Annotated in this window: 57 protein-coding genes (2 of these 57 only partly in view); 33 read left to right on the forward strand and 24 right to left on the reverse strand. The window is 38.0% G+C overall.

All coding sequences use genetic code 11. The features are described from left to right. Positions 1-672, reverse strand: partial view of a hypothetical protein gene (locus FNW07_RS07720; RefSeq protein ID WP_126742915.1) — the 5' portion only. The gene continues 213 nt to the left of window position 1, outside the view; the window shows 672 of its 885 coding nt (coding positions 1-672); its start codon is at positions 670-672; the stop codon falls past the left edge of the window. A gap of 90 nt (positions 673-762) precedes the next feature. Between FNW07_RS07720 and FNW07_RS07725 the strand changes: the two genes are divergently transcribed. From FNW07_RS07725 to FNW07_RS07735, 3 genes are all read left to right on the forward strand, one after another. After that, positions 763-1,806, forward strand: coding sequence for a formimidoylglutamase (locus FNW07_RS07725; protein WP_126742916.1), 1,044 nt, complete (start codon positions 763-765; stop codon positions 1,804-1,806). Between the two features lie 112 nt (positions 1,807-1,918). Beyond that, complete coding sequence (locus tag FNW07_RS07730; RefSeq protein ID WP_126742917.1) at positions 1,919-3,169, forward strand: DEAD/DEAH box helicase; 1,251 nt, start codon at positions 1,919-1,921, stop codon at positions 3,167-3,169. Positions 3,170-3,305: 136 nt separating this feature from the next. Then, a complete protein-coding gene (locus tag FNW07_RS07735) occupies positions 3,306-3,758 on the forward strand; it encodes an Hsp20/alpha crystallin family protein (RefSeq protein WP_126742918.1) in 453 nt (150 codons plus the stop codon). A gap of 41 nt (positions 3,759-3,799) precedes the next feature. On the opposite strand, the gene FNW07_RS07740 is transcribed toward FNW07_RS07735, so the two are convergent. The 3 genes from FNW07_RS07740 to FNW07_RS07750 all read right to left on the reverse strand — a co-directional run bounded on the left by FNW07_RS07740 (position 3,800) and on the right by FNW07_RS07750 (position 8,074). Then, positions 3,800-6,004: an ATP-binding protein gene (locus FNW07_RS07740; protein ID WP_126742919.1), complete on the reverse strand. Its 2,205-nt coding sequence runs from the start codon at positions 6,002-6,004 to the stop codon at positions 3,800-3,802. A 163-nt stretch (positions 6,005-6,167) separates the two neighbouring features. Then, complete coding sequence (ettA, locus tag FNW07_RS07745; RefSeq protein ID WP_126742920.1) at positions 6,168-7,862, reverse strand: energy-dependent translational throttle protein EttA; 1,695 nt, start codon at positions 7,860-7,862, stop codon at positions 6,168-6,170. Between the two features lie 29 nt (positions 7,863-7,891). Beyond that, positions 7,892-8,074: a CAL67264 family membrane protein gene (locus FNW07_RS07750; RefSeq protein ID WP_126742921.1), complete on the reverse strand. Its 183-nt coding sequence runs from the start codon at positions 8,072-8,074 to the stop codon at positions 7,892-7,894. Positions 8,075-8,470: 396 nt separating this feature from the next. Between FNW07_RS07750 and FNW07_RS07755 the strand changes: the two genes are divergently transcribed. Genes FNW07_RS07755 through FNW07_RS07765 form a run of 3 tightly spaced genes read left to right on the forward strand, consistent with a single transcriptional unit; the run spans position 8,471 to position 10,816 of the window. Next, entirely contained in the window at positions 8,471-8,698 is a 228-nt protein-coding gene (locus FNW07_RS07755; RefSeq protein ID WP_126742922.1) for a microviridin/marinostatin family tricyclic proteinase inhibitor, read from the forward strand. Between the two features lie 58 nt (positions 8,699-8,756). Then, positions 8,757-9,797, forward strand: a complete 1,041-nt coding sequence (locus FNW07_RS07760; RefSeq protein WP_126742923.1) for an MvdC/MvdD family ATP grasp protein — start codon at positions 8,757-8,759, stop codon at positions 9,795-9,797. Then, positions 9,794-10,816, forward strand: a complete 1,023-nt coding sequence (locus FNW07_RS07765; RefSeq protein WP_126742924.1) for an MvdC/MvdD family ATP grasp protein — start codon at positions 9,794-9,796, stop codon at positions 10,814-10,816. Before FNW07_RS07760 ends, FNW07_RS07765 begins: the two co-directional genes overlap by 4 nt. A gap of 65 nt (positions 10,817-10,881) precedes the next feature. Here the strand turns inward: FNW07_RS07765 and holA are convergent, their stop codons facing one another. Further along, entirely contained in the window at positions 10,882-11,886 is a 1,005-nt protein-coding gene (gene holA, locus FNW07_RS07770; protein WP_126743068.1) for a DNA polymerase III subunit delta, read from the reverse strand. Positions 11,887-11,934: 48 nt separating this feature from the next. Between holA and FNW07_RS07775 the strand changes: the two genes are divergently transcribed. The 3 genes from FNW07_RS07775 to FNW07_RS07785 all read left to right on the forward strand — a co-directional run bounded on the left by FNW07_RS07775 (position 11,935) and on the right by FNW07_RS07785 (position 14,280). Then, positions 11,935-12,384, forward strand: coding sequence for a type I restriction enzyme HsdR N-terminal domain-containing protein (locus FNW07_RS07775; RefSeq protein ID WP_126742925.1), 450 nt, complete (start codon positions 11,935-11,937; stop codon positions 12,382-12,384). Further along, positions 12,381-13,376 (forward strand): glycosyltransferase family 2 protein, encoded by a 996-nt coding sequence (locus FNW07_RS07780; protein ID WP_126742926.1) that lies wholly within the window; start codon positions 12,381-12,383, stop codon positions 13,374-13,376. The genes FNW07_RS07775 and FNW07_RS07780 overlap by 4 nt, the downstream gene beginning before the upstream one ends. Positions 13,377-13,449: 73 nt before the next feature. Further along, positions 13,450-14,280, forward strand: a complete 831-nt coding sequence (locus tag FNW07_RS07785; RefSeq protein ID WP_126742927.1) for an OmpA family protein — start codon at positions 13,450-13,452, stop codon at positions 14,278-14,280. 65 nt (positions 14,281-14,345) lie between these two features. Here the strand turns inward: FNW07_RS07785 and FNW07_RS07790 are convergent, their stop codons facing one another. The 3 genes from FNW07_RS07790 to FNW07_RS07800 all read right to left on the reverse strand — a co-directional run bounded on the left by FNW07_RS07790 (position 14,346) and on the right by FNW07_RS07800 (position 18,202). Next, the gene (locus FNW07_RS07790) at positions 14,346-14,966 is read right to left on the reverse strand and encodes an L-threonylcarbamoyladenylate synthase (protein ID WP_126742928.1); all 621 of its coding nucleotides are present in this window, start codon (positions 14,964-14,966) and stop codon (positions 14,346-14,348) included. A gap of 25 nt (positions 14,967-14,991) precedes the next feature. Next, a complete protein-coding gene (locus FNW07_RS07795; RefSeq protein ID WP_126742929.1) occupies positions 14,992-17,316 on the reverse strand; it encodes an ATP-dependent helicase in 2,325 nt (774 codons plus the stop codon). Between the two features lie 115 nt (positions 17,317-17,431). After that, positions 17,432-18,202 carry a TSUP family transporter gene (locus FNW07_RS07800; RefSeq protein WP_126742930.1) on the reverse strand — a complete coding sequence of 257 codons (771 nt, stop codon included), beginning with the start codon at positions 18,200-18,202 and terminating at the stop codon, positions 17,432-17,434. 105 nt (positions 18,203-18,307) lie between these two features. On the opposite strand from FNW07_RS07800, the gene FNW07_RS07805 reads away from it, so the two are divergent. Continuing rightward, complete coding sequence (locus FNW07_RS07805) at positions 18,308-18,829, forward strand: hypothetical protein (protein WP_126742931.1); 522 nt, start codon at positions 18,308-18,310, stop codon at positions 18,827-18,829. A gap of 76 nt (positions 18,830-18,905) precedes the next feature. Here FNW07_RS07805 and FNW07_RS07810 read toward each other — a convergent pair whose 3' ends face one another. Together FNW07_RS07810 and FNW07_RS07815 are read right to left on the reverse strand one after the other, a co-directional pair. Continuing rightward, positions 18,906-20,639, reverse strand: a complete 1,734-nt coding sequence (locus tag FNW07_RS07810; protein ID WP_126742932.1) for a hypothetical protein — start codon at positions 20,637-20,639, stop codon at positions 18,906-18,908. Positions 20,640-20,712: 73 nt separating this feature from the next. Continuing rightward, positions 20,713-22,791 carry a M1 family metallopeptidase gene (locus FNW07_RS07815; protein ID WP_126742933.1) on the reverse strand — a complete coding sequence of 693 codons (2,079 nt, stop codon included), beginning with the start codon at positions 22,789-22,791 and terminating at the stop codon, positions 20,713-20,715. An 86-nt stretch (positions 22,792-22,877) separates the two neighbouring features. Between FNW07_RS07815 and FNW07_RS07820 the strand changes: the two genes are divergently transcribed. Then, positions 22,878-23,612 carry a diphthine--ammonia ligase gene (locus FNW07_RS07820; RefSeq protein ID WP_126742934.1) on the forward strand — a complete coding sequence of 245 codons (735 nt, stop codon included), beginning with the start codon at positions 22,878-22,880 and terminating at the stop codon, positions 23,610-23,612. Here FNW07_RS07820 and FNW07_RS07825 read toward each other — a convergent pair whose 3' ends face one another. From FNW07_RS07825 to FNW07_RS07840, 4 genes are all read right to left on the reverse strand, one after another. Beyond that, entirely contained in the window at positions 23,613-24,086 is a 474-nt protein-coding gene (locus FNW07_RS07825) for a VOC family protein (protein WP_126742935.1), read from the reverse strand. It abuts the gene before it with no gap. A gap of 16 nt (positions 24,087-24,102) precedes the next feature. Then, positions 24,103-24,534, reverse strand: coding sequence for an SRPBCC family protein (locus FNW07_RS07830; protein ID WP_126742936.1), 432 nt, complete (start codon positions 24,532-24,534; stop codon positions 24,103-24,105). A gap of 17 nt (positions 24,535-24,551) precedes the next feature. Further along, the gene (locus FNW07_RS07835) at positions 24,552-24,995 is read right to left on the reverse strand and encodes a VOC family protein (RefSeq protein WP_126742937.1); all 444 of its coding nucleotides are present in this window, start codon (positions 24,993-24,995) and stop codon (positions 24,552-24,554) included. A 163-nt stretch (positions 24,996-25,158) separates the two neighbouring features. Next, positions 25,159-25,707, reverse strand: coding sequence for a DUF1697 domain-containing protein (locus FNW07_RS07840; protein WP_126742938.1), 549 nt, complete (start codon positions 25,705-25,707; stop codon positions 25,159-25,161). A gap of 127 nt (positions 25,708-25,834) precedes the next feature. Between FNW07_RS07840 and recG the strand changes: the two genes are divergently transcribed. From recG to FNW07_RS07875, 7 genes are all read left to right on the forward strand, one after another. After that, a complete protein-coding gene (gene recG, locus FNW07_RS07845; RefSeq protein ID WP_126742939.1) occupies positions 25,835-27,943 on the forward strand; it encodes an ATP-dependent DNA helicase RecG in 2,109 nt (702 codons plus the stop codon). Between the two features lie 135 nt (positions 27,944-28,078). Further along, the gene (locus tag FNW07_RS07850; protein WP_126742940.1) at positions 28,079-29,140 is read left to right on the forward strand and encodes an efflux RND transporter periplasmic adaptor subunit; all 1,062 of its coding nucleotides are present in this window, start codon (positions 28,079-28,081) and stop codon (positions 29,138-29,140) included. Between the two features lie 18 nt (positions 29,141-29,158). Continuing rightward, positions 29,159-32,257, forward strand: coding sequence for an efflux RND transporter permease subunit (locus FNW07_RS07855; protein WP_126742941.1), 3,099 nt, complete (start codon positions 29,159-29,161; stop codon positions 32,255-32,257). Then, on the forward strand, positions 32,257-33,567 hold the full coding sequence (locus tag FNW07_RS07860; protein ID WP_126743069.1) for a TolC family protein: 1,311 nt from the start codon (positions 32,257-32,259) through the stop codon (positions 33,565-33,567). Before FNW07_RS07855 ends, FNW07_RS07860 begins: the two co-directional genes overlap by 1 nt. A 21-nt stretch (positions 33,568-33,588) precedes the next feature. Further along, positions 33,589-34,452, forward strand: coding sequence for a bestrophin family protein (locus FNW07_RS07865; protein WP_126742942.1), 864 nt, complete (start codon positions 33,589-33,591; stop codon positions 34,450-34,452). A 151-nt stretch (positions 34,453-34,603) separates the two neighbouring features. After that, positions 34,604-34,732, forward strand: coding sequence for a hypothetical protein (locus tag FNW07_RS13945; protein WP_255512737.1), 129 nt, complete (start codon positions 34,604-34,606; stop codon positions 34,730-34,732). Positions 34,733-34,830: 98 nt separating this feature from the next. After that, positions 34,831-35,148, forward strand: coding sequence for a hypothetical protein (locus tag FNW07_RS07875; RefSeq protein WP_126742943.1), 318 nt, complete (start codon positions 34,831-34,833; stop codon positions 35,146-35,148). On the opposite strand, the gene FNW07_RS07880 is transcribed toward FNW07_RS07875, so the two are convergent. Continuing rightward, positions 35,137-36,069: a lipid A deacylase LpxR family protein gene (locus FNW07_RS07880; RefSeq protein WP_370511498.1), complete on the reverse strand. Its 933-nt coding sequence runs from the start codon at positions 36,067-36,069 to the stop codon at positions 35,137-35,139. The genes FNW07_RS07875 and FNW07_RS07880 overlap by 12 nt on opposite strands. Before the next feature lie 280 nt (positions 36,070-36,349). On the opposite strand from FNW07_RS07880, the gene FNW07_RS07885 reads away from it, so the two are divergent. From FNW07_RS07885 to FNW07_RS07940, 12 genes are all read left to right on the forward strand, one after another. Then, entirely contained in the window at positions 36,350-36,775 is a 426-nt protein-coding gene (locus FNW07_RS07885; protein WP_126742945.1) for a DUF1801 domain-containing protein, read from the forward strand. A 171-nt stretch (positions 36,776-36,946) separates the two neighbouring features. After that, positions 36,947-38,509, forward strand: coding sequence for a serine hydrolase (locus FNW07_RS07890; protein ID WP_126742946.1), 1,563 nt, complete (start codon positions 36,947-36,949; stop codon positions 38,507-38,509). A 50-nt stretch (positions 38,510-38,559) separates the two neighbouring features. Next, the gene (locus FNW07_RS07895) at positions 38,560-38,946 is read left to right on the forward strand and encodes a DUF2200 domain-containing protein (RefSeq protein WP_126742947.1); all 387 of its coding nucleotides are present in this window, start codon (positions 38,560-38,562) and stop codon (positions 38,944-38,946) included. Between the two features lie 444 nt (positions 38,947-39,390). Beyond that, entirely contained in the window at positions 39,391-39,852 is a 462-nt protein-coding gene (locus FNW07_RS07900; RefSeq protein ID WP_126742948.1) for a hypothetical protein, read from the forward strand. Positions 39,853-39,953: 101 nt separating this feature from the next. Beyond that, a complete protein-coding gene (locus FNW07_RS07905; protein ID WP_126742949.1) occupies positions 39,954-40,631 on the forward strand; it encodes a porin family protein in 678 nt (225 codons plus the stop codon). A gap of 42 nt (positions 40,632-40,673) precedes the next feature. Next, positions 40,674-41,045, forward strand: a complete 372-nt coding sequence (locus FNW07_RS07910; protein WP_126742950.1) for a hypothetical protein — start codon at positions 40,674-40,676, stop codon at positions 41,043-41,045. A 49-nt stretch (positions 41,046-41,094) separates the two neighbouring features. Beyond that, complete coding sequence (locus FNW07_RS07915; RefSeq protein ID WP_126742951.1) at positions 41,095-41,550, forward strand: hypothetical protein; 456 nt, start codon at positions 41,095-41,097, stop codon at positions 41,548-41,550. A 736-nt stretch (positions 41,551-42,286) separates the two neighbouring features. Then, complete coding sequence (locus FNW07_RS07920; RefSeq protein WP_126742952.1) at positions 42,287-42,841, forward strand: transposase; 555 nt, start codon at positions 42,287-42,289, stop codon at positions 42,839-42,841. A gap of 171 nt (positions 42,842-43,012) precedes the next feature. Continuing rightward, entirely contained in the window at positions 43,013-43,342 is a 330-nt protein-coding gene (locus tag FNW07_RS07925) for a hypothetical protein (protein ID WP_126742953.1), read from the forward strand. 113 nt (positions 43,343-43,455) lie between these two features. Beyond that, positions 43,456-44,217, forward strand: a complete 762-nt coding sequence (locus FNW07_RS07930) for a hypothetical protein (protein ID WP_126742954.1) — start codon at positions 43,456-43,458, stop codon at positions 44,215-44,217. A gap of 470 nt (positions 44,218-44,687) precedes the next feature. Beyond that, a complete protein-coding gene (gene pheT, locus FNW07_RS07935) occupies positions 44,688-47,111 on the forward strand; it encodes a phenylalanine--tRNA ligase subunit beta (RefSeq protein WP_126742955.1) in 2,424 nt (807 codons plus the stop codon). Positions 47,112-47,225: 114 nt separating this feature from the next. After that, on the forward strand, positions 47,226-48,170 hold the full coding sequence (locus FNW07_RS07940; RefSeq protein WP_158626831.1) for a cation diffusion facilitator family transporter: 945 nt from the start codon (positions 47,226-47,228) through the stop codon (positions 48,168-48,170). Positions 48,171-48,244: 74 nt separating this feature from the next. Here the strand turns inward: FNW07_RS07940 and FNW07_RS07945 are convergent, their stop codons facing one another. Further along, on the reverse strand, positions 48,245-48,805 hold the full coding sequence (locus FNW07_RS07945) for a fasciclin domain-containing protein (RefSeq protein ID WP_126742957.1): 561 nt from the start codon (positions 48,803-48,805) through the stop codon (positions 48,245-48,247). A 154-nt stretch (positions 48,806-48,959) separates the two neighbouring features. Between FNW07_RS07945 and FNW07_RS07950 the strand changes: the two genes are divergently transcribed. Continuing rightward, complete coding sequence (locus FNW07_RS07950; protein WP_126742958.1) at positions 48,960-49,439, forward strand: nuclear transport factor 2 family protein; 480 nt, start codon at positions 48,960-48,962, stop codon at positions 49,437-49,439. 16 nt (positions 49,440-49,455) lie between these two features. Here FNW07_RS07950 and FNW07_RS07955 read toward each other — a convergent pair whose 3' ends face one another. The 7 genes from FNW07_RS07955 to FNW07_RS07985 all read right to left on the reverse strand — a co-directional run bounded on the left by FNW07_RS07955 (position 49,456) and on the right by FNW07_RS07985 (position 56,551). Beyond that, complete coding sequence (locus tag FNW07_RS07955; protein WP_126742959.1) at positions 49,456-50,502, reverse strand: o-succinylbenzoate synthase; 1,047 nt, start codon at positions 50,500-50,502, stop codon at positions 49,456-49,458. Between the two features lie 12 nt (positions 50,503-50,514). Continuing rightward, positions 50,515-51,729 (reverse strand): M48 family metallopeptidase, encoded by a 1,215-nt coding sequence (locus FNW07_RS07960; protein WP_126742960.1) that lies wholly within the window; start codon positions 51,727-51,729, stop codon positions 50,515-50,517. A gap of 191 nt (positions 51,730-51,920) precedes the next feature. After that, complete coding sequence (locus tag FNW07_RS07965; RefSeq protein ID WP_126742961.1) at positions 51,921-52,598, reverse strand: metal-dependent hydrolase; 678 nt, start codon at positions 52,596-52,598, stop codon at positions 51,921-51,923. A 35-nt stretch (positions 52,599-52,633) separates the two neighbouring features. Beyond that, positions 52,634-53,599, reverse strand: a complete 966-nt coding sequence (gene menA, locus FNW07_RS07970) for a 1,4-dihydroxy-2-naphthoate octaprenyltransferase (protein ID WP_126742962.1) — start codon at positions 53,597-53,599, stop codon at positions 52,634-52,636. A 35-nt stretch (positions 53,600-53,634) separates the two neighbouring features. Continuing rightward, positions 53,635-55,146: a PH domain-containing protein gene (locus tag FNW07_RS07975; RefSeq protein WP_126742963.1), complete on the reverse strand. Its 1,512-nt coding sequence runs from the start codon at positions 55,144-55,146 to the stop codon at positions 53,635-53,637. Further along, positions 55,146-55,661 (reverse strand): PH domain-containing protein, encoded by a 516-nt coding sequence (locus tag FNW07_RS07980; RefSeq protein WP_126742964.1) that lies wholly within the window; start codon positions 55,659-55,661, stop codon positions 55,146-55,148. Before FNW07_RS07980 ends, FNW07_RS07975 begins: the two co-directional genes overlap by 1 nt. A gap of 47 nt (positions 55,662-55,708) precedes the next feature. Beyond that, entirely contained in the window at positions 55,709-56,551 is an 843-nt protein-coding gene (locus FNW07_RS07985) for a 1,4-dihydroxy-2-naphthoyl-CoA synthase (RefSeq protein WP_185964632.1), read from the reverse strand. A gap of 67 nt (positions 56,552-56,618) precedes the next feature. On the opposite strand from FNW07_RS07985, the gene FNW07_RS07990 reads away from it, so the two are divergent. Both FNW07_RS07990 and FNW07_RS07995 read left to right on the forward strand, forming a co-directional pair. Then, positions 56,619-57,050 carry a PH domain-containing protein gene (locus tag FNW07_RS07990; RefSeq protein WP_126742965.1) on the forward strand — a complete coding sequence of 144 codons (432 nt, stop codon included), beginning with the start codon at positions 56,619-56,621 and terminating at the stop codon, positions 57,048-57,050. A gap of 154 nt (positions 57,051-57,204) precedes the next feature. Next, the gene (locus FNW07_RS07995; RefSeq protein ID WP_126742966.1) at positions 57,205-57,405 is read left to right on the forward strand and encodes a hypothetical protein; all 201 of its coding nucleotides are present in this window, start codon (positions 57,205-57,207) and stop codon (positions 57,403-57,405) included. Positions 57,406-57,579: 174 nt separating this feature from the next. Here FNW07_RS07995 and ygiD read toward each other — a convergent pair whose 3' ends face one another. Next, a protein-coding gene (gene ygiD / locus FNW07_RS08000; RefSeq protein ID WP_126742967.1) for a 4,5-DOPA dioxygenase extradiol crosses the window boundary here: on the reverse strand, positions 57,580-57,671 show its 3' end. It continues 739 nt past the right edge of the window; 92 of the gene's 831 nt are visible here — the last part of the coding sequence; its start codon lies off the right edge, out of view; it ends in the stop codon at positions 57,580-57,582.

Consider the following 57,671-nt stretch of genomic DNA (forward strand, 5'->3'; position numbering starts at 1 on the left):
AATCACCTGAACATAGTACGTTTTGTCTTCCGATTTTGCTATTGCATTTTCAGCTATCGTAAAACTGATTTTTAATACATCAGCACGTCCGGCTTTTTCGGTTTCAATCTGTTTTCCGGAACTTCTTATCTTGTAAGCTGCTGTTTTTAAATTTAAAACACTCAGTTTAGAACCTTTTTCAACCGTTTTAGCAAGTTCTTCGTTTTGTCCCACTAAAACTTCGTTGTATTTTTTCGCTTCGCCTAATACAACAACTGTACTGTCTCGCTCTGTAGTTAAAGTTGTATTTTGTTTCTTTAGCAAATCATTTTCCTGCACCAAACCTTTCATTTTGGTCTGCAATGCAAAAAATTGGGATTTGTATTTAGCCATCGAGGCGGCATCACCTTTTGATTTTTGCAAATCAGCCATCAGCATAACCACTTTTTCTCTTTCTGCTATTAATTCATCAGACATGGATGTGTTTTCTGCAATGGCAGCATCATAGGTAGACTTTAGTGCTTCCAAATCTTTCATCACATTTGCTTTCTCAATCTTTGTGCTATCTAAAGTTAGTTGAGTGGTATTGGCATCAGAAGTCACTTTATAAATATATACTAAACTTCCTGCTAGAAGAAGTGCTAATACAATAATAATTGCTTTTAGACTTGAATTGCTTTTTTGATTTTCCATATGGTTTAAATTTTTTACTAAAATAATAATAATTCCTTTGTTATAACGAAAATTTCTATAATTATATTATTTTTGGTAAAACAATTTTTCATGGAAAAGCTTATCCCATTTACAATTAATGATCTGGCAAAAGTTACCAACTATCGATGCGGAGAGATTAAGTTTGGAGAAAAAATGTTTACCATTCCTAAAGATGCTGATATCATTTCATTTCTGCATAATTGCGAGGCCAAGTATGTTTTGTTCGGTATCCCCGAAGATATTGGTGTTCGGGCAAATTATGGTAGACCCGGAGCGGCCTCGGCCTGGAATAGTGCTATTAAAAGTATCGCCAATATCCAGCACAATAGATTTTGCAAAGGCAACCAATTATTGGTGTTGGGTCATTTGGATGTTACCGAAGCAATGGCGACCGTGCAAAATTTTGACTTCAATGATAACAATGACCGTAAAAAACTGAATTTATTGGTCGACCAGATTGATAAGGATGTTTCTCATATCATTTTCAATATCGTAAAAGCCGGCAAAATCCCTATAGTTATAGGTGGCGGACATAATAATTCGTACGGAAATATAAAAGGAACTGCCTTGGCAAAGGGAAAACCGATTAACGCTATTAACTTTGATGCCCACTCGGATTTCAGGATTCTGGAAGGACGACATAGTGGCAATGGATTTTCTTATGCGTATGAGGAAGGCTTTTTGAAAAAATATTTCATCTTTGGACTCCACGAAAACTATACTTCGAAAAGTGTATTGGATTCCCTGAAAAAAATTGAAGACCGCGTCCGGTTTAACACTTATGACGAGATTAAAATCAGGAAGCAAAAGTCTTTTGACGCAGAAATAGAAAAGGCTGACGAATTTGTTGCCGATGATTTTTACGGAATTGAAATCGATCTGGATGCCATCCCTAACATCGCCAGCAGTGCCATGACTACAAGTGGTTTTTCAGTGGAGGAACTACGTCAGTTTGTCTATCATTTCGCCCAAAACCAAAAAGCGGCATATATTCACATCTGTGAAGGAGCCCCGGATCTGAGTGAAGAGCAGAACAACCATTTGATTGGAAAATTAATAGGCTATCTGGTGACGGATTTCATGAAGGCCAATTTTGTAGTTGTACCCGTTTAAGTTTTTTCGCTAAATAAGCCCCTCAAAACCATCATTAAATCGATATAAATTAATTAAGACTATCTTTGCAAAAATATTTTGTGTAAAACACGAGATACTTAATTCCCAATTTATGTTATTCGAAGATTTATCACTTTCAAAAAGTATACAAAAAGCCGTATTTGAAGAAGGCTACCTTTCAGCAACTCCAATTCAGGAAAAAGCTATTCCAATCGTTCTGGCGGGTCAGGATTTGATTGGCTGCGCGCAAACAGGAACAGGGAAAACCGGCGCATTTGCTATCCCTATTATTCATCAATTGCACCGAATTGTCGGCTCCTCTAAAAAAGCGAAGCAAATCCGTGCGTTAATAATAACTCCTACAAGAGAATTAGCGGTACAGATCGGACAAAGTTTCGATACGTATGGTAAATATACCAACTTGACACAACTGACCATTTTTGGCGGCGTTTCTCAGGTACCACAGGTGGAAACATTAAAAAAAGGGGTGGATATTTTAGTAGCTACTCCAGGCCGATTATTAGATTTGCACAAACAAGGTTTTATCGATATCGATCATCTGCATGTTCTGGTTCTTGATGAAGCGGATCAGATGCTGGATATGGGGTTTGTCAATGATGTGAAGAAAATCGTTAAGCTTACACCAAAAAACAGACAGACATTATTCTTTTCTGCCACCATGCCCATTGCCATCAGGGAATTAGCCGAAATGTTCCTTACAGATCCAGCAACCGTAACAGTGTCACCAATTTCTTCTACTGCAGAAAATGTGGAACAGCATCTTTATTTTGTCGAAAAAACAGAGAAGAGAAATTTATTATATCACCTGATTAAAAACGAAAACCTGTCGGATGTTTTGGTATTCTCCAGAACAAAACATGGAGCGGATAACGTGGTTAAAGCCCTGCGAAAACACGATATTGCTGCTGAAGCCATCCATGGAGATAAATCCCAAAATGCGAGACAACGGGTTTTGGATGCCTTTAAAAATAAAGAGGTTGGTGTTTTGGTTGCCACCGATATTGCCGCACGTGGAATCGATATTGACCAATTACCGTATGTAATCAATTTTGATCTTCCTAATATTCCTGAAACCTATGTACACCGTATTGGCCGTACAGGTCGCGCCGGAAACGGAGGAATTGCGATTTCTTTTTGCAGTAAAGACGAGCATCAATATTGGAAAGACATTCAAAAACTCATTAAGGTGGATGTGAAGACAATTTCGGATCATCCTTATCCTTGGCATGCAGGTGGTTCCCCCGATGGAGAGGCAAAACCTAAAAACTCCAATCGTAGTGCGGGCGCCCATAAATCAAGGAAATCCCCTACTTCAAAAGCCAATAAAAAGCGTTGGTACTAACTTGACCTTTAGATTTGGTTAATAATTTACATTTTTAACACATTTAATTTCATTTTTTTAAGAATCTGTTGACGGAGATTTTATACTGATTTCACTACTTTTATAGTAAGTTTTAATCAATTTAATTCAAAGTATTATGGAAACACTTCTTAAAAGAAACGGGCTGTCCTCTCCAGTAAATACTCTGATTGAAGACTTTTTTTCAAAAGATATTTTTGATTGGGCTGATAAAAATTTTGCCGCAGTTGGTGCGAATTTACCATCAGTAAATTTAAAGGAAACCGATAATTCTTTAGAAATTGAGATGGCCGTTCCGGGAATGAAAAAAGAAGATTTTAAGGTGGAAATTGACAACAACATGCTTATCATTTCATCTGAAAGAGAAGAAGAGAAAGAGGAAAACAGAAAAAAAGATAATTATGTTCGTAAAGAGTTCAATTACCGCTCCTTTTACAGATCATTTTTTCTTCCTGAATCCATTGATGAGAATAAAATAGATGCCAACTATATTGACGGTATCTTACATGTAGTGGTAGCCAAAAAACTAATCGACAAAAAGAAATCACCTAAGACGATTTTGATGAAATAAGTATTCCTTTAAGGAATAAATTTTAAAAAGAAACACTGACATTAGTCGGTGTTTTTGTTTTTATTAATCTGATTACTAATCACCTGGAACAACTTGACCGGTTCAAATGGTTTGATAATTATATCGTTCATTCCGGAGGCAATTACCTCTTCGATCACTTCTTCTTTGGCAAACGCCGTTAGTGCAACTATAGGAGTAGTAATACCTAATTCCCGTATCTTTTTGGCGCTGTCAAAACCATTAATTACCGGCATATTCAGGTCCATCAGGATAACGTCAAACGTTTCTTTCTTGAGTAATTTTAAGGCAATAAGTCCATCATCCACAACCTGACATTTAAAATTATTGCCTTCCAGTATCTTTTTGGTTACCATCTGATTGATCTTATTATCTTCCACGACTAATACTCTGAAAATCTGGCTGGAAGTCAAATCCACTTCAAAATCACTGATAATCTTATTGGATTTTACGATATCGACTATAAAACCAATGGTGAAAGTAAAGGTGGTGCCCTCACCTTCTCTACTGTCAAGTGAAATTTTACTGCCAAACAATTCAATAAGCCGTTGTACAATAGCCAACCCCAAACCAGTGCCCTGATAGTCGTCTTCTTTACGTTCTATCTGAACAAATTTCTCGAAAATTTTAGCCTGATCGTCCTTCGCAATTCCAATTCCATTATCCTTTATCTGGAACTGAATATAATTCATTTTATTTTCAACCCTTATCAAATCTGCGGTGACTGTTACTTTTCCTTTTTTGGTAAATTTTAGTGCATTACTGATCAAATTCATCAATATCTGTGAAAGTCGAAGTTTATCCCCAATTAAAAACTCAGGTATTGCCGAATCGATTTCGCATTTCAGTTTATTTTTATTCTTATTGGCAATAAACTGCAGTGAACTCAACACCGTATTGATTTCATCTGTAATATTGAAAGTCAGGTTTTCCAATATAATTTTATTCTCCTCGATTTTATTGATTTGTAAAATATCGTTCACCAGTGACAACAGGTATTTCGCTGAAAATTTGAGAGAATTGATGTATGGACTGTTGATCAGCTCTTTGTGTTCATCCAATATCATATTAGTAATGCCTACCACTCCATATAACGGAGTACGCAATTCGTGGCTTATAGTAGATACAAATTGGGTTTTAAGCAGAGAAGCTTCTTCAGCTTTTTCCTTTGCAAATTTCAGCTCCTGGTTAGCGGCTGTCAATTCTAAATTTATTTTCTTTCTGAACCTGTTATTTTTATACAGCGTGTATAATAATAGAAGTAAAATCAGAAATACGATAATAAACAGGATTACGACAATTTTGGACTGTTTTATGTTTTTGTTCTGAATGTATTTCTCGGATTCAATCTTATCAACCTGTCGTTTATATTCTTCCAGTTCCACACTTAAACCGGCGACTTTTACAGCCTTGGTACGTTCTTCATTATAATATTTGGTCGCCAGTTCACTGAACTTATCGGAGTAATAATACGCTTTATCAAATTGTTTGGTCTTTGCATATAATTTAGCCAGATAATCATAGACATCTGCTGCATTGGCTTCCAATAATTTTGGGATGTCTTTTTCAGTGTAGTCAAGAGCCGTTTTTAATGCTGTTTCAGCCTTGTCAAATTCATTGGTATGGGTGTAATACAAACCGTATAGAGAATATAACGAAATATTGGCTTCCAGATCATCTGTCTTTTTTACAATCGGCTCGGCATTTCTCAGATATGGTAACCCACCATCATAATTATCCATTAAAAAATACGCACTCGCAATATTTAAATTGATAAACATCACCTGCGTATTATCATTAAGCTTTAAGGCATATGATAAGGCTGTCTCGTAATATTCTATCCCTTTTTTATAACTGATTTTACGATAGTAGTAGACATTTCCAAGATTGTTATTGAGGGCATAAATCAGGAAATTATCCGAAGCAGCATTAGCACTTTTCACACCTTTGTTATAAAAACTGATGGCTTTGTTATAATCCGAAAACTCTTCAAAATTCAGCGCAATGAGATTATACGACCGCGCCATGAGTTTATTGTCATTGATCTTATGGGCTTCGTCCAACGCTTTTCTGGCAAGACGTAATGATTGGTCGCATTCTAATTTGCGGAGATAATCACTCGCTTTTACAATCATATCATTAATATCTGAACTTGTTACCTTTTCGGATTGGCCGGAAGCCAGCTGAAAAGCTAATAATACAAATAAAAATAACAGGCGTTGAAGCATTTTGACAGTAAAATTTTAGAGATTACTAATGTAATAAACCTTTTGAATAATGAACGCTATTTTCTTATATTTTTTTATGAAAGAAGTGATAGTGAGATTATTATCAGCAATAACAACAATCCACGTAAAAACAAAAAAGAGGCTCATGAGCCTCCTTTTTGTTTTAACTTCTAATCAGTTTTCTATATTTAAGTCGTTTCGGAGTTAAATCCCCGCCTAAACGTTTCTTTTTATTTTCTTCATACTCAGAGAAGCCACCTTCGAAATAATATACTTCCGAATTTCCTTCAAAAGCCAGAATGTGTGTACAAATCCTGTCCAGGAACCATCTGTCGTGTGAAATCACTACCGCACAACCTGCAAAATTCTCCAAACCTTCCTCTAAAGCCCGAAGCGTGTTGATATCCAAGTCATTTGTCGGCTCATCCAGTAAAAGTACGTTTCCTTCTTCCTTTAAAGTCATCGCAAGATGCAAACGGTTTCTCTCTCCACCGGAAAGTGTAGATACTTTTTTATTCTGATCGCTTCCGCCAAAGTTAAATCGGCTCAAATAAGCACGGGAGTTAACTTGTCTTCCACCCATCATAATCAATTCCTGCCCATCGCAGAAGTTTTCCCAGATTGATTTATCCGGATTGATATTAGAGTGCGCCTGATCTACATAAGCAATTTTGACGGTTTCCCCTACTGAAAATTCTCCGCTATCGGTTTCCTGCTCTCCCATAATCATTCTGAAAATAGTCGATTTACCGGCACCGTTAGGTCCAATGATTCCAACAATTCCAGCCTGTGGTAAAGTAAAGTTCAAGTTATCGTACAATAATTTATCTCCGAATCCTTTTGCCACATTTTTGGCTTCAATAACATTTGTTCCTAAACGCGGACCATTTGGGATGTAGATCTCCAAATTCTCATCCAGAGCTTTTTGGTCTTCATTCAATAATTTATCATAGTTCTGCAAACGCGCTTTCTGTTTCGTCTGACGGCCTTTTGCTCCTTGACGCACCCAGTCCAATTCGCGTTCTAAGTTTTTTCTGCGTTTTGAGGCAACTTTTTCTTCCAATGCCATTCTGCTTGATTTTTGGTCTAACCAAGAAGAATAATTCCCTTTCCATGGAATACCTTCACCTCTGTCCAATTCCAAAATCCATCCGGCAACGTTATCAAGGAAATAACGGTCGTGCGTTACTGCAATTACAGTTCCTGCATATTGTGCCAAATGTTGTTCTAACCAAAGTACACTTTCAGCATCCAGGTGATTCGTAGGCTCATCCAAAAGCAAAACGTCCGGTTGTTGCAATAATAAACGACATAATGCTACACGGCGACGCTCTCCTCCTGATAAATTTTTAATTGGTGTATCGCCTTCAGGAGTGCGCAGTGCATCCATCGCGATTTCTAGTTTGGTATCAATTTCCCAAGCACCTAACGCATCAATTTTGTCTTGCAATAATGCCTGACGGTCCATTAGTTTTTCCATCTTGTCGGCATCTTCATACACCTCCGGCAAACCAAACATATCGTTGATTTTATTAAACTCATCCAAAACTGACATCGTTTCGGCAACTCCTTCACGAACCACTTCAATAACTGTTTTTGCATCGTCTAATTGCGGTTCCTGCTCCAGATAACCCACAGTATATCCGGGGGCGAAAACCACATCTCCCTGATAGTTTTTATCGACTCCTGCAATAATCTTCAATAAAGAAGACTTTCCAGAACCATTTAGTCCTAAAATACCAATTTTTGCTCCGTAAAAAAAGCTCAAATAAATATTTTTTAATACTTGTTTATCACTGCTTGAATACGTTTTACTCAATTTTGACATTGAGAATATTACTTTCTTATCGTCTGACATATTTAATTATTTTTATTTTTATTAATTTATTAGAGGCGTCCTTTCAATGAACTGAAAACCCATGCATTGGCTAAAAATCCAACTCCCACTGCACCAAAACCCCAACCTGCAGTATCATCATATCGGAAAGCACCCAATGCAATTAGTAGCAATCCCATGATTATCATTATTAAAGTAGCCCATCCTAAAATAGTATTTTTATTCATTCCCATAAATTCTGGTATTTTTATTATTTCAGAAGCGCAAATATCGGGAATTTAAAGGAATTTGAATATATCATTTTGCAAATATTTGAAGTCCAGTGAACCAATTTGCATGAAATTGAAATTTTAATACTCTATTAGTATTTTATCCTTTTTAAAATCAATTATATAATTTTTGTAAGAATTTATAATTAAAACTATACCGGAAATACTAATTAGCCACGATTGTTTTGAGCGGTTGTTTAAGTCACTTTGCTTAATCTATTAATTGCTAATTAATTATATTTATTTAAAAATTTTCTTGTTAATTTATTTTCTTTCTCTAAGAAAAATCTTAATTTCGGCATTGAAATTTATTTGCAAATTCATCTCAAAAAACAATTTTTAATCAATTAAAATTTAATCATGAAAAAACCTTTTTTCGCAAATTTCTTAGAAAACCAAATTTCTAAAGAAGAAACAAATTCAATTCAAGGTGGTGCAACTTCTCCTCTTAGAGATAATGTACAAACAATGAAATATCCATCTGACAGTGATGCAGATGAGAGTGGGACTACAAAACCAACGGCAGATATTTCACACACAATGAAATATCCATCAGATGGTGATGATGATACTACAACGTCTATCTAATACATCTCTAAGCAATAGCCTTCGGGCTATTGCTTTTTTTATCTAAAAAATTTTCTAAATGATTTTATGTATAAGTCATAGCGGCGATTTCTACACGATTGATATTGTAATCAATACATTAAGGAAATTAGGAAAAGAAGTGGTCCGATTGAATTCGGATACCTTTTCAGATCAAATATCTTTTCATTATACAGCCGGTTTAGAAGGCTTTGAAGTTACACTAACATCTGAAGGGAAAACTTTTTCAGCTAAAGATATTGAAGCCGTATGGTATAGAAAATTGTGGAAAATCACTGTCCCGGAAGAATTGGATGAATGTTATTCCGGCATTTTTCAGCAGGAATACTCGATTATGCGAAATTTATTTTTCGAATCGATACCCAACGTTTTCTGGATGAATCCAATGGCGTTGGACCATCGAGTTTCACAAAATAAATTAGAGCAATTGCGAATTGCTTCATCGTGCGGAATTGATATTCCGGAAAGCATTTTTACAAATGATGCCGAAAAAGTACAGACTTTTTTTCATGAAAAGTGTCATGGAAATATGATTGCAAAGCTCCACGGTTCCTTATCCCGGAGCATGAAAGGAGATGCTCCATTTTTTCCGACAACTTTAATTACTGAAGATAATTTAATTCATCTGGATTCATTGTGCTATTGTCCAATGATTTTTCAGCGGATGATACCTAAAGAATATGAGTTACGAATTATATATGTTGACGGGATTTTCTTTACAGGAAAAATTGACGCAACCGCTTCCGAAACAGGAAAAATAGACTGGCGTGCAGCAAATGATTTGTCAGGATGGGAAAAATATACACTTCCACCTGAAGTGTGCAGCTCATTAACTAATATGATGCTGAAAATGGGGCTTTTCTTTGGTGCAATCGATATGATTCGCCAAAAAGACGGCCGCTACATTTTTTTAGAAGTAAACCCGCAGGGAGAATGGGGAATGTTACAAAGGGATTTGGATTATCCCATTGGCGAAGCTATCGCCGAAAAGTTGGTTTCAAAAACAAAACAACTTGATACTATTGAAAATAACACCGTGATTCCTTTTCTTGAGGAGATTGCATTACTATATAAATTATGAAAAAAGTACTGATTATTACACATTCATCCGATAATGAGTGTATCAATGTGGTTTCTGATAAATTAAGAAAATTAAATGCAGAACCTATCCGTTTTAATGTCGACGAATATCCAGTGCATTATTCGCTCAGCAGCTGTTATGAAAATGATCGGTGGAATGTCTATCTTGATTATAAAGACAACAGAGTAAATCTACAGGATATCGATGCTTTGTGGTACCGACGCAGCCATAACATAGCAAACGGATTGCGTGCTATTATTGAACCTGAATATCTGGGTGGTGTTTTGGGAGAAATAAGAACGACGTTGTTCGGAATGTTAGAAGCCTGTCATTGTTTTAATATTGGTAAATACAGTCAATACAGAAGATTTGACAGTAAGGAAGAGCAAATGAAAATTGCATCAGGCCTTGGATTAAAAGTACCTGAAACCTGCATTACAAACAGTCCGGAAGAAGCAAAACGTTTTGTTTTGGCTCATCCAAATGGCGCTATAGCTAAAATGCAAAGTGCCTTTTCGATTGTGAGAGAGGGTGTGGATAATGTTGTTTTTACCAATGTTATTACAGAAAATAATTTAGAATCGATTGAAACCCTGCAATATTGTCCTATGCAGTTTCAGGAAAAATTAGAAAAAGCATTAGAGTTAAGAATCACAATTGTGGGCGATAAAGTTTTTTCTTTTGCGATAGATTCCCAAAAAATGGACAATGCAAAAATAGACTGGCGTCGCGAAGGTGTTGCTTTATTGGGTGATTGGGTTCCTTACGATTTACCAAAACCGATTGAAGAAAAATTACTAAAAATGATGGATGTCTATCAGGCAAACTATGGAGCCATTGATATTATTGTTACTCCCGAAGGAGAGCATTACTTTTTAGAAATTAATGCTGCCGGTGAATTTTTCTGGTTGGACCGATTGTGCGATGGCGCTATTTCGGACCAATTGACAAAAGTATTGGTCGGTGATGCTTTTAGAAGATATACCCCTGTATTTGCCGAAGAATTTGTCAATATTTAAATCTTAATTTAAAATATAAACATGCCGATTACTTGTAGTAGTCGGCATTTTTTTTGAATAAATAATTAATTAAATATTTTCACCAGCATTTCTTTCAATAAATCGTGTTGGGGTAATGAATTAGCGCCCACTCCTTTACTTTTCACATCAATATCCCTTAGCGTTCCAACGATAGCACTGACTTTTTTCATTGGATAATTTCTCAACGCCACATCATAATCCTTTAAAAAATACGGATTGACACCCAAAGCAGCAGCGACATTTTTTGGATTCCTGTCTTTCAATCCATGGTATTTCAAAAGCTGGATAAAAAAACTGAAAACAAGGCTCGTAGTTACCACAAGTGGATTGTCCTTTGGGTTATCCGAAAAATATTGCGCAATCTGATAAGATTTTAACTGGTTGCGTTCCCCAATGGCCTTGCGCAATTCGAATACGTTAAAGTCTTTACTGAATCCGATGTTTTCTTCGATATGCTTTGGAGTTATTGTGCTTCCTTTTGTCAAAATAATCTGAAGCTTCTCCAGTTCGTTATTGATTTTACTCAAATCTGTCCCTAGGAATTCGACTAACATCGCCGAGGCCTTCGGATCGATCGTGTAATTTTTACCGGCGAGAACCCGTTTTATCCAATCGCCAACCTGATTATCATAAAGTTTTTTACTTTCGTAAACGACACCTGATTTGGCTATATTTTTGGTGACTTTTTTACGCTTGTCCAATGTTTTGTATTTGTAACAAAAAACCAAAACCGTTGAGTCCATTGGGTTTTCGGCATACGCTTCTAATCTGTCGATGGTTTTGGTCAGATCTTGTGCTTCTTTTACAATTACCACCTGGCGTTCGGCCATCATCGGATAGCGTTTGGAAGTGGAGATAATATCTTCCATCGAAACATCCCTTCCATAAAGAACCGTCTGATTAAAGCCCTTCTCTTCTTCCGAGAGGACATTTTGTTCGATATAATCCGATAATTTATCAATATAATAAGGCTCCTCCCCCATCAGAAAATAAATCGGTTTGATGTTTCCGTTTTTTATATCGTTTACGATTTTTACAACCTCGTCCATGGTGTCTTTTCTCTTTAATCTATTGTCTAAAATCCTTACTTTTGCTTCATGCAAAAATTGAATTTCCCTTCTTATCCGTTTCGCTTCAAAAATAGCGAAAATAAAGTCGCCATCTTCGATGAAATTCGTAAAAAATTTGTCATCCTTACACCCGAGGAATGGGTCCGCCAACATGTAATTCAGTTTCTACTGTTGGAAAAAAATTATCCGAAATCGCATATCAATGTTGAAAAATTGTTAAAAATCAACGATTTAAAAAAACGATATGATGTAGTGGTTTTTAATCCCGATGGTACTATTTTTATCCTGGTGGAATGCAAAGCTCCCGAAATCAAAATTTCACAGGGTACATTTGACCAGATTGCCCGCTATAATATGACTTTGAATGCGCAATATTTAATGGTAACCAACGGCCATAATCATTACTTTTGCCAAATGGATTACAAACAGGAATTGTATCAGTTTTTACAGGAATTACCAAATTATCAACTTTTATGAATAAAATAGCTGTTGTGATCCTGAATTGGAATGGCGTAAAATTGTTGGAACAGTTTTTACCATCCGTTGTGAAATATTCTTCGGAAGCCACTATTTACGTTGCAGACAATGCTTCGACTGATGATTCTGTTGCTTATATTAAGGAACATTTTCCGACAGTTCAAATTGTTCAGAACACAGACAATTTTGGCTTTGCCCAAGGGTATAATGAAGCTTTGCAGCACATTGATGCCGAAATCTATGCCTTAGTTAATTCGGATATTGAAGTAACCGAAAATTGGTTGAAACCCATATTGAAAACTTTTGAAAAAGAGCCGAAAACCGCTATTATCCAACCCAAAATATTAAACTTCAAGAACAAGCAATATTTTGAATATGCCGGGGCTGCTGGTGGTTTTATTGATCGGTATGGTTATCCTTTTTGCCGAGGGCGGATTTTTGACACCCTTGAAAAAGATAATGGTCAATATGATGATAATCGTGAAATCTTTTGGGCTTCCGGTGCATGCTTTTTTATCAGAAGCTCAGTTTATAAGGAATTAAAAGGTTTTGATGCCGATTTTTTTGCCCATCAGGAAGAAATTGATTTGTGCTGGAGAGCTTTCAATAAAAACCATATAACAAAATATATAGCAGATTCGGTGGTTTATCACGTTGGTGGTGCGACTTTAAATGAATCGAATCCAAGAAAGACGTTTCTCAATTTTAGAAATTCTTTATTAATGCTTACCAAAAACCTCCCGAACAATGCTTTGTTTAAAGTGCTTTTTTTGAGATTAATTTTAGATGGGATCGCGGGAATAAAATTTCTTTTTGAAGGCAAACCCACTCATTTAATGGCAGTTATAAAAGCGCACTTTTCGTTTTACAGGTTATTTTACAAATATTACAAAAAGCGTGAACAGCCTCAGTCAAAAAAATATTACAAGATAAAAAGTATCGTTTATACCTATTATGTCAATAATGGCAGGGTATTTGAAAACCTTTTTTAACAATAGTTTAAGAATCAGATTCAACTGTTCATCAATTTAAACCTTAATTTTATAAAAACAAAAAAATCATTTTATGAGAAAAATCATTTTAGCGCTATCAGTAGTTGCATTACTTACAACTTCATGTGGTACAAAAAAGAAGATTGCCGCCCTAGAAAGTAAAAATAAAGAAATTCAGGATTTGCTTAACACTTGTACTGTGAAACTTAATACTTGTTTGACAGAAAAAGAAGCTTACGCCAACCAAATTGATTTTTTAAAGAAAAACAATAGTGATCTGATCAATAACATGGGCAACATGACCACCTTATCTACTAAAGGTGCTGAGAATATTGAAAAAGCTTTGGAATCCATCAAAGAAAAAGATTTAAAAATTACCAGAATGCAGGATGCATTAACCAAAAAAGACAGTGTTACCCTTGCATTGGTAACCAGTTTAAAAGGCGCTGTTGGTATTTCGGACCCGGATATTGAAGTCAATGTTGAAAAAGGAGTTGTATTCATCTCTATTTCCGATAAACTATTATTCAAAAGTGGGAGCTATAATGTAAGCGACCGTGCTAAAGAAGTATTAGGTAAAGTAGCTAAGGTAATCAACAGCAAACCGGATTTTGAATGTATGGTAGAAGGGCACACTGATAATGTTCCTTTTAATGGAAATGGGATTCTTATAGACAACTGGGATTTGAGTGTAAAACGATCAACTGCAATTATCCGTGTACTGACAAAAGATTTAAAAGTGAATCCGGCGCAATTGATTGCTGCAGGAAGAAGCGAATTTATTCCATTGGTACAAAACAACACTCCTGAAAACAGAGCTACCAACAGAAGAACGCGTATTGTGATTTTGCCAAAAATCGATCAGTTCTATGATATGATTGAGAAAGAAATGAAGAAACAATAATTTCTTGTTTACAGTTAAAAAGCCCCGAATTTCGGGGCTTTTCTATTTTTATGATGATAGATTTCTTAAAGAATATCAAGACTCCCTTTTCCTTCTCTCAATACTACAGGCGCCCCATTGGATAAATCGATGATGGTAGATGCCAAATTATCACCGTAACCTCCATCAATCACCAAATCGACCAAATCTTGCCACTTTTCAAAAATAAGTTCCGGGTCGGTTGAATATTCCAAAACGGCATCTTCATCATGAATCGATGTAGAAACAATAGGATTCCCTAACTGACGTACGATTTCCAATGCAATGGAATTATCCGGAACCCGAATACCAACCGTCGTTTTCTTTTTGAATTCCTTTGGAAGATTGTTATTCCCAGGTAATATAAATGTGTACGCTCCCGGCAAGGCTCTTTTCAATAATTTGAATGTGGAAGTATCTATTTGTTTGACATAATCGGAAATATTACTTAGATCATGACAGACAAAAGAGAAATTGGCTTTCTCCAACTTTATTCCTTTGATTCTTGCAATGCGCTCCAATGCTTTGGTATTCGTAATATCGCAGCCCAAACCATACACCGTGTCAGTTGGGTAAATTACCAGTCCGCCATCTCGTAAAACCTTCACTACTTTGGCAATAGCCGCTTCATTGGGTTTATCTTCGTATATTTTTAAGAACTGAGCCATAAGTTTTAAATTTGTTGTTATCCATTTACGAAACGATGTCCAGTTTGGCAAATCGCAATAATAATTTTTTAATTCCGCCTACTTCAAATTTTATTTCAGCTTTCCTGTCAGCTCCTGCCCCTTCCAGATTTACCACTTCCCCTTTTCCGAAACGTTCGTGCATTACGATATTCCCAACAGTTAATTTATTGTCAAACAGATTGGCCGCTCCTGAAGGTGCATTTGAGGTCATTGGTTTTAGCTTACGAACTGTTGCGGTTGGTTCTTCACCATATTTTTTAGGTGGGGTTCCGGTCGTCGGTTTCGCCAGTCGCAATCTGGATTTATCAATATCGCCAAAAATATCGCTGTCAATCATCGGTTTGAAACGGTAATTGTTTTCTGCCGGCGTGAGGTATTCTAAAAATTGTCCTTCGATTTCTTCAATAAAACGCGAAGGTTCACTATCAGTTAATTTTCCCCAACGATAACGCGATTGCGCATACGTTAAATAGGCCTGTTTTTCAGCACGGGTCAACGCCACATAAAACAGACGACGCTCCTCTTCCAGTTCGCTTCTGGTACTCATACTCATCGCGCTTGGGAAAAGGTCTTCTTCCATTCCAACGACAAAAACGTGAGGGAATTCCAGTCCTTTGGCCAAATGGATCGTCATCAACGCCACACGATCTTCATCAGTAGTATCTTTATCCAAATCAGTTGCCAACGCGACATCTTCCATGAATTCTGATAAGGCACCACGGGCTCCGTCCACTTCTTTCTGACCTTCGGTAAAATCCTTGATTCCGTTCAGTAACTCCTCAATATTTTGAATCTTAGCCATTCCTTCCGGTGTGGCATCTTTTTTTAATTCCTGAACCAAACCGGTTTTTTTCGCCACATGATCGGTGATGTAAAAAGCATCCTGGTTTTGATTAATGACCTGAAAACTCTGGATCATCGTTACAAAATCCTGTAGTTTTTGCTTGGTACCCGAATTCAGTTTCAAATCAATCCGATCAATATTCTGCATCACCTCAAAAATGGAACGCTTGTAATGATTGGCGGCAATCGTTAATTTTTCAACTGTAGTATCACCAATTCCCCGCGCCGGATAATTGATTACCCGAACTAATGCTTCCTCATCTTTTGGATTGATCACCAATCTTAGGTAACAAAGCACATCTTTGATTTCTTTTCTTTGGTAAAAAGACAAACCACCATAAATCCGGTACGGAATATCTCTTTTTCGCAACGCATCTTCCATCGCACGGGATTGGGCATTGGTACGATATAAAATGGCAAAATCACCATTCATCATCTGGTTTTGCATTTTCTGTTCCCAAATCGTTCCAGCAACAAAACGGCCTTCCTCGGCATCAGTCAAACTGCGGTGCACTTTTATTTTTGGGCCGTCATCATTGGCAGTCCAGACAATTTTATCCAGTTTGGTTTTATTTTTATCGATGATGGAATTCGCAGCTTCTACAATATTTTTAGTGGAACGATAATTCTGTTCCAGACGAAATGTTTTTACCCCCTCATAATCTTTCTGGAAATTCAGGATATTATTGATGTTGGCTCCGCGGAAGGCATAAATACTCTGTGCATCATCCCCCACCACACAAATATTCTGAAAACGATCCGACAACGCACGCACAATCAAATATTGCGAATGGTTCGTATCCTGGTACTCATCCACCAGAATATAACGGAAACGGTCCTGGTATTTTGCCAATACTTCCGGAAAGCGTGTCAAAAGTTCGTTAGTTTTCAATAATAAATCATCAAAATCCATTGCGCCCGACTTAAAGCAGCGGTCGACATAATTCTGATAAATTTCGCCCATACGAGGCTTTTTAGACATCGCATCGGCTTCCTGCAATTCGGGATTGTTCATATACGCTTTTACCGTAATCAGGCTGTTTTTATAGGAGGAAATCCGGCTTAAAACCTGTTTCGGTTTATAGATATCCCTGTCTAATTGCATTTCTTTGATAATCCCCGAAATGGCACGTAAACTGTCCTGAGTATCATAAATCGTAAAGTTCGATGGATATCCCAGTTTATCCGCCTCAGAACGCAGGATTCTGGCGAAAACAGAGTGAAATGTTCCCATCCAAAGATTTTTAGCTTCACTGTTTCCGACAATATCAGAAATACGCTTTTTCATCTCGCGGGCCGCCTTGTTGGTAAAAGTCAGTGATAATATGTTGAATGCATCGACCCCCAAACTCATCAGATAGGCAATCCTGATGGTCAGCACACGGGTTTTACCAGAACCGGCTCCCGCAATGATAATCATTGGTCCGTCTTTTTGGAGAACGGGTTCACGCTGGGCTTCGTTAAGTTGGTTGATGTATTTCTGCATTTCTATTTTTCAATTTTATCATGCAAAAATAGCAATTTAGACTGAGGAATTTGTTAAGGAAAACCAACTATTGGACATTTGGTTTCACTATTTACGGGAAAGAAAAAATCTGAATTTATTTTCCCACAAAAACATCATATCCAAAACGGATTAATGTCGCAATAACCACCAACAGGAAGAAAATCCGAATAAACTTATTCCCACGATTGATGGCTAATTTTGCGCCAATAAATCCTCCGATCGCATTACAAACAGCCATTGGTATCGCAATCATCCAGATAATTTTGCCTTTGATGATAAACAAACAGATGGATCCAAAATTAGTCGCCAGATTGACCATTTTTGCATTGGCGGAAGCCTGAAGAAAATCAAAACCAAGCAAGGTTATAAAAGCCAAAACTAAAAAACTTCCGGTTCCGGGTCCGATGAAGCCATCGTAAAATCCTATAAAGAAACTAATCAAAACAGCATACAAAATCTGCTGTCTGGAGGAATGCGATTTATCAGCGTGCTGCCCGAAATTTTTCTTGGCATAAGTATAAATTACCAAAAGTGAAAGTACCACCAATAGTAAAGGTTTCATAAAATCATTACTCACATACGTCAGCAATGTTGAACCTGCAAAAGCGGAAGGCGCCGCCAAAGTCATCATAATTGCCAGTAATTTCCAATTCATTTCAACTTTCTTCAAATATTGAAAAGCGGCAAAAAAAGTTCCGCTGAATGATGGAATTTTCAAGGTTCCAATGATAGTGGCGACAGGCAGATTGGGAAGTAAAATCAATCCCATTGGAGTCTGGATTAAACCGCCACCACCGACAATTGCATCCACAAAACCTGCTGCAAAAGCGGCTATACAGAGTAAAATCATAAATGATGTTTCCATTTTTTAAAATTTTATCAAATGTACAGTTTAAGTTTATTGGTTTATTCGTTAATTTGTTTTCGAAAATATAATATCCTAAATCTTATAATTTTTAAATAAACCAACATGGATACCACAAAAATCATAGAGTTATTAAGTTATACTTTACCGGCTATCATCACAGGTGCGGTTGCTTACTATTTCTTTAACCTGCACACAAAAAATGAAGAAGGCAGACGTCGTTATTTACTGAACAAGGAAGCACAGAAAAATGCCCTGCCAATCCGCCTTCAGGCTTATGAGAGAATGGCGTTGTATATGGAACGCATCAATCCTGCCAAGTTATTGATCCGAATCAAGCCATTCTCTGAAGATAAAAATGATTATGAGACTTTTGTCATTGAACAAATCGAGCAGGAATTTGAACATAACCTGACGCAGCAAATATACATGAGTGATGACTGCTGGACCATTATTGTGACCGCAAAAAATGCGACGATCCAAATGATCCGAAAAACCAATATGAGTAACCGCGTGGACAGTGCCAATAAATTACGCGAGGTGATTTTAGGGGATTTAATGGACAAACAATCACCGAGTAATGCTGCTTTGGAATATATTAAAAACGAGGTTGGGCAGCTTTGGTAAATTGTTGATTTTATATAAAAAGAAAACCCTTCTCGATTGAGAAGGGTTTTCTTTTTTATAATTTATTTGATTTCTATTAATTATCCCTTATTACATGTGCAAGACCAGAAATAGTATGGGTAGTAGTGTTATCGTCTGTATACGTCCCATAAAAAGTTATATCAACATATTCACCAACTGCACCAAAATTACTCAAATTGAAGGTCATTGTATTGGTGGTAGTTGAACCAATGTGTCCCCCAACATCCAAACCATCAAGCGAAAATTCAGCTGTCGTGTATATTCCAGGAACATTGGTAGTTCCCCATATATGTATTCCGCCTTGGGAAGGGGCAAATCCACTTACTAATAGTGGACTATTGCTTATGTCAGTAGCAGCATACACCTGGGAACTTAAGATATACTTTACCGGCTGACTATCTATTTTATACGAAACCATTTCCGTAACAGTATTGCAGGCAATTAAATTACCAACATGAGTAACCGGGGCCGTGAAATTATAGGCAATTGGATCTGTTGTTTGTAAATTATCAAAATCGAATCCTTTCAGTCTAAAATTAGTATCGGGGTTGCAGAACGAAGTATGAAAATTAAAACTGCCATTCGTTACCGGAGCAAAACTATCTGAAATTCCATTTCTACTCATCATTACATATCCATTGGTAACAATGGTGTTGTCACATTTTAGCAACGTACCTTCAACTAAGGTAGTTTGTATTTCATTGGTCAAAACCACGTTCGGTAAAATAGTATTAACAGAAAACGACCCAATTGGTGTTGAGTAAATTACATTGCCACAAAAATCATAAACATGTAAAGTCAAGCTTTCATTGGCGGGAATTAAACCTGACACCTGTCCGTTTCCATTGGAATACTGAACATATGAATTGACAGCACTTGTTGTTAAACCAACCCCTACATTAGAAAGCGGATTTCCATTAACATCAACAAATGTAACTGTTAATGTAACTGTTGGAAATTGTACATCACAATTCCACCATGAAAAATGCGAAACCGTACCTACATATTTATTACCTTGTTTAACAGCACTTCCCTGTTCTTTCCAATACCCCAGCATTTCATCAAAATGCCATAACGGGATTGTCGCGGGCGCTGTAGCTAATTGTGTAGGAGTAATTGGCATTTCGATTTGCGCCGTATTCGAAATCTGTAATTTTTGGCCAGCCCCACCTCGTAACTCCACATTCATCATTCCGTAGGTTTGCAACACCTTGGCTTGACCATCAACGCTTTCGGCAAATAACATGCCCGGCATTTTATCCGCAACATATGGATCAGTTGGGTCTAAATGGTGCATAATCACATTTACAGTTCCAGAATAGGCAACTCCGGTTTCGGTTTTGAAATTCCCGTCAAAAATTACTTTAGTTCCGTTGGATAAAACCGCTTCTTCCGAAACACCTGAATGCACTTGTGCAACAACAGAACCGGAAAGTAACATGATTTTCACTCTGTTGGTGCCACTAGTAGGAACCACTGCTCTTGAACCATCAATGAAACCACTCTTTTTTGCTGTGATGTAAGCAAATTTCTCATAAACATTGGCATCATTGATAATAAAAACTCCATTCACATCCGTTTGTACTGTCGAAGTTCCAATTTTAATCGCCACATTTTGAATCGGATTATTGTCTTCATCGACAACCTGACCCAAAAAGTCTTTGGAAGTTGTATTCCCGAAGTTTTCAGCGAAAGTGTCATTGGAATTAGAATCATTGTCTGAAGGATCACAACTGACAAAAAATGTAGTAGTTGCCAACAAAAGAAAAAGAAATTTGAACTTAGTCATAAGGGCTTTGGTTATTGATGGATATATTACAGAGATACTTTTAAAGTAAATAGGTTGCGTACAATTTAACAAATTATTTCTCACTTAAAATCTTCTGGAGTACATTAGTCTCATTTACAGGAAGTTTAGGGAGAAGTTCCTCAAAATAGGTTCTGTGATTTCTATTTTTTAAAAGAAGACGGATTTTTTCACGGGCAAATTTATTAAACTGCCATCTGTGACTTGTTGCTGCATTGGCTAAATAAGGCAATACATTTTTATCGTTTTTATTGACAAACAATAAGTTTTCCATGGCATTCTGTCGAATCGAACTTTCGAACTTTGGTGAACAATAATCCAATAATTCATCATAGAATTTTGCTTTGTTTTGGGTTTCATAGTCTTTTGTCCCAAGAGCCAAGGTTAGCCATAGAATTCGCAGGTTTTTATCATTGAATCCAATCCAGGTTTTTGATTTATTGAGCAATTCTTTCTGTTCTTCCGGAAATTGGGACCAATAGACATTCAGCGCGATTTCCTGAGTGATGTATGATTTATCGTTAAGAAAATTATAATAATCTTTCTTAAAGGGCAAAGGTATTTTAGGCATCGTTTTAACAATCGCCTGACGCACTTGTATATTGTTCGTTTGCATCGCCAGTCGTAACAAACTTTCTTTTTCTTCAAAGGGAACATTTTCTAATTGCAGGACAACGGCTTCTTTTACCGGAAAATAAACATCCGCTTGTAATGCTTTCTCAAAAATTATTTTCTTTTCCTTAAATGGTTTTGCACGAAGTTCCTGGATTGCAAACAAAGCTTTTATGTTTTTATTTTTTAAAAGTAACTCATTCGCTTTATGAGTATTAAAACCATTATCCTGAAGCCATTCTTTAGTAAACGTATTCAAATCATATTTTGATAATTTCTTGACTTCTATTAAAAAATCATCCGTATTGACGGTTTGAAAAGCGTATTTTTTTAAGTAACTCTTAACGGCTTTCTTAAAAATTTTCTCTCCGACACCCTCCCGCAAAACATGCAGTGCCCATGCCCCTTTTTGATAAAATGTCAGTGAACTTGCCTTTTCATTCAGAAGCGGAATGGTATCGTGGACTGCCGCTTCCTTAAGTTGAAGTGAAGTCTGGTATAATTTATAATAAAAGTAATCTTCTCCAAATACTTTTTTCTCTGCCAATAAAGCATAATAGGTCGCAAAACCTTCCTGGAGCCAATGATGCTTACTGGTTTCAGCGGTAACCATGTCTCCAAACCATTGATGGGCCAATTCGTGAGCATTGACATTGACGTAATTTTTATCATTGAATCCAATCTCATCAACAACAAAATCCCTTGAAAAAACGGTAGCCGACGTATTTTCCATTCCGGCATATAAAAAATCCCGAACCGGAATCTGTTTATAGACTTCCCACGGATACTTTACTCCTATTTCTTTTTCGAAAAAATCAAAAATGGTTTTGCTGTAACGGTAAGTAGCTTCCTGCTTGGCAGTATCTTCCTGTTCGATATACAAATGCAAAGGTGTATCCGATTTTGCTGTCAGTTTTGTTTCCTGGAATTGACCAATGGCAAGCATCAACAGATAACTGCTCATCGGTTTTTTCATTCGGTATTGCCAAAGAATTTCATTTCCAGTGTCAATCTTTTTATCTAAAACCCCATTCGAAATCACCTGATACCTTTTATCGAACGCAACGTTAAGATTAAAAATCACTTTTTCATTGACATCATCAAAACTTGGGAACCAATGACTGGTATATTTTCCCTGTCCCTGTGTCCAGATTTGAAGATTGTCCAAATTTTCAGATCCAATGAAATACATGGTTTGTTTGGGATTAGCCTCATAGTCAAATGTCAGGGTATTTTTTCCTTTGGCAAACCCTTCAAAAAGCTGTAACTGCCTACCGGAATTCTTAAACTGAACCAGTTTGTTATTAATCATCAGATCCGAAAAAGTCATCTGTTGGGCATCAATTTTTATGGTATCTATTGCGGACAACAGTTCAAAATCATAAACCACTTTTCCTTTAACTTTTCTAGCATTCGCATCAATTGATAATTGAGCTGTCGCATTTTTAAAGTCAACTTTTTCAAGCTGTTGCGAAAAAGCAATGGTCGAAATAAACAAGAAAATAAGCGAAAATGATTTCATTTTTAAAATATCAGAAGCCAAAGTTACGAAAGCAGCTCATAACAATTCTGACCAATTTTGTAAGTTTACTACCAAATAAAGAAATTGTGAAAAAGAAAGCCCTTTTTAATTGGAGCAGCGGTAAGGATTCAGCCTTAGCCTTATATAAAGTTTTACAGAATAGTGAGTTCGAAATTACCTGTCTTTTAACAAGCATCAACCAACATTTTCAACGTATTTCGATGCATGGCGTACGCGTGGAATTATTGGAACAACAGGCAAAAAGCATTGGTATTCCGTTACTGAAAATGGAAATTCCCGAAATGCCCACAATGGAAGTCTATGAAAATGTAATGCAGGAAACTTTGGGAAAATTAAAAAGTGAAGGAGTTACCCATTCCATTTTTGGTGATATTTTTTTAGAAGACTTAAGAAAATACCGGGAGGATAAATTGGCCGAAATGCAACTGAAAGCAGTTTTTCCCTTATGGAAAATTCCAACCCATGAACTTATAAAGGAGTTTATTGGTTTAGGATTTAAAACCATTGTAGTTTGCGTAAACGAAAGCTTTTTGGACAAAAGTTTTGTGGGCCGGATAATCGATCAGGATTTTATCAATGATCTACCGGACAATGTAGATGTTTGTGGAGAAAATGGTGAGTTTCATACCTTTACCTTTGATGGCCCTATTTTCTCAAAACCGATTGCATTTGAAATTGGGGAAATTGTCCATAAATCATACGAAAAACCAAAAGAAGATACTTCCCAAACCATTTGCGATTCGGATACTGCTGAAACTATTGATTATGGATTTTGGTATTGTGATTTGATTGCGAAGTAACTACGCGTTGAGTAATTCCTCAATATTGAATTTTTTCATTTGCATCAGTACTTTCATTACTCGTTCTGCACGAGCCGGATCAGTAAGTAATTCAGGAAGAACTGATGGAACTACCTGCCATGAAAGGCCATATTTGTCTTTTAGCCAGCCACACTCTACTTCGTTGCCACCTTCAGTGAGTTTATCCCAATAAAAATCTATTTCTTGCTGGGTTTCGCAAAAAATCTGGAAAGAAACAGCCTCATTAAATTTAAAAAGCGGTCCGCCATTCATAGCTGTAAAGGGATTTCCATCCAATTGAAAACTGACAGTCAAAACGGTACCGGCCGGCATACCATGAATTTCAAAACCTTCTTTGGTATAATAGCTGATATTATCAATGTTTGAATTTTTAAAAACTGACACATAAAAATTAGCTGCCTCTTCGGCCTCTTTATCAAACCATAAGCAAGGTGTTAATTTTAGATTTGCCATATTCATGAATTAATGATTATTGATTTGCTTCCACATGTTTTTTAAAATTGTTGAGGATAGACTGCCAACCGCCACGCTGCATTTCGATTGGGTGTATAACTTCGGCTTCAAATGTCTCGATGACTTTGGTTCCGCTTCCATCATTTTCAAAAAGCACTTCCACCTTTCTTCCGTCGTCAATGGTGTAGATAAGTCGTTCTTTGGTTTTCACTTCATTATAGATTCCACTGAAATCAAAACCCATACTGCCATCTCTGGCTTCCATCCGTGAAAGGAATTTGCCACCTGCATACAAATCGTTTTCGGCATACGGGGTATGCCAATCCTCTGATGCATTATTCCATTTCACAATGCTCTCCGGTGTGGTCCAATGTTTCCATACCGATTCTAAAGGCGCATTGACATTGGTTTCCACCGTAATGGCCTTTTTTAGCGCTGTTGTTTCCATTTTAATAGATTTTTAAATTATATCGATTTTGCCACGCAGTTGAACATCCATTGGATTCCAAATTTATCGGTACAACTGCCTGAATAAGCACCCCAAAACATGTCTTGAAGCTCCATTGTAATTTCTCCTCCTTTTGATAATGCGTTAAATAGTCTTTTCGTTTCCATTCGGGTATCCGGCTGGAGATTGATATACACGTTGTTGCCGGCATTTACCTTGAAACCCATAGATTCAGGAGCATCGGTCCCCATCAATATATGTCCGCCAAGTATCGGTAATTCTATATGCACTACGAGATTCAAATCTTCCTCTGCCATGGGCGGCATATTTTCTGCTGGTGGAATATCACTGAAGCGCGCAATTCCTCCACGGCCAAATTCTCCTCCAAAAACTGATTTGTAAAAAAGGAAGGCTTCTTCGGTATTGCGTGGGAAATTGAGGTAGGTGCTTACTCGTGACATATCGTTATGGCTTTAAATTTACAATCAAAAAGTTATGACGCCAAATTGTAGATTTTCAGCGACATACATTTTATTATACTGACGTAAATTTAAGACAAAAAAAACAAAAATTATCTAAATTCAAGTTAAGGAATGGATGCATTATTGTAAAAAAACGAACTTATTATTCCTTTTCCTGATACATTTTCAGTAACTGGGTTACTGTGTTCCAATTTCTCATGGTGGCAGTTACGTTTAGTTTTTTCTCGATGTATTTTTGGTCTAATCGAGTTTTTCCGGCACCCACATCATATTTTATAAAAATCCTGCTGGCATCTATATGAGCCTCATCCGGTTTGAATTGGCTTATTTTCAATTCACTCATATGTTCAGTCCGAAGTTCTTTGGAAACAAAAGCCACATACAATTTCTTCAAATCGATGTCTTTTTCTTTTAAAAAGAGATTATTTTTAAAACAAGCTTCTAAATCCGTCACACCAAGAATAATCACCGGGACATCATAACCAAATACTTTAAAAATTTCCTGTTTGATCATAAATCCTACTTTACCCGGGTTTTCCTCCGGTGTTGTTACAAAAACATTTCCCGACTGGATATAGGTTACGACATTCTGAAAACCTATGTTTTCTAAGGTAGCTTTAAGGGCATCCATTTTTATCATGTTGTGGCCTGAAACATTGATGCCGCGAAGCAAAGCGAGATGGGTTGTCATTGAAGATTTATTTTTGGTTATCCAAAGGTATCGTGTTTAAATTTGATTTCACAATTTAATTCTTTCTCACCTCAATTTCAATTTGTCGCATTTTCTATTTTCCCAATTAAAATCTATCTTCGCAGTTATGCAGCAAGACCTTCTACTCACTCCTATCGAATACCTAAAAGGCGTTGGTCCCAATCGGGGGGAATTGCTGCGTAAAGAGTTGGGCATATATAAATATCAGGACTTAATTAATTTTTATCCGAACCGATACATTGACCGGACCCGCTATTATAAAATAAATGAACTGCAGAATAATGCCGCTGAAGTACAATTGATTGGAAAAATCATCAACATCAAAACCGTTGAATTTGCAAAAGGAAAAAAACGTTTGGTTGCTACTTTCACTGATGCTACAGGCCAGATGGAACTGGTCTGGTTTCAAGGGCAAAAATGGATTCGGGAAAGCCTGCAGCTGAATGTTCCCATTGTGATTTTCGGAAAGTGCACCTCGTTCAACGGATTGTTCAATATGGCACATCCCGAAATTGAACTGCTGACCGAACATGAGCAAAGCCTGCGATCTGCGATGCAGCCGGTATATCCTTCAACCGAAACATTGACGAATCGGGGAATTTCCAATAGGGTTATCAATAAACTGATGCAGCAACTGTTTCTGGAAACACAGGCTTTGTTCAGTGAAACCCTTCCCGTATATTTAATTGAGGAATTAAAATTGATTTCCAAAAAAGCCGCCTTATTTAATATTCATTTTCCGAAAAGCGCCGATGCATTGGCGAGAGCTCAATTCCGATTGAAATTTGAAGAATTGTTCTTCATCCAATTGCAGTTAATCACAAAAAATCTGATTCGGAAACATAAAATCAAAGGCCATCCTTTTGAAAAAGTAGGTAATCATTTCACCGATTTTTTCAACAATCATTTGCCATTTGAACTCACGGGAGCTCAAAAGCGGGTTCTGAAAGAAATTCGTAATGATATGGGAAATCCGGCGCAGATGAACAGATTGTTGCAAGGCGATGTAGGTTCAGGTAAAACCATTGTGGCTTTGATGAGTATGCTGCTTGCTTTGGATAATGGGTTTCAATCCTGTTTAATGGCACCGACAGAAATTCTGGCCAACCAACATTACATCGGTTTATCCGAATTGGCTAAGGATTTGAGTATCAACATACGAATATTGACCGGTTCCACTAAAACCGCACAACGAAAAATTATCCATGAAGAATTGGAGAATGGAACGTTGCATATCCTCATTGGTACGCATGCCCTTTTGGAAGACAAAGTAAAATTTCAGAATTTAGGTTTGGCTATTATTGATGAACAACATCGTTTTGGTGTGGAACAACGTTCTAAACTCTGGAAAAAAAATACCATTCCACCACATGTTTTGGTAATGACCGCTACCCCTATTCCACGGACCTTGGCGATGAGTTTATACGGTGATCTGGATATCTCTGTCATTGATGAATTGCCTCCGGGACGTAAACCCATTCAAACCGTGCATCGTTTTGATTCCAACCGATTGAAAGTCTGGAAATTCATTCGGGACGAAATTGCAAAAGGAAGACAAATCTACATAGTGTATCCGCTGATTCAGGAATCCGAAAAAATGGATTTCAAGGATTTGATGGACGGATATGAAAGCATTTCAAGGGATTTTCCATTACCTCAATATGCGGTTTCCATTCTTCATGGCAAAATGAAACCGGCTGATAAGGATGCCGAAATGAAACGTTTCGCCGACGGAAAAACCAATATTATGGTTGCTACGACTGTAATAGAAGTGGGCGTTAATATTCCAAATGCCAGTGTGATGATTATCGAAAGTGCCGAACGTTTCGGTTTGTCGCAATTGCATCAATTACGGGGTCGTGTGGGCCGTGGCGCTGAGCAAAGCTATTGTATAATGATGACATCGCACAAATTATCCAATGATAGCAAAACCCGTATGGAAACAATGGTCCGCACCAATGATGGTTTCGAAATTGCCGAAGTCGATCTTAAATTACGAGGCCCGGGAGATCTGATGGGTACCCAGCAAAGTGGCGTCCTTAACCTTCAGATTGCAGATATTGTAAGAGACAGGGACATATTACAATTGGCGAGAAATCATGCCGTAATAATATTAAAAGAAGATGCTCCTCTTTTAAAACCGGAACATACAACCCTACGAGCTGTCTTTATTGAATTGTCAAAAAAGAAGAACATTTGGAATTACATTAGTTGATATTCTCAGCGAATCGATATATTTGTATGTACAAGTGTTAAATAAAGATTAACTCACAGGACATTCTCAGCGCTAAAAACTATTTTTGTTACATCAAAATACTGAAACCTAAATCCTACTTTTATCTCCCCCATCATGAAAATAAAATACATTGTTTTTACCTTATTAATAATCGGAATGGGTGCTTTTATTACCTACAGGATTAAAGAGAACAAAAGTGAAAACAGTGAATCCAAAGACAAAGGAGGAAAAAATAAACCCATGAATGTTAGCGGCATTGTCGTAAAACCCCGAACTTTTGATAATAACCTATCACTTTCCGGTTCCCTTGAGCCTAATGAGCAGGTTGAAATCCGAAGCGAGGTTTCCGGCATTGTTGAAGGTATTTATTTTCAGGAAGGAAGTACGGTTTCTAAAGGACAAATGCTTTTCAAAGTTAATGACCTTGAACTGAGAGCCCAATTACGACAGGCGGCGACCAAAGAAAGCCTCGCATTTGAAAATGAAAGAAGAGCGAAACTTTTGCTGCAAAAAGAAGCGATAAGCCAGGAAGAATATGATGTTTCCAGAGCGGATTATAAATCGGCTCAGGCCCAAAGCCAATTGATTAAAGCACAGACTGCAAAAACTTCAGTAAGAGCGCCCTTTTCAGGAAAAATTGGATTACGCTCCATTTCAACGGGAACGTATATAACTCCTGCTATTTTAGTAGCTAAACTGGTTAACATTTCCGAATTAAAAATTACTTTTTCTATCCCAGAAAAATATGCCAATCAGGTAAAAACGAATTCGATGATCAGTTTTACAGTTTCCGGTTCTGCTGATACCTACAAAGCGAAAGTATATGCGATTGAGCCGGAAATTGCGGTAGCTACCAGAACATTACAGGTTCGCGCTATTGCAGAAAATAAGGACGGAAAATTATTGCCTGGGACTTTTGCCAATGTCGAACTGCCCTTGGACATCATAAAAGACGCAATTGCTGTCCCTACAGAAGCCATTATCCCTGTTCAAAACGGAAAAAAGGTATTCATCTCGAGTAATGGTCAGGCCAAAGAAATCATGGTCCAAACCGCCACAAGAACAGATGCGACAATATTAGTGCTTTCAGGATTGAAGGCCGGAGACACGCTTCTGACCAGTGGTGTAATGACTTTAAAAAATGAAACGCCGGTAAAAGTAAAAATAAAGCTTTAAGCATAAAGCCTGAAAAAAATGAGTTTGTCTACCCTAAGCATAAAAAGACCGGTATTTACGATTGTAATCAATTTGGCCATTATTTTATTTGGTCTTATCGGGTACAGTTTTTTGGGTGTCAGGGAGTTCCCTTCTATTGACCCGGCCCAGATTTCAGTCCGTACGAATTACTCCGGAGCCAATTCTGACATCATTGAATCCCAGATTACCGAACCTCTTGAAAAAGCGATTAATTCCATCGACGGAATCCGAAATGTAACTTCATCGAGTATCCAGGGTAGCAGTAATATTACGGTCGAATTTAATTTGGATAAAAACCTCGAAGAAGCCGCTAATGATGTTCGGGACAAAGTTTCTCAGGCCGTGCGAAGCTTACCCAAAGATATTGATGCACCTCCAGTAGTTTCTAAGGCTGATGCCAATAGCGATGCGATTATTTCGATGACCGTACAAAGTGATACCCGAAACGCATTGGAATTGAGCGATTATGCCGAAAATGTCATTGCCCAACGTCTCGAAACCATTCCGGGAGTGAGCGGTGTCCAAATTTGGGGACAGAAAAAATATGCGATGCGTTTGTGGATTGATCCAATAAAACTCGCCTCCTATGGTTGCACCGTTTCGGAAGTAAGGGATGCACTAAACAAACAAAACGTTGAATTGCCATCAGGAAAATTGACCGGTGACAACACCGAATTAACGGTGAAAACTGTCGGAAACCTGTCCACTGCTGAAGAATTCAACAATATCATCATTCGTACCGACGGCGAAAAAACAGTCCGCCTGAGCGATATCGGTTCCGCAAATTTAGGCCCGGAAAATATCGAAACCAAAATGAGCCAATCCGGAATGCCTTTGGTTGGTGTTGCAGTTGTGCCGCTTCCCGGTGCCAATTATTTAGATATCTCCAAAGAATTTTATAAGGAATTCGACGCGCTTAAAAAGGATTTACCAAAAGATATCAAGCTGAATATTGCTATCGACAGTACCGTTTTTGTGAAAAAATCAGTGATTGAAGTAGCGGAAACATTAGGTATTTCCATATTACTAGTAGTATTAATCATCTATTTATTTTTCAGGGATTGGGCCATTGCTTTCCGTCCTTTAATTGATATTCCGGTTTCACTGATTGCGACTTTCTTTATCATGTGGCTTTTTGGTTTTTCTATCAATGTACTGACCTTATTGGCAATTGTTCTGGCAACCGGTTTGGTGGTGGATGACGGAATTGTAGTTACCGAGAATATTTTCAAAAAAGTAGAAGAAGGCATGTCCCCTATTGAAGCCGCTATCAAAGGTTCGAATGAAATCTTTTTTGCGGTAATTTCTATATCGATAACCTTGGCGGCTGTTTTCCTTCCGGTTATTTTTCTGGAGGGTTTTGTCGGACGATTATTCCGGGAATTCGGTGTGGTAATCGGAGCAGCAGTATTGATTTCTGCCTTTGTATCGCTTACGTTAACTCCGATGCTGAATGCCTATCTGATGAAAGGCGGCGAACAGAAAAAATCGAAGTTTTATATTTATACAGAACCATTCTTTCAAAAACTAAACCGTGGTTATGCTGAAACTTTGGAAAGTTTTATGAAGAAAAAATGGATGAGCTTCCCAATTCTGATTGTTTGTTTCGGATTGATTTATCTCTTTTTTAATTTATTGCAGAAAGAAACTGCACCATATGACGACCGAAGTTCCATAACAATGAGTATCACTGCTCCTGAAGGCTCTTCATACGAATACACGGATCGATTTATGCAGGAACTTTCACAAATGATCGACGATTCCATTCCGGAGAAAAAAGTCAGCCTTGTCATCACATCTCCTGGATTTGGAGCATCAACAGTCAATAGCGGACGAGTACGAATAGCATTATCCGAACCGGGTGAAAGAAGCCGTTCCCAAAAAGAGATTGCAGAAAAATTAACCATGTGGACCAAGCAATATGCGGAAGCCAAAACGTCAGTTACCGAACAGCCTACAATAGCCGTAAACAGACGTGGCGGAATGCCGATTCAGTATATTATCCAGGCTCCAAACTTTAAGAAATTGCAGGAGAAAATTCCGCAATTCATGGACGAAGCGGCAAAAAATCCAACTTTTGCAATGTCGGATGTCAATTTGAAATTCAATAAACCGGAAATCAATGTGACCATTGATCGTGAAAAAGCAGAAAGCCTCGGCATTTCGGTGATTGATATTGCGCAAACGCTGCAGCTTTCACTAAGCGGGCAACGGTTCGGATATTTTATACGAAATGGCAAACAGTATCAGATTATTGGCCAATTTGACCAGAAAGACCGTTCCAAACCATTGGATTTGACCTCGATGTTTGTCAAAAATAATAAAGGGGAACTAATCCAAATGGACAATGTGGTCACGATAGAAGAACAAAGCAATCCGCCGCAATTGTATCACAATAACCGATACATGTCAGCCACAGTCTCAGCAGGGCTCGCTCCCGGCAAAAGTATCAGCGACGGAATTGATGCCATGAATGAAATCAAGGATAAAGTTTTAGATGATACGTTCACTACAGATTTAGGTGGTGAATCCCGTGATTTTGTTGAAAGCAGTTCCAATACTTCTTTTGCATTTGGACTGGCTTTACTATTGATATTTTTGATACTGGCGGCACAATTCGAAAGTTTCATAGATCCGTTTATTATCATTTTAACCGTGCCTATGGCCGTTGCCGGAGCTTTATTCTCGTTATGGCTGTTTGACCAGACCTGGAATATCTTCAGTCAGATTGGAACTGTAATGTTAATTGGTCTGGTGACCAAAAACGGAATTCTGATCGTTGAATTTGCAAATCAGTTAAGGGAGCAGGGAAAACCGAAAGCGGAAGCCATTATTGAAGCTGCGGAAGCCCGTTTACGACCTATTTTGATGACCAGTTTAGCCATTTCATTGGGTGCATTGCCAATTGCTTTATCATTGGGTGCAGCCTCAACCAGCCGAATTGGAATGGGAGTAGTTATCGTAGGCGGAACCATATTCTCTTTGGTATTAACCTTATTTATAATCCCTGCGTTGTATCTGATGTGGTCCAGGGCCAGAAAACACTACCCCGAATTTGACCATATCGACGAATATGAAACGACTAAAAAAGTATGATGAATTCTAAAATAGTATTTCAAAGTCTGATTCTGATTTTCTTTAGCGTTATTAAAATGAATGCACAGGAAATTTTAACCCTCGAAATTGCGGTCAAAATTGCATTGGAAAACAATTATGAGATAAAAATAGCGAAGAACGATCTCACTATTGACAAAACAAACGTCGCCGTTGGAAATGCGGGTATGTTACCCAAAGTTACGGCCACTGTAGTCGATAACAATAGTATTCAAAACAGTTCCCAAACGCGGCAGGACGGAACCGTAACGGAACTTGACAATGCTAAAAACAACAGCCTGAGTTATGGTGTTGGCTTGGATTGGACGGTCTTTGACGGATTAAAAATGTTTGCCCACTATGATCAGTTAAAGGAACTCCAGAAATTAGGGGAAGCCCAATTAAAACTGACGGTCATCACAAAAATAAGTGATGTTACCGCAACCTATTATGATTTGGTTCAGCAGCAACAGCAATTAAATGCATTGGACAGCACCATCGTAATTTCGAACCAACGAATGACTTTGGCACAAAACCGTTTCACTATTGGAAAAGCCTCCAAACTAGAAGTGCTGAACGCGCAGGTTGATTTAAATACCGATTTAACAACCGTGCTACGACAAAAAGAATTGTATGCCAATACCAAAATTTTTCTGAATCAGCTTTTGGCTAGAGATATCACAGCCGACTTTAAAGTGGTTTCGTTAATTGTCATTGACAATACTTTATTACTCCCTGATTTGATGACTTTGGCAGAAAAGCAAAACCCACAATTACAAGCACAAATCATTAATAAAAGAGTAACCGAATTGCAGTTAAAGCAAATCAAAGCGGCGCGGTATCCTACCGTTAAAGTGAATACAGGCTATAATTTCAATGAATCACAATCCACTCTTGGGTTTACAACCGAATCGTCAGCACGCGGATTGAATTATGGTTTTAGTGCTTCCATGAATCTGTTTGATGGATTATCACAAAACCGAAACGAGAAAATCGCCAAAATTGAAATTGAGAATTCAAAACTCCTGATTGACCAGCAAACATTAGCATTACAGTCCCAACTGGCCACAGCCTATCAAACGTATCTGACCAACCTCGAACTGATTCGTCTGGAAGAAAAAAATGAAGCCATCGCCAGACAAAACTTACAGATCACTTTGGATAAATTCCGAATAGGAACTATAGCCACACTGGAATTTCGTACCGCACAACTTAATTATGTCAATGCGAAAGTGCGGTACAGCAATGCCCAGTTTCAGGCTAAATTATCGGAAATTGCCTTAAAAGAATTAGCCGGGACACTTACATTTTAATTTGATAAATTTCTATACCAAATGATTTCATACAATACAAAAGACTGGTTTACTTTCATTTTTCGTTTTCATAAAGCCGATACTTTTCGGACGCTACTGCCTATCATGTTGGCGATTGGAGCTTATTCCGGAATCATCGGGTATCTGGAAGTGGAATATTGGCAGCTTCCTGAAAACAGTTATGTAAAAAACATCACGATTATGCACGGAATGTTGGGCTTCGTGATTTCACTTTTGTTAGTTTTCAGAACTAATACAGCTTATGACCGTTGGTGGGAAGGCAGAAGAATGTGGGGGTCTTTAGTAAATAACAGCCGGAATCTTGCCATTAAATTATCAGCCATGCTGCATGATGAAAAAGACCGTGATGACTTCAGAAAATTGATTCCGGCGTATGCCATGATTTTGCACAAGCACCTGAATGACAGTGAAACCGCACAACAGCTTTTTGATGATGTGGATTTGGAAATGGACCATCACAAACACAAACCAAATCAATTGGCGGGTATGCTTTTCAAAAAAATAAATGATTTGTATGAATCCAAAAAAATTTCCGGTGACCAGCTTATTATTTTAAATGCGGAAATACAATCATTTACTGAAATCTGCGGTGCCTGCGAAAGAATAAAGAACACCCCTATACCCTACTCCTACAGCGCCTTTCTTAAAAAATTTATCTTCTTTTACGTGATGACATTGCCTTTCGGATATTCCTTCAGTCTAGGATATTACGTGGTTCCCGTAGTCGTTTTTATTTTTTATGTTTTAGCGAGTCTGGAATTAATTGCCGAAGAAATTGAAGACCCTTTTGGTAGTGATGAAAATGATTTGCCGACCTTTAAAATGGCTGAAAATATCAAAAAGCATATTGACGAAATTTTCTAGGGTTTTCTGGAACAAAGTACAAAATCATAAAAAAATATATGGGATAATATATTTGATAGAAAGTTATTAAATTTATACTCCGCAAATTTGTACCTATAAAAACGTGGCCGAACTTAAAAGTCAAACGAGTAAGAATCTAACAATAATTTTTATGTCAAATAACAGCGTATCATTACACAGAGTTCTTAAATCCACACCTGAAAAAATTTATCGTGCGTTTACTGAGGCCAATGCACGGTATACCAATAAATTAAAATATGATGAACCCGGCTTCACCTAATAAACATGGACGAATAAACACCAAGAAAGTTACTGAGTACGTTTTATGCAGACAATAACTTAGATTATGACGGCGGACAAAGCAGCTCCAGTGTAAAAATGGAACTGACTCCGAATTTTCATTTCTATTTTCCAAGTTTCAACGCAAGAAGAAAAGCAGTAATTGAACACGATATCCATCATTTGCTTACTGGCTACGAGACAACAATATCTGGAGAAAGCCAAATCAGCGCTTGGGAAATTGCAGCCGGCTGTAAAAGATATTGGGCCGCGTTTCTAATAGACACTAGCGGACTGATGTTAGGAATTGCAACTAATTTTTCCACTGTATTAAGCGCATTCGCCAGGGGCCGTCAAACTAAAAACTTATATCATGATACCTTTTCAACAGATGAAGCACTGGACTTAATAACTTAAACCTACCTTAACACCTCCCCATTTACCACTATGCCCCGCCTCAAATTCCCTGGTAATAACAGCACGCGAATATTCCAGATACAAACTCTTAATCTGAAACACAATCCCATAATTCACCTGAGCAGTAAAACGTTCTATATCACTATTCTCTATTGTATAGGGACTCGTACGATTGAACAATCCACCCTGCAATGTCGCATCATAACCAATGACATTTAGCATGGACTTACTATAGCCATAAAGTAAAAATCTCTTTTTGGTTTTAATTACGCTAAACGGCCCATTGATTATTCCAAATGTAGTGGTGGCTCCTATCCCCGCATTCGTAAACAAGGTTCCTGCCCGCAACGTTGTATTTGTTTGCAACGAAAACAAATCTCGGTAGCGTACTAATTGCTTCTCATAACTCACTTCATAGTTAAGCACAACATCATTTCGGATCTGATTTTGCCATCCTTCCGGTATCGTATTGTCTATTACCTTATGAAAGGCGACCTGTACCTCTTTCCCCAACGCCCCCGGCCCAATTACTCCTATACTAAATAGCGAGCTCAGTCGGGAAGTATTTACCGTATCTATTGCTAATGCAAAGCTTTTAAGCATAAGCGCAGCAGCAAACGGACGATCGCCATATTGGACGGAAGCACTTTTAATATCAATGGGCGTATAGCCAAGATGTTCAAGGGAAATACCGAATTTATTATCACTTTTCTTCGGGCGAACTAATAGTTTGTTCATAGGATTTCGTCTTAAACCTGGGGACACAAGTTCCAAATTATAGCCTTGAGTATAATCCTGGTCTCTCGAAGCAAAATAGTCATTATCGTAGTTGAAGCGAACATAACGATGGGCTTTCAAGTCGCGAAAAGAGGCTGTGTTATCATTTTTCTGAGCGCCAACAAAATAAGGGAGACCAATCAAAAGCAAGAGGTATAATTCGTGTTTTTTCATAACTCAAATGTACGAAAAAGGTAGAATTTATTTTAAGTATTGAAAATGTATTTATCATATAATCACCAACATAGATAGAAAATCATAAAACGCAACATTCAGAATATCGATCTGTAAGTTAACGTTCCAAATATATAAATTAGCTACTCTATTTAAAACTGTTTATATTTGATAATTGAAGTGTTAAAAAGTAGCCTGACATTATGCACAGTAAAATATTCTTAATTATTTCCATTTTAATATTTACCAAATGGCTGAAAAAAAATCAAAACTCGCTGAAATAAAAACAAAACCAACCACTGCAAGTGTCGAAGACTATATCAATGCTATTGAGAGTGAACAAAAACGCAGAGATAGTTTTGCCCTGCTGGAAATAATGAAACAAGGCAGTGGGGAAGAACCAGTCTTATGGAGCAGTTCCATTATCGGTTTTGGTGATAAACGATACAAAAGTCCCACTTCGGGAAGAGAAGTCGACTGGTTCCGGATAGGGTTTGCTCCCCGTAAAGCGAATCTCTCTCTGTACATTGGCGTAGGAGTAAAAGATCAGGCGGAGGTTCTTAAACAGCTCGGTAAGCATAAAACGAATGGAGGTTGTCTCTACATCAATAAACTGGAGGATGTTGATATCGAAATTCTGAAGGAAATGATAGAAACCGCATTAAGTAGAGAGTAAAACTATATCAGACGATTATTAAAGTCCAATGAATCAACATTTCGTCTTTTACATTCTAAGAGCTATTGGAGGTTACTAAATAAAGCCAAATCTTTAATTTATATTTGTTGTAACATTCACCCGCCTTATCGTGATTTTAGCGCTAAATACAAATACTAACAACACACCATTATGAAAAAAGGAACATCTCTTTTAACTTCCCTCCTCTTTATTCTTTTAGTTGCTACACCAACCTTTGCTCAATTAACAACCCAAAAAATTGACGTATTAATGGAAGATGCCTTAGTAAAGTTTAAGGTAGCCGGAGCATCAATAGCCATTGTTAAAGACGGTAAAGTTATTCATCAAAAAGGCTACGGAGTTACTTCTGTTGCAACAAAAAAACCGGTTAACGAATACACAAATTTTCAGATTGCATCGAATAGCAAAGCCTTCACAACGGCAGCGCTTTCTATTTTGGAGGATGAAGGTAAACTGAAATGGACCGATAAAGTAAAAGACCACATCCCTGAATTCAAAATGTACAATGATTATGTAACAGAGAACTTTAACATTCAGGACTTATTAACCCATCGCAGCGGATTGGGTTTAGGTGTCGGCGATCTGATGTTTTTTCCTGATGGTTCCACCTTTACCATTAACGACGTTGTCGCCAGTTTTCAGCATTTCAAACCTGTATCCGCTTTTCGGACCAAATTTGATTATGACAATTTACTCTATATCGTCGCAGGAGAAGTAATTGCCAGAGCCACCGGTATGAGCTACGAGGCATTTGTCCAAAAACGAATCATTGAACCTTTACAAATGAACAACACCTATGTGGGCAGCTTGTTGAAAGACAAAAACAACCTGGCAGTCCCGCACTCTTCAGAATCGGGAACCATCAAAACAATCGACGCATACGATATTGGAATGGGAAGTGCGGCAGGTGGAATATTCTCGAATGCGGCTGATATGTCAAAATGGATGCAGCTGCGTTTGGATAAAGGTAAATATGGAAATGATTTGAAATCAACTATGTTTTCTTTGAAAAACCACAATGAAATGTGGAGGTTGCATACCGTTTTTGACAACAATCCTAGTCCAAGATACAATTCTCATTTCAACGGGTATGGCCTGGGTTGGGGATTGACAGATGTCAACGGAAAATTAAGAGTATCTCACACGGGAGGTCTGCCCGGAATGCTGTCGATAGTGACGCTGTATCCCGATCTGAACTTAGGCATCGTAATTTTAACGAATACCGAAAATGGCGGTGGCGGACTTTTTACGGCAGTTACCAATAGCATTTCTGATAGTTACTTAGGCCTGGATGATTTTGGCTGGACCGGAAAAATGGTGGAACGGATGCAGAATAGTAAAAACACAGGTGATGAGATAACAAAAAAAACTTGGGAAAAAGTAGCAACCGCAAAAAACGTCAAAGTTAAAAATGAGGACTATATCGGAATTTATGAGGACAATTGGTTTGGAAAAATTGAAGTATTTGAAAAAAACAAGAAATTATGGTTCAAATCTTATCGTTCTCCAAAATTAAATGGCCCAATGGCTTTTTATAACGCCAATACTTTTGCCATTAAATGGGAATATCAAGCTATGAATTGCGATGCCCTTGCTATGTTTTCACTTGATGAGACCGGCAAAGCACAATCTATTAAAATGAAAGGTATTTCGCCAAACATTGATTTTAGTTTTGACTTTCAGGATTTAGATTTAAAACGAGTTGATAAATAAAAGCCACTTCAGCGGTTTAAATACTCCGCCACAGGTCTAAATACAAGAATATGAATGATTCTAGCACACAAAACCAGCGTATTGCAAATATGACTTTCGCCTCGGTATATCCTCTATATCTCACAAAAGTAGAGAAGAAAGGCAGAACAAAAGAAGAATTGCATCAGGTCATAGAATGGTTGACAGGCTTCGATAACCAAAAGCTGCAGGATTTAATAAACGAAAATGCAACTTTTGAAGCATTCTTCCAAAAAGCTGCGTTAAACCGCAATGCGAGTCTCATTACCGGAGTGATCTGTGGATATCGTGTAGAGGAAATTGAGAATCCTTTGACCCAACAGGTTCGGTATTTGGATAAGTTAGTGGATGAATTAGCGAAGGGCCGGAAGATGGAGAAAATTTTTCGCAGCCCACTTAAGTTCACCATTACTACATGAAAACATGGAAGTTCTGATAATATCATTACCAACACTGTGTGTCAAATTTATCTGCGCATCATTTACATGATAATTTAACAGAAATAAAAGGCAAATTATTTTTTTCAATTACTATATAATAGGAGCGCAAATGACGTACAAAAATTCTGATTCCACAATATCAAACTGAGTCTTATTAAACTCCGGTTAGAGTTGTGTCATTCTTACTGTTTGCAGTGAGAGTGATTTCTTAAAAGTAAAAAGTATGGGGATGAAAAATCATCGAATCTTCCAAAATAAGAGAATAACAAACCCGTTCGCTGGTGCATCATCCACCACTTAACACTGTTCCTTAATAAACACCTCACAACCCAAAGTTTATTTTATATTTGTCGTTCCAACACCGCAAGTCAGCGGGCGTGAACAGTAACTTGAATTCAATAACAATTAAAAACAACTCTCATTATGAAAATCTTTAAAAAAAGCGGAATCAAATTAGGTCTTATTTTAGTAGTGTCGGCTTTATCTTCCTGTGCACTAAAATCAATACCTAGTGATTACAGTCCTGTTAAATTAGAGACCGTCAATACCAGTACACTTGGAAACGGGAAAATAATGATCTATAACGGCGCCAATATTTTACATAAAATAGACAACACCGCCAGGTTGAATGTGTGGGTTGACGGCAAATCGATAGGCCAATTAAGACCCTCCGAATACATAATAATTGACTTGAAAGACGGAAAATATAAATTTACAGCGCTTCACCTGGATATGGTAAAAATGAAAAGTGAATTTCAGGTAGATATTAATGAGAATACGAAGGTAATTCGGATTGAACCTACATTCGCTTCTAATAAATTAACCATAACGAATGACTTACCCAAAAATTTCGATAAATACAAGTATGCATTGGACAGACGTTAATAAAGCTACGGATTGAGTGCCGCATAGTCCTCCTCGCAACGGCGGACCTGACAGTGTGAAGCCGCTTTAGTAACTAAACAAACCCAATACATTTAAAAACCATGAACAAATTAATTGTAAGCATTTCATTCCTACTACTCTCATTGCTCTGTTATTCCCAAAATCCAAACATTAAATTTGGAGTTCAGGCCGGATTAAACTACTCCAATTTCAGAGGCTACAACATTCCGGCAAGTGCTTCCTACTCAGAAAGTCCGGCTTTCGCTTACTTGGGGGGAATAAATTTGGAATATCTGATTAAGCAAAAATGGAGTCTGAAAGCAGAACTAAATTACGAACGAAAAACCCAAAAAGCCGATAACAGAATAGAAATCACTGATAACGATGGATTTACTACAGTTCATGAGTTTACAACCAAAAAAAAGTATGATTATTTAGTTGTACCAATCATGCTAAAATATAGTTTTACCGAAAAAAACAGCTACTATCTCAACGGAGGTCCTTTTATCGGATATTTGATCAAATCCAAAATTACAAGCGAATTCAACTCAACCGAATTCAACACCGATGACAGGGATACAACAGACAACAATAAAAAAATGGATTTTGGTGTATCAGTTGGACTTGGAAAAAGTTTTACCTTAAATCAAAAAAGTACATTCTATATTGAAATAAGAGAAAATATGGGATTGTCCAATACAAGCAAAGTCGATGTCTGGAATGGCGGAAGCGTAAAAACAAATTCACTTAATTTAATAGCAGGATATTCATTTAATTAGAATAACAACGCACCTATATAGTAATCATGAAAAAACAAAAATATGAAGTTCACTACAATCACAATTTTAATCCTGTCGTTATTGCTCCATAGTTGCTATAGCTATAAAACAATTGACCCCGGTAAAACTCCTTTGACAGAAGGGAAAAAATACAAAATTAAAATAGATGATAAATTCCAAAAGGCCAATCTCGTTAGTTTAAATGATAGTACTGCAAATTTCAAAGCAGGAAAAAAAAACATACAAATTGCTGAAAAAGACATTAAAGAGATAAAAATCAGGAAATTTTCAGTTCTCAAAACGGCATCCCTTGTGACAGGAAGTGCAGTGCTCGGAGTAATTATTGGAATCGGACTTGCATTGCAAGATTTTAATCCGGGCGGCGACATTTCTGGGTCCAAACCACAAAATTAAAAAATACGACTGCGACAAACTTTACGCCTAACAGCAAAACAGAAACACTGTGACAAAACAACATTTTAAAAATCTGGCGATTACTTTTTTCATAACAACACTGTGGTCAGTGTATGTTTTCTTTGACTATTACACTGCCTCTGGTTTCGGTGGTTTGACATTGTTCTTTAATTTTTTAGAAGCTGTAGTTTTTTCCATTGGATTAGCGCTGGTAAATCTGATACTGCGGTTCACCCTGTTTAGAAGAAACCACACGGAAAAATTTAAAGACAACTTCTTTTATATCTTCTCGGGTTTTTCCAATTTAGTTTTGGCCTTCATTTTCACAGCATATAGTATCATTACAAACCAGTTTCCAGAAATATTTATGGTTAATGAACCCATGACATTCTATACCCTTGCTAATTTTGCCATTGGAGTATTCATTATTTCCGACATGTATTATTCCTATGTCATTGCGAGGAGGAACAAAATAGCACCCGAGCGTAGCGAACTGGCGAAGTAATATCCACACTGTCATTGCGAGGAGGAACGTCGCGGCACCCGAGCGAAGCGAACTACCCAACGTCATTGCAGGGAGGAACGACAAAGCACCCGAATGAAGCGAACTCTCTTCTGTCATTGCAAGGAGGAACGACAAGGCACCCGAACGAAGCGAACTGCCCTCTGTCATTGCGAGGAGGAACGACGAAGTAATCTACCGAAGCGAACGGACGAAGTAATCCCGCACCGTCATTGCGAGGAGGAACGATGAAGTCTTTCACTGTTTAAAAACAATATAATCTCATATCAAACCAACAAATTGGTAAAGTCGTTGAGGGAAGAAATTGAACTTTATAAAAAATTATTGGCAAAATATGAAAAGTGATAAAAGAAAAAATACAACAGCTGGTAACAGCGGTTTGCAATGGCTTAATTCTGTGATTCTTTAGAAAATACGCTGATAACTCAAAGTTGGTTTATATTTGTGATTGTTCGGTGATAGTCACGCCACTGAGGCAAGCCACCGGACGGTGTTGACAACGGTGTTGAAAAATAAACATTTTAAAGATATTTCTATATCAGTAAATCCACTAAATTTACGAGCTATTCCCATTCTATAAACGCCATGTCAACAAAATACAACCCCCGATCGCGCGGATATGTATCCACACCGATAGCGCGGATTTGCAATCCGTGCCCACAAAGAATATAAAAAACTACAGCCCAAAAAGTTGTAGTTTTGTTTTTATATAAACGCCATGTCAACAAAATACAAAGCCACAACAACGGAGGATGCTTATTTTATAACCATAACAACCGTAGGTTGGATAGATGTTTTTACAAGGGTTAACCAGAAAACAGTTCTTATTAATGCCTTACAACATTGCCAGCAGAACAAAGGATTAGAAATATATGCCTATTGCATTATGTCAAGTCATATCCATTTACTATGCAAATCAACAGATGGTTTTACACTGTCAGATGTAATCAGAGATTTAAAAAAATTCACCTCCAAAAAAATCATTCAATTAATTATTGATGAGCCAGAAAGCCGGCGGGAATGGATGTTGGAATATTTCAAAAAAGCATGTGAACATTTAAAAAGAGAACAGCACTATAAAGTTTGGCAAGACGGGTACCATGCTGAAATTATTGAAACCAACTGGTTCATTAAACAAAAGGTAAATTATATCCATAACAATCCTGTTAAGGACAAAATTGTAGCTCTTCCTGAGGATTATTATTATAGTTCCGCTAGGAACTACGCAGGTTTGCACAATGATTTAAATGTTATTTTGTTAGATTTGTTTTAACTGCTGTGGGTGCACGGATTGTAAATCCGCGCTATCAGTCCCGATGTGTGGTTTTCATAAATAAATACCAAAATCCCCCATGAACCGATAGCGCGGATTTGCAATCCGTGCCCACAAAGAATATGAAACTACATCCCAAAAAGTTGTAGTTTTACTTTTATATAAATCCCAATGAACAAACTAACCGGCATCAAACTCCTCCACACCATCATATGGCTAATCTTCAACGTCATCATATTCTATTTCCTCTACGCCGTCATCATCGATAAAATAGACTGGAAAGTCTGGGCCTGCCTCGGCATACTCATTGCCGAAGGAATTATTTTAGTAGTTCTCAAATCCTTTTGCCCGGTCACCTTACTGGCGCGGAAATACTCCGATTGTCAAAAATCCAACTTTGATATCTACTTACCGGAGTGGTTAGCCAAATACAACAAAGTCATTTATACCACCATTGTTTTAATCGCCATAGTAATTCTAATCTACAGGCTTTCAACGTAACACGAATTACAAAACAACAAATATCTCATAAAATGTTAAAAATCTTACAAAAACACTTTTTGTAAGATTTTATTTATTTAAGTTTGCCGCCATAAAAACCTAAAAACCTTATTATGGCAGCAACAACGCACGAAACCACAACACCAAAAAGAAGTACAAGCGAAACAGGTCATGCCATTAATGTGGCCAACCTTCAGGATTTAATCGCTTTCGTAACCGGCTACGGAGCGGCTTACAATCCTTCTAAAACGTCGCTTAAATTACCACAACTGACCACATTGGCAGTAACAGCCAACACAAGCTTGGCGGATGTGATTACTAAAAACACGGCATACAACAACCAGGTAAACGAAAGACTGGCAGCCTTCAGTAACGTGCACTCGTTGGCAACCCGCGTGGTAAATGCACTGGAAGTAACCGATGCAGCCAACGAAAAAATCAAAGACGCCAAAGGATTCAACCGTAAACTTCAGGGGAAAAGAGCTTCCTCAGCAGTAGTCAGTGTCGATCCAAATACACAGGCACCAACCGCAATCTCTGCAAGTCAGCAGTCCTACGACCAGCAGATTCAGCACTTGGCAGGGTTAATCGCCATCTTGCAATCCGAACCAAGTTATGCACCAAACGAAACCGATTTGAAAATAGTGGCCTTAACCGCCAAGCAAGCTGACCTGACTGCAAAGAACAATGCTGTGGCAACCGCCTTCACCAACATCAGTAATTCCCGGATTGCCAGAAACAGTACACTATATGGTATCGACACGGGATTAGTGGATACCGCTACCGAGGTAAAGAAATACATCAAGACCATCTTCGGAGCCACCAGCCCGCAATTCGCACAGGTAAAAGGAATAGAATTCAGGAAAAAATTCTAACCGTTCACCGCTCACTGGAGGTGGCATTTCTTAAAACAAATAAGCCCCATTATTTTGGGGCTTATTCTTTCTCAGATTTAAGAGTACGCTTCCTCAAAAAATACTAAGACAACAGCATGTAGAATGATGTCTTCGTAACTTAGAATTACGCCTGCGTAACTTGGAATTATGCTCACGTAACTTAGAATTACCCCTACGTAACTTGGAATTATGCTCACGAAACTTAGAATTAACCCTACGTAACTTGGAATTATGCTAACGTAACTTAGAATTATCATCACGTAATTTGGAATTATGCCTACGTAACTTGGAATTATGCTAACGTAACTAAGAATTATGCCAACGTAACTTGTAAATATCCTCTCCCCTTTTCTCCGCATTTTCCCCACAAATACCCCGCAAAAAACCCCAAACCAAATTGTGCCATTCTCTAATTAATAGTATCTTTGCTTCCTTGAAAAAAAATTACAATGAAAATATCATACAACTGGTTAAAACAATTCATAAAAACAGACTGGACTTCCGAAGAAACAGCAGCTTTATTGACAGACTTAGGTCTTGAAGTAGAAGGCGTTGACAAATTCGAAAGCCTTAAGGGCGGTTTGCAAGGCGTTGTCGTTGGGCACGTCCTGACGTGCGTGCAGCACTCCAATGCCGACAAACTAAAGGTAACCACTGTGGATATTGGCAACGGGACTCCCGTGCAGATTGTATGTGGCGCCTCCAATGTGGCAGCAGGACAAAAAGTGCCTGTAGCAACCATCGGTACCAAACTATATGACAAAGAGGGCAACGCTTTCGAAATCAAAAAAGGAAAAATTCGTGGCGAAGAAAGCCATGGTATGATCTGCGCCGAAGATGAACTCGGTCTTGGCGATGGTCACGACGGGATCATGGTGCTGGACGCCAAACTTGCACCGGGAACTCCGGCCTCGCAGGTATTCAACATCGAAACCGACGAGGTTTTTGAAATCGGTCTGACACCAAACCGCGCCGATGCGATGAGTCACTGGGGTGTTGCACGTGATTTGCGCGCCGGCCTGATACAAAAAAACATCAACCACTCCGAATTGATTACGCCTTCCGTAAGCAAATTCAAAGTAGAGAAACGCATCCTCAAAATAGACGTCAAAGTCGAAGACACGAAGTTAGCGCCAAGATACTGCGGGGTAACCATCTCCGGAATCACCGTGAAACCTTCCCCGGAATGGTTAAAAAACAGATTGAAATCCATAGGCTTAACGCCAAAGAACAACATAGTTGATGTGACCAATTACGTTTTACACGAACTGGGACAGCCGCTTCACGCCTTTGATGCATCAAAAATCAACGGCAAGATCATTGTCAAAACAGTACCGGGCGGAACCAAATTCACAACTTTGGACGATATCGAAAGAACCTTACACGAAGAAGACTTAATGATATGCGACGAAAAAGGCCCTTTATGCATTGCAGGGGTTTTTGGAGGAAAGAATTCAGGAGTAACCGAGAATACGACGAGCATTTTCCTGGAAAGCGCCTACTTCAATCCGGTTTCGGTCCGTAAAACAGCCAAACGTCATACCTTAAGTACAGATGCTTCTTTCCGTTTCGAAAGAGGAATCGATCCTACTATTACTGAATATGCTTTGAAGAGAGCAGCTATTTTGATTATGGAAGTGGCCGGAGGCGAAATCACTTCCGACATCGTCGACATCTACAACAAGAAGATTGAAGACTTTTCTGTCGTATTGAACTTCAATAACGTCAAGAGAATCATTGGTCAGGAACTACCTAAAGAAACTATTAAGAAGATATTAGTGTCTTTGGACATCAAAGTAACAAGCGTTTCCGATGCCGGCCTGGGATTGGTAATCCCCGCATACCGCGTTGACGTGCAGCGTGAGATTGATGTAATCGAGGAAATACTTCGTGTGTACGGATACAACAACATCAACTTCACCAAGAAACTGAACGCAACGGTTTCCAATTCACCACGCACCGAAGATTACAAAGTACAGAACATCATCGCTACCCAGTTGACTTCATTAGGGTTTAACGAAATGATGGCGAACTCCCTCACCTCTCCGGAATACATTAAGCTATCCGACAACTTGAGAGAGGAATTCAACGTGACGATCTTGAATCCGTTAAGTAATGATTTATCAGTGCTGAGACAATCCTTGCTATTCTCAGGACTCGAAGCGGTATCCTACAACATCAACAGAAGAAACTCGGACTTGAAATTATTCGAATTCGGGAAAACATACCATAAACTGCCTTCAGGTACCGAAGAAAACAAGCATTTAACGCTATTGGTTTCCGGGAATCGCATCGCCGAAAGCTGGACCATAGAACAAAAACCATCGGATTTCTTTTTGTTCAAAGGATATGTAAACAGCATCTTATCAAGATTAGGAATTGCTAAAACGCAAAACAAGCCGTTCACTAATGATGTTTTTGCAGAAGGGATTGCAATTGCAGTAGGTAACGATACTATAGTAGAATTAGGAACAATCAAGAAGTCGATTACCAAGCATTTTGATATCAAACAGGAAGTTTTGTACGCCGATTTCAACTGGGCGTTGATCCTGAAGTTAATTTCAACCAAGATTAAATTCGCCGACATCCCCAAATATCCGGAAGTACGCCGTGATTTAGCTTTATTGGTTGACGAAAATGTCGCTTTTGATGCAATCTATAACATTGCCCGTCAATCTGAAAAATCATTATTGAAAGACGTTAATCTTTTTGATGTCTACCAAGGCAAGAACCTTCCGGAAGGAAAGAAATCCTATGCAGTGAGTTTCGTGATTCAGGACAATTCGAAAACACTGACCGATACCCAGATTGAGAAAATCATGAGCAAACTCCAGAACAACTTCGAAACGGAGCTCGGAGCCAGCCTTCGATAACAATAACTGAAAAACATTAAAACCAATTCTGCAATGAATTGGTTTTTTTTATGCCAAATTTTAATTTTGGTTAGATTTACTTTACTTTTAACTCTTACTAAAAAGAAAACTCAAATGGATAAAAATACCAAAGTCCACACTAAAGAAAATCACGGATCTGGTCATATTATTCAGAGCCTGATTGTAAATATGCTGATCGCCGTTTCCAAAGGAGTTGCAGCGTTTATGACGGGTTCCGGGGCAATGCTGGCAGAGACCATCCACTCTTCCGCCGATTGTGCGAATCAGGGCTTATTGCTATTGGGAGTAAAACAAGCGCAACAACCCGCTGATGACAAACATCCTTTTGGGTATGGTAAGTCCGTTTACTTTTGGTCATTCATGGTGGCAATGCTGTTGTTCTCCATTGGAGGGATGTTTTCCATATACGAAGGAATCCACAAATTCAATTCCCCCGAACCCGTAGAAAACATCGCATGGGGTATTGGAGTTTTGGTATTTGCCATTGCATTGGAAGGCTATGCCACTTATTCGAACATCGTTGAAATCAACAAGCGAAGAGGCAACGGGGGCTTTATAAATTATCTGCGAAACACAAAAGACAGCGATTTGATTGTAGTTTTTGGAGAGAATGGAGCGGCAGTCTTCGGATTGTTTTTGGCATTGATCGCAATGATGGCCACCTATTACACCGGTGATGGAAGATATGATGCGTTAGGTTCCCTTGCCATTGGAGTTGTTTTGATTCTCGTTGCTATTTTCCTTGCCATCGAAGTAAAATCCCTGCTGATTGGCGAAAGCGCTGACCCGATTATTATGCATACGATCAACGACATCATTAAAAAAGATTCCAATATCACTGAACTCATCAATTGCAGAACGATTCAGCAAGGTCCCGGAGAAGTATTGGTTTGTGTAAAAATAAAATGTAAACCCAATCTCGATACCCAAACCATCAGTACGCTGATTAATAGCTTCGAAACAACACTGAGGGCCAAACGTCCAGAAGCAAAATGGATTTACGTAGAACCGGACCTGCAGGAATGGAAAGCTGGATAAGCTGAATGTATTCAAATAAAAAAGTCCCGATTGCTCAGGACTTTCTTTTCAACAAAAAACAAACATCAAATCATTTACGATTTTGGAGTAACCACTTCATTGATCACGTGAATCACACCATTAGACTGGTTCACATCAGCAATAGTGATTTTTGCTGATTTTCCATTTTCATCTGTTATATATAAATCTTTTCCTTTCATCCAGGCTACTAGTGTCCCGCCACTAACTGTTTTCAACATGGCTTTTCCATTTCCTTTTTTAATGGCTTTGGCAATATCCATTGAATTCATTTTACCGGATACAACATGGTACGTTAATATCGTTTGCAGCATTTTCAAATTTTCGGGTTTCAACAGAGTTTCCACTGTACCCATTGGTAATTTCCCGAATGCATCATTTGTTGGGGCAAAAACGGTGAACGGACCGGCACTCTGAAGTGTTTCCACTAATCCTGCCGCTTTAACAGCTGCTACTAACGTGGTGTGATCCTTTGAATTTACAGCATTTTCAACAATGTTTTTAGTAGGATACATCGGTGCTCCACCAACCATCACGGTCTTTTGAGCGAAAGATGCTGTACCCAAAGCCAATGCTAATGTCAAAAATGCGCCTGATAAAATTTTACTTGTTTTCATTTTGTTATTTTTTAGGTTATTGAATCATTTACGGAAATAAATACGGGTTGGTTTTCGAAAAGAGGAATTTTTTCTAAAATTTATTTGTCAGCATATACGATTACCTTAAGAATTAAGAAAGTATGCGTACTTTTGAAAGAAGCAAATCAAGAACATGAACACAAACGAAGCATTAATCACCCGGTTTTATACCGCTTTTTCAAATTTTGATGCCGAGACGATGGCAAAATGTTATCATCCTAGTATGGAATTTCAGGATCCGGCTTTTGGGAATTTAAAGGGAAAAGAAGTGCAAGATATGTGGCGAATGTTGATTTTAAGAAGCAAGGGAGAATTAAAAATCGAATTCTTTGATGTTACCGCAAATGACAAAACTGGTTCAGCTAATTGGATCGCTACCTATAATTTCAGTAAGACAAACCGGAAAGTAGTCAACATCATCCACGCTGAATTTGAGTTCGAGGATGGATTAATACGTAAACATAAAGATGCTTTCAATGTTTGGAAATGGACTCGGCAAGCACTTGGTTTACCCGGCTACCTTTTAGGATGGACTCCCTTTTTGCAGAAAAAAATACAGCAACAATCCCGGGAATTATTGACGAAATATCAGGAAAAGTATAGCAATATTTAAACTGTGGATGCGAAATCTACTCTAAACCCTCAAAGTTAAAGACCCAATTTTTGTTCATATTATACCATAACTGTCCCTCCAAAACTTCCAACGGGCAATCAAAATTATTGGTATACAAACCACCCGTTCCTAATCCCTGTGGCATGGAATTTTGTTGTAAGTAGGTCCATTGCGCAATCGCATTCAGTCCTATGTTACTTTCCAAAGCCGAGGTAATCCACCAGCCAATTTGATACTTTTCGGCTACCGAAATCCACTCCAGAGTACCCCGAAACCCTCCTATAAAACTTGGTTTTAAAATGATGTATTGAGGTCTGATTTTTTGCAGTAATTGTACTTTTTCTTCCAGTGAAAATACGCCGATTAACTCTTCGTCCAAAGCGATGGGTATTGGAGTACATTTACACAACTCTGACATCCTGTCAGTCTTGTTTTTTTGAAGAGGTTGTTCAATACTATGTAGATTATATTCAGCTAATTGATGTAATTTATCTAAAGCTGTTTTTGAATCAAAAGAACCGTTCGCATCAACCCGGATTTCGACTTGTTCGGGAGTAAAATTTTGACGGATATAGGCCAATAACTGCAGTTCTTTATCGAAATCGATAGCCCCGATTTTAAGTTTGACACAATGGAATCCCTGTGCTATTTTCTCTCCAATTTGCTGCTTCATAAAACCCTCATCACCCATCCAGACCAGACCATTTATTAAAATTGATTTTAGACCTTTTGTAAAGTCGGAAGGAAACAACAAAAAAGGTGTTTCACTCATCAAAGATCGAAACGCCATTTCGATTCCAAACTGGATAGATGGAAATTCGATCATAGCTTCCCAAATTGATTTTTCGCCCAAATGAATATTATTGCAAACCCATTGCAATTTTTCTTCATAATCAGGCCGATCATCAATACTTAAGGTTCTGAGCAATCCGCACTCTCCTATCCCCTTTTTACCGTCGCTTTCAAGGACAATAAACCAGGTTTCTTTTTGGGTCATGATACCGCGGGAAGTACCGGACGGATTTTTGAAATCAAGAATGTATTTATGATAGGTAGCTTTCAATAACAAATGGAATTAATCTATAGTTCGCAACACTTTTCTAAAATCGTCCGACGGCAAACCAGCATTTTTGAAAGCTTCAAAATCCAGTTTTACTTTTTGCCTCCAGCTTAAACTATCGGTGACATTTTGCAGTTTGTATTTTTTGTAGATCGCTTTCGCTTCACTGTAGTGACCATTTAAAAGGTAGGCGTGAGCTAAGTTGAGTTTCACGAGCAATTCCGATTCATCTTTCTTTTCTCCTTCTTTTAGGAATTTAATGGCTTTGTCGTATTGTTTGGTATACAAATAATAAGTTCCCAATGCATTATAATCCGCAACGGTCGCTTTTCCCGAATCAAAGATGGGCATGATATTTATAATTGCGTCGCCGAATTTTCCTTCTTTCGCCAAAGCAGATGACTTAGTCCGTACATCATCATTAAGGCTGTTTTCCGCATCCGTTTCGCTCAAACAAGATTTGCCATTATCTTTAAAAGTTTTGACCTTCTCGATGCTCAATAGCTTCTGAAATTCCTGATACTTGAATTTCTTTTGTAGTTTATCCAGAATACAAATGCAATACTCGTCTGAATTTTGAAGTTTTTTGGCCGTTTCGGTAGCCTGGCATTGTGTCAATATCTTTTTCCTGTTGTTAAGACTCCAGCCCCTGCTGAGTTTCGTGTCCACCCAGGGAATTATTTCCAGCATGATTTTTTGATTCATGATCCAGTTTTTACTCTCAAAAGCAAACCATATATTAGTTGTATTAGGGCCAAAACAAGCAGATTTATCGGCGGAAAGCACTTTTGCGTCTTTGTTTACCGGATTATTCTGATACAAACAGGCCTTATCTGATTTGCCAGTGTCCCGATAGGCTTTTGCAGCAGCATTGGTTGTAAAAATTGCATATTTGCATTTGTCGTTCCCGGCTACTTTTGACAATAAAAACACTGCTCCCGCGGAACCCTGGCTTATCCCTGAAGGATCCGGTATAGCTTTTAATATGGAGACCAAACTATTTGCCATTTCCTGATTACCATCCAGCACGGTAATTCGGTAAACGATTTCCGTCGTACCGACAGGCAAATCTTCTGATTTTACTATCACGATATCACGTGCATTTACAATAATTTCGCGGGAAGTCACACGGTCTTTATCCCAATAGCCTTCCACCTGCGCAATCTGGGCGGTAGTGTTAATTGTAAAAAATAGTGATGTCAGGACCAGTAAAAAGTAGTTTGTATTCATCTTAATTTAAATAAGTTCATAGGACATCAGCAATAAGAATACCAATACTTGTTTTCTTAGGAATTTAATTCCCTAGCCCTGAGTACTTCACTTGACTTCTATTTTACAAGGAGTTCAGTGAACGTTGTTTGAAATGAAAATCCCACGCTTTTTAGCGTGGATTGCAATGAAAAGCAGGAAACAGCTCCAAATTAAAGCTCGATACTTTCGCCTATTTTGAGAAGCATTAAATCCTTGCCTTTATCGAAAAATTTCTTGATGGCCTCCACGTGATTGATTTCGATATATCCGAACGTATCGTAGTGACAGCCCAAAACCTTATCACAATCAACAAAATCGGATGCGATGATGGCATCGTCGACATCCATGGTAAAATTGCTTCCGATAGGCAAAATCGCTAAATCGAGTTTGGTGCGCATCGGAATGAGCTGCATATCCGTCGTGACTGCGGTATCTCCGGCTATGTATATGTTTTTATGTTCGCCTTCAATCACAAATCCGCCCGGGTTACCACCATAACTTCCGTCCGGAAAGGAGCTGGAGTGAATCGCATTAACATACTTTACGGTTCCGAAATCGAAAGTCCAGCTTCCGCCGTGGTTCATTGGGTGCGAATTAAAACCTTTTGCACTATAGTGGCCTGCAATTTCCGCATTGGAAACGATTAGGGCGCTGGTTCTTTTGGCAATGGTTTCGACATCAAGAATGTGATCCTGATGCGCATGGGTCACCAGAATAAAATCGGCTTTTAACGAATGAATATCAATATGATTGGCCTTTGGATTGGCAGAAATATACGGATCCACTAAAATATGCTTGCCACTGACTTCAATACCGATTGACGCATGGCCGTAGAATGTAATTTTCATTTTTTATAATATTAAATATTAAAAAATCATAGTATTTATCTTCCTCCAAGGAAAAGATTGACCACTATATCCGACAGGAAATAAATCATTGAAAGTGACAGCAAAATGGACAGTAAAAAAGTACTCAGTGCTAATTTCTTTAATTCCGGGTCCAACAATTTATGCTCTTTATTTTTGGCAACCCTGTTTAAATGGGCGAATATTGGAAAATAAGCTATTAAAAAGAAATAGAGGTCGAAATTGAAGCCTTCCGGATTTTGGTCTCGGTAGCTAAAATCAAAGATTACAGCAAAAAGAAGCATCAAAATCATGGCTGAAACGATTAAGAAAAAATGGTATTTCTTTGCCCATGCACCACCGTTTTTAACGACAATAGTATTTTTGCCTGATTTTTTATCGGATTCTTCGTCACGCATGTTATTCAGGTTTAAAACTCCGACGCTTAAAAATCCAATTGCCGCGGCCGGTAAAAACAACACCAAATCGATTTGTTTAGAGAACATGAAATAAATCCCGAACGTACTGACCAAACCAAAGAACACAAAAACAAATACATCACCATACCCTCTGTAACCATAAGGATTTTTCCCGACAGTATATCGAATCGCCGACGCAATTGCTAAAATGCCCAAGACGAAAAATAGGATGGAATAAATGAGATATTTCCCTTTAAATGAAAAATAAATCAATAACATCGCTGAAACCAATGTCAAAAAAGCAGTAATAAAAATAGCATATCGCATCGAACCGGGAGTAATGACACCGCTTTGAATGGCGCGTTTGGGTCCTACCCGATCTTCATTATCGGTACCTTTCATTCCGTCGCCATAGTCGTTTGCAAAATTGGAAAGTATCTGTAACCCTAAAGTGGTCGATAAGGCTAAAATCACAATCTTCCAGTTGAATATTCCCTGCGACATGGCAAAAAAACTACCAACTAATATTCCTGATACCGAAAGCGGTAATGTTCTTAATCTTGCGGCTTCAATCCAATGTTTCATTTGTAATATATTTTTATAATTTAATGGTTTGTTATTTACATCCAGTTGCTGTCGGACGTTTCCATTTCATACAGCCAACGGTTCACATACTGTTTAATCAGCGTGTAATTACCCAATTTGAACGCAATATTTCCTCCCGCAGTGTGTATCGTCAAGTAACCGATATCGGCCCCTTTATGCCAGAACAACTGTGAGGTTGTAAGTGCCTGAATCTTCATGGGCTCAATTATTTCATGATCGATATCCCAGGCACCACTTTGTTTGATGATAAAATCGTCGCTGACAAACAATCGGTAATTTCGGAAACCGAAATAAAGAACCAGCCCAATAAAAATGGCATACAGCGGAGTGAAATAAGCATAATCCAATATTTGGGGCTCGATATAATTCCCAAAAGTGAAAAATCCAGTTAAAGGTAACACAATTGACAGGAATATGGAAAACACCAGTTTGCGAAAATTAGGTTTCAGCATAACTCCTTTCTGAGGGATTTTTTTAAAAAGCAATTGCAGGATTTCGTCCCGTTCCATTTCATTACAGCCCGGTATTTCGATAGCCGATTTCCGTTCTTCCCTTTCCCCGCTGGAAGCCTGTCGGATTTTGAGTTCCAGAATATTCATTTTCTTTTGGAAATAATTTCGGGTAACGGTCGTGATTTGGACTTTTTCGGGTTTTATTATAGTGCTTTTGGTGTTGAGCAATCCATGTGAAAGCAACAGAGAACCGCTCTGCCTAGTAATTTTAAAATTGAAATACCTTACTATAATCCGAACCAGATTAATTATCAAAACAGCGGTCAGCATCATAATTACAACGACAGCAACCGATTGCATCGCTATACTTTTATCAATATAATTATCTATACTTCTTTTATCGATATCAGACTGTTCAATGAAATTCCTCCCGTTTTCATAGATAGTAGCAAAAAAAGCAAGGATCAAACCGATACTTCGGATGTAATTGGAAGTGATTCCGACTTTCACCAGACTCAAAAAACTGATTTCTATAAAAGGATGGTTTTCAGCGACAGGTAGAACAGCCACAGCATTTTCAAAATTCTCGTCGACTGATCTGATGTTCACTTTTTCATTATCCAGCAGGCGGGCCTTAAGCGATAAGGCCAACTGATGCGAAATCGCCTTTATTGCTCCTTCTTTTTTGGTGCTTCCGGCGGTATCTACATCCAATGCATAAACTCCAATAATCCTTTGAATTAAGGATTGGTTAATATTTACCTGTTGGATTTTATTAAGCTGAATGGTGGTCTTCGTCCTATTAAATACTCCTTCATTGATGATGAATTCCTCGTTTTCATTATCTAAAAAGAAGGTGAAGTTTCTGTATCTCAGGTAAGCCACAATTCCGACTGTAAAAATAATACTTAGCGTGCCGAGTAAAAGATAGATTTTGTTGAGCTCATCATATTTAAAAAGCCACACTACCAATATCGGCCATAATCCGCGTGCCCATTTCTGGAGCGTATCGAAAAACATCACCAGAATCCCGATGGAAGACTGTCGCTGCGGAACACTGAAATTGGTTTCCATTACAGTTGTTTTTGAATTTTGCCCATCAAAAGCTGTTTGATGTTTTCGGCTTGGGACTTCTCGATTCCGGGGATTTCAATATCGCTTGAACTTCCTCCGGCAGTGAAAATTTCGATTTTAGCCAAACCAAAATACCGTGAAACTAATCCTTCATGTAAAGCAACATGCTGCACTCTGTTATAAGGAATTACGATGGTATTTGTGGAAATTATTCCGCTCCTGAAAAGGACATCGTGATTGCGAAAAGCAAACCCTTTTTTGCGGTAACTGATTCGTGATAAGCCAAAAGCAAATACTATTAGAACAATATAAATTGTGATGATTACGGAGTAGGATCCAGACAGTTCTTCAATAGAATATAAAGCCATTCCGGCGCCTGTTCCTAAAATTATAAAGAAGATTGACAAACTGATTACTGTTACTTTCCAATAATTAGGATGCAAAAGTGAGAACTGTACTTCTTCAAATTTTGGTAACTGAGTGGTATCAAGGGTTTCGTTGGTAAAGTTTTCCAATTATAGTATTGATTTAGTTAAGGTCTGTTTCAATTTCAAGTAAATTACTATGGCAACCATTTATTTTCCCCGAAATTGGGTTTTCTTTTTTCCAAAAAGGCGTTTCTTCCTTCCTTAGCTTCCTCTGTCATGTAGGCCAAACGTGTCGCTTCTCCAGCAAAAACCTGCTGTCCAACCATTCCGTCATCGGTCAGGTTCATCGCAAATTTTAGCATTTTTATGGATGTTGGTGATTTCTGAAGGATTTCCTGTGCCCATTCAAAAGCGGTGTCCTCCAATTCCTTATGCGGAATTACTGCATTTACCATCCCCATATCCATTGCATCCTGGGCAGAATAATTTCTCCCTAAAAAGAAAATTTCTCGTGCTTTTTTCTGTCCCACCATTTTGGCCAGATATGCGGAACCATAACCGCCGTCAAAACTGGTCACATCGGCATCAGTTTGTTTAAAAATAGCGTGTTCCTTACTGGCTAAGGTCAAGTCACATACTACGTGAAGACTGTGTCCGCCACCTACGGCCCAACCCGGAACTACGGCAATGACCACTTTTGGCATGAAACGGATAAGGCGCTGCACCTCGAGAATATTCAGTCGATGCTGACCATCTTCCCCAACATAACCTTGGTGTCCACGGGAATTTTGATCTCCGCCACTGCAAAATGAATATACGCCATCTTTGCTGGAAGGCCCTTCTGCCGATAATAATACGACTCCGATGGAAGTATCTTCCTGCGCATCGTAAAAGGCCTGATAAAGTTCGCTGGTGGTTTTTGGTCGAAAAGCATTCCTCACATTTGGCCTATTAAAGGCGATACGCGCCACACCATCACATTTCTTATATGTTATATCTTCAAATTCTTTTACTGTCTGCCAGTTGATGCCGCTCATATTTGTATTAATTTAGCGTAAAAATAAACCATTTTTTACATTTTACGAATAAAACAAAACTTAAAAAATGAAAACCTTTGTTTCTTCCAAAAACTGGTTTACTGTTGGTGTCTTTTGGGCACTTGTTGCATTTTTGTCCTTTGCAGTAATTATTCCTAAAAATGATAATGATCTTTCGGTATATATTGGTTATGCTATTATTATACCTATTATAGTTTGTTTGGTTTGGGTTTTATGTGATACAAAATATGTGATCAAGGATAAATGGTTACACTATTACTTTGGTCCCTTTCGGGGGAAAATTGAAATTACCAAAATCACAGAAATGAAATATCATTCGAGTTGGATTATTCCGGTTACATTCAAACCCGGCTTGGGTACACCTGGCTTTATTATCTCCTATAATAAATTTGATGATATTTATATTTCACCCAAAGATCTCAAAGAATTTGAGGAAGTTTTACTTAGTATAAATCCAGCAATAAAAATCAACGGTTAAATTTCAAAAACAACAGTTAACCTCAATAAAATCAATAAGTTCTTACATTTTTAGAATAAAAAAAGCAGGTTTTTTCAAGGTTTAATTCTAGATATTTTGTAACTTTAGATATCCTTAACAGGAGCACTGATTTAATAATTTAAAATAATATTCTTTGAAAAAATCTGTAATTTTTGTCGCTCTATTCTCTCTGGCATTGGCGACTACCAGCTGTAAAAAATCTGAAACAACAACAGAAGAAACAACGGTAACAACCATGGAAGAGAAAGTGGATTCAGTTGCAATTGACACTACTGAAACTGGTGAAGTAGCTCCTATGAACCAAGAAAAAGATTCGATAACTCTTCATAAATAAGAGGAATTATGTTCTTTACAAGATATTAAATCTCAGCGGTTATTGAGCGAAAATCATTTCTTGTTAAATTCAACTATCCCGTTTAGAACAACAAAAAAATTTAGCAGTCGCTTCAATTTTAATTGAAGCGATTGTTTTTTATATAACTAAACTACCAGACTTCTAAGAATCAATCTATCCCAATTTTACTGAAGTCATCGTCAAGGAACCTCCAACGGTCTTATCGTTAAAAAAACTTACTTCGTCCTTCGCATCTTGTAAAGCCA

Source organism: Flavobacterium sp. GT3R68 (assembly GCF_007109225.1).
Classification (GTDB): Bacteria; Bacteroidota; Bacteroidia; order Flavobacteriales; family Flavobacteriaceae; genus Flavobacterium.

Bases quoted from the DNA above. Each gene is read 5' to 3' on its own strand.
- FNW07_RS07725 (WP_126742916.1), top strand. From the start codon at position 763: ATGGAAAAGCTTATCCCATTTACAATTAATGATCTGGCAAAAGTTACC.
- FNW07_RS07730 (WP_126742917.1), top strand. From the start codon at position 1,919: ATGTTATTCGAAGATTTATCACTTTCAAAAAGTATACAAAAAGCCGTA.
- FNW07_RS07735 (WP_126742918.1), top strand. From the start codon at position 3,306: ATGGAAACACTTCTTAAAAGAAACGGGCTGTCCTCTCCAGTAAATACT.
- FNW07_RS07740 (WP_126742919.1), bottom strand. From the start codon at position 6,004: ATGCTTCAACGCCTGTTATTTTTATTTGTATTATTAGCTTTTCAGCTG.
- ettA (WP_126742920.1), bottom strand. From the start codon at position 7,862: ATGTCAGACGATAAGAAAGTAATATTCTCAATGTCAAAATTGAGTAAA.
- FNW07_RS07750 (WP_126742921.1), bottom strand. From the start codon at position 8,074: ATGGGAATGAATAAAAATACTATTTTAGGATGGGCTACTTTAATAATG.
- FNW07_RS07755 (WP_126742922.1), top strand. From the start codon at position 8,471: ATGAAAAAACCTTTTTTCGCAAATTTCTTAGAAAACCAAATTTCTAAA.
- FNW07_RS07760 (WP_126742923.1), top strand. From the start codon at position 8,757: ATGATTTTATGTATAAGTCATAGCGGCGATTTCTACACGATTGATATT.
- FNW07_RS07765 (WP_126742924.1), top strand. From the start codon at position 9,794: ATGAAAAAAGTACTGATTATTACACATTCATCCGATAATGAGTGTATC.
- holA (WP_126743068.1), bottom strand. From the start codon at position 11,886: ATGGACGAGGTTGTAAAAATCGTAAACGATATAAAAAACGGAAACATC.
- FNW07_RS07775 (WP_126742925.1), top strand. From the start codon at position 11,935: ATGCAAAAATTGAATTTCCCTTCTTATCCGTTTCGCTTCAAAAATAGC.
- FNW07_RS07780 (WP_126742926.1), top strand. From the start codon at position 12,381: ATGAATAAAATAGCTGTTGTGATCCTGAATTGGAATGGCGTAAAATTG.
- FNW07_RS07785 (WP_126742927.1), top strand. From the start codon at position 13,450: ATGAGAAAAATCATTTTAGCGCTATCAGTAGTTGCATTACTTACAACT.
- FNW07_RS07790 (WP_126742928.1), bottom strand. From the start codon at position 14,966: ATGGCTCAGTTCTTAAAAATATACGAAGATAAACCCAATGAAGCGGCT.
- FNW07_RS07795 (WP_126742929.1), bottom strand. From the start codon at position 17,316: ATGCAGAAATACATCAACCAACTTAACGAAGCCCAGCGTGAACCCGTT.
- FNW07_RS07800 (WP_126742930.1), bottom strand. From the start codon at position 18,202: ATGGAAACATCATTTATGATTTTACTCTGTATAGCCGCTTTTGCAGCA.
- FNW07_RS07805 (WP_126742931.1), top strand. From the start codon at position 18,308: ATGGATACCACAAAAATCATAGAGTTATTAAGTTATACTTTACCGGCT.
- FNW07_RS07810 (WP_126742932.1), bottom strand. From the start codon at position 20,639: ATGACTAAGTTCAAATTTCTTTTTCTTTTGTTGGCAACTACTACATTT.
- FNW07_RS07815 (WP_126742933.1), bottom strand. From the start codon at position 22,791: ATGAAATCATTTTCGCTTATTTTCTTGTTTATTTCGACCATTGCTTTT.
- FNW07_RS07825 (WP_126742935.1), bottom strand. From the start codon at position 24,086: ATGGCAAATCTAAAATTAACACCTTGCTTATGGTTTGATAAAGAGGCC.
- FNW07_RS07830 (WP_126742936.1), bottom strand. From the start codon at position 24,534: ATGGAAACAACAGCGCTAAAAAAGGCCATTACGGTGGAAACCAATGTC.
- FNW07_RS07835 (WP_126742937.1), bottom strand. From the start codon at position 24,995: ATGTCACGAGTAAGCACCTACCTCAATTTCCCACGCAATACCGAAGAA.
- FNW07_RS07840 (WP_126742938.1), bottom strand. From the start codon at position 25,707: ATGACAACCCATCTCGCTTTGCTTCGCGGCATCAATGTTTCAGGCCAC.
- recG (WP_126742939.1), top strand. From the start codon at position 25,835: ATGCAGCAAGACCTTCTACTCACTCCTATCGAATACCTAAAAGGCGTT.
- FNW07_RS07850 (WP_126742940.1), top strand. From the start codon at position 28,079: ATGAAAATAAAATACATTGTTTTTACCTTATTAATAATCGGAATGGGT.
- FNW07_RS07855 (WP_126742941.1), top strand. From the start codon at position 29,159: ATGAGTTTGTCTACCCTAAGCATAAAAAGACCGGTATTTACGATTGTA.
- FNW07_RS07860 (WP_126743069.1), top strand. From the start codon at position 32,257: ATGAATTCTAAAATAGTATTTCAAAGTCTGATTCTGATTTTCTTTAGC.
- FNW07_RS07865 (WP_126742942.1), top strand. From the start codon at position 33,589: ATGATTTCATACAATACAAAAGACTGGTTTACTTTCATTTTTCGTTTT.
- FNW07_RS13945 (WP_255512737.1), top strand. From the start codon at position 34,604: ATGTCAAATAACAGCGTATCATTACACAGAGTTCTTAAATCCACACCT.
- FNW07_RS07875 (WP_126742943.1), top strand. From the start codon at position 34,831: ATGGAACTGACTCCGAATTTTCATTTCTATTTTCCAAGTTTCAACGCA.
- FNW07_RS07885 (WP_126742945.1), top strand. From the start codon at position 36,350: ATGGCTGAAAAAAAATCAAAACTCGCTGAAATAAAAACAAAACCAACC.
- FNW07_RS07890 (WP_126742946.1), top strand. From the start codon at position 36,947: ATGAAAAAAGGAACATCTCTTTTAACTTCCCTCCTCTTTATTCTTTTA.
- FNW07_RS07895 (WP_126742947.1), top strand. From the start codon at position 38,560: ATGAATGATTCTAGCACACAAAACCAGCGTATTGCAAATATGACTTTC.
- FNW07_RS07900 (WP_126742948.1), top strand. From the start codon at position 39,391: ATGAAAATCTTTAAAAAAAGCGGAATCAAATTAGGTCTTATTTTAGTA.
- FNW07_RS07905 (WP_126742949.1), top strand. From the start codon at position 39,954: ATGAACAAATTAATTGTAAGCATTTCATTCCTACTACTCTCATTGCTC.
- FNW07_RS07910 (WP_126742950.1), top strand. From the start codon at position 40,674: ATGAAGTTCACTACAATCACAATTTTAATCCTGTCGTTATTGCTCCAT.
- FNW07_RS07920 (WP_126742952.1), top strand. From the start codon at position 42,287: ATGTCAACAAAATACAAAGCCACAACAACGGAGGATGCTTATTTTATA.
- FNW07_RS07925 (WP_126742953.1), top strand. From the start codon at position 43,013: ATGAACAAACTAACCGGCATCAAACTCCTCCACACCATCATATGGCTA.
- FNW07_RS07930 (WP_126742954.1), top strand. From the start codon at position 43,456: ATGGCAGCAACAACGCACGAAACCACAACACCAAAAAGAAGTACAAGC.
- pheT (WP_126742955.1), top strand. From the start codon at position 44,688: ATGAAAATATCATACAACTGGTTAAAACAATTCATAAAAACAGACTGG.
- FNW07_RS07940 (WP_158626831.1), top strand. From the start codon at position 47,226: ATGGATAAAAATACCAAAGTCCACACTAAAGAAAATCACGGATCTGGT.
- FNW07_RS07945 (WP_126742957.1), bottom strand. From the start codon at position 48,805: ATGAAAACAAGTAAAATTTTATCAGGCGCATTTTTGACATTAGCATTG.
- FNW07_RS07950 (WP_126742958.1), top strand. From the start codon at position 48,960: ATGAACACAAACGAAGCATTAATCACCCGGTTTTATACCGCTTTTTCA.
- FNW07_RS07960 (WP_126742960.1), bottom strand. From the start codon at position 51,729: ATGAATACAAACTACTTTTTACTGGTCCTGACATCACTATTTTTTACA.
- FNW07_RS07965 (WP_126742961.1), bottom strand. From the start codon at position 52,598: ATGAAAATTACATTCTACGGCCATGCGTCAATCGGTATTGAAGTCAGT.
- menA (WP_126742962.1), bottom strand. From the start codon at position 53,599: ATGAAACATTGGATTGAAGCCGCAAGATTAAGAACATTACCGCTTTCG.
- FNW07_RS07975 (WP_126742963.1), bottom strand. From the start codon at position 55,146: ATGGAAACCAATTTCAGTGTTCCGCAGCGACAGTCTTCCATCGGGATT.
- FNW07_RS07985 (WP_185964632.1), bottom strand. From the start codon at position 56,551: ATGAGCGGCATCAACTGGCAGACAGTAAAAGAATTTGAAGATATAACA.
- FNW07_RS07990 (WP_126742965.1), top strand. From the start codon at position 56,619: ATGAAAACCTTTGTTTCTTCCAAAAACTGGTTTACTGTTGGTGTCTTT.